The following is a 46,680-nucleotide window of genomic DNA, read 5'->3' on the forward strand; positions in this document are numbered from 1 at the left end:
CGCGCTCAGGGGTGGCGGCTCCGGTGGGCGGCGAGCCCAGGGGCGGACCCAGGGGCGGCGGGCCCAGCGGTGGCGGCTTCAGGGGCGGGGGATGTTGCGCAGGTTGCTGCGCGCCAGCTCGACCATCTTGCCCACCCCGCCGTTCAGCACTGTCTTGCTCGCGGCCAGCGCGAAGCCCCGCAGCATTTCGCTTGTGATCTTGGGTGGGATGGACATCGCGTTGGGGTCGGTGGTCAGTTCGACCAGTGCGGGGCCCTGGTGCTCGAACGCCTTGGTCAGCGCGGCGCGCACCTCGCCCGGCTGGTCGACCCTCGTGGACCAGATCCCGCACGCCGCCGCGATCGCGCTGAAGTCGACCGGCGCGTGGTCCGTGCCGTAGGACGGCAGGCCGTCCACGAGCATCTCCAGCTTCACCATCCCCAGCGAGGCGTTGTTGAACAGCACCACCTTCACCGGCACGTCGTACAGCGACAGCGTCAGCAGATCACCCATCAGCATCGCCAGACCGCCGTCGCCCGAGATGGACACCACCTGGCGGCCCGGGGCGGACAGCGCGGCGCCGATCGCGTGCGGCAGGGCGTTCGCCATGCTGCCGTGGCGGAACGAGCCGATCACCCGCCGCCGCCCGTTCGGCGTCAGGTACCGGGCCGCCCACACGTTGCCCATCCCGGTGTCCACAGTGAACACCGCGTCGTCGGCGGCGACCTCGTCCAGGACCGCCGCGGCGTACTCCGGGTGGATCGGCGTGTGCCGCTCGATGTCCCGCGTGTACGCGTCGACCACCTTCTCCAGCCGCCGCGCGTGCTCGCGCAGCATCCGGTCCAGGAAGGACCGGTCGGTGCGCTGCCGCAGCCGGGGCAGCACCGCCGCCAGCGTCTCCTTCACCGACCCGTGCACCGCCAGGTCCAGCGGCGTCCGGCGGCCCAGGTGCGCCGGGTTCGTGTCGATCTGCACCGTGTGCGCCTGCGGCAGGAACCCGTCGTACGGGAAGTCCGTGCCCAGCAGCACCACCCGATCCGCCTCGTGCATCGCGTCGTAGCACGCGCCGTACCCGAGCAGCCCGCTCATGCCGACGTCGTAGGGGTTGTCGAACTGGATCCACTCCTTGCCGCCCAGCGAGTGGCCCACCGGCGCGAGCAGACGGCCGGCCAGCGCCATCACCTCGTCGTGCGCGTCCCGGCAACCCGCGCCGGCGAACAGCATCACCTTCTCGCCGCTGTCGAGCACCTCGGCCAGCTCCGCGATCGCCGCCTCCCGCGGCACCACCGGCGACGGCTCGACCAGGTGCACCGTCTCGGCCCCCGAACCGGTGGCCCGCCGCTCCGCCACGTCACCGGGGATGCTCAGCACCGACACCCCGCCCCGCCCGACCGCGGTCTGCATCGCGATCCGCAGCAGCCGCGGCATCTGGTCCGCCTGCGACACCAGCTCGCTGAAGTGGCTGCACTCGGCGAACAACTGCTCCGGGTGCGTCTCCTGGAAGAACCCGGTGCCGATCTGGCCGGACGGGATGTGTGAGGCGATCGCCAGCACCGGCGCGCCGCTGCGGTGCGCGTCGTACAGACCGTTGATCAGGTGCAGGTTGCCCGGCCCGCAACTGCCCGCGCACACGGTGAGCCGCCCGGTGATCTGCGCCTCCGCGGCCGCCGCGAACGCCGCCGTCTCCTCGTGCCGGACGTGCACCCACTCGATGCCCGGAGTGCGCCGCACCGCGTCCACGACCGGGTTCAGGCTGTCGCCGACGATCCCGTAGATGCGGCGAACCCCGCAGTCCCGCAGGATCCGCACCATCTGCTCGGCCACTGTCGCCATCGCCCCACCCTTTCTCTCCTGGGGCCCAGGGTCCTCTCGAAGCCGTGCCGGCGTCCACCCGACTTCACTCGTTACGGGCGAAAATCGAATTCGACACAATCAGGTGAGCCGGCCGCGGACCTCGTCGAAGTGGTGCCGCACGGCCGCCCCGATCGCCTCCGGATCGCCCGCGGCGATGGCGTCCACGATCCGCTGGTGCTTGGCCACCAGCGCGTCCGAGGGCGTGCGAGGCGCCCCGATGAGCGCCTCGGTCTGCCGGTAGACGCTCCAGAACAGGCGGATCAGCTCGGCGGCCAGCTCGTTGCCGGCCGCGGTGCAGATCAGCTCGTGGAACTCGCCGTCCGCGGCCGCCGACGTCGCCGGATCGGCCATCCGGCGCACCCGCTCCGCGAGCTGTGCCAGCAGCTCGTCGTCCCGCTGCCGGGCGAGCTTGCGGGTCAGGTCGGTCTCCAGGATCTGCCGGACCTCCAGCAGATCGCGCAGCCCGCTCAGGTCGTCGCGCGAGCGGGCGCGCGTGCGGAACAGCAGCGACGGGCTGAGCGCGGTCATGCTCGCCGCGCCGACGAACGTGCCGTAGCCGTGCCGGATCTCCACGATGCCCAGGGCCTGCAACGTGCGCAGCGCCTCGCGGACGGAATTGCGCGCCGCGCCGAACTCCGCCATCAGCCGCGGTTCCGGCGGCAGCGGATCGCCGGGCCCGAGCCCGCGCCGGTCGATCAGCTCGACGATCGAGTCGGCCAGCTCCTGGCTGCGCGGTGTCCGCACTCTTGCCACCATCCGGAATCGTCGGCTAACGTTCCGCGGCATCATACGACGTCCAACGTCCCATGACTACCCCTCGATGCAGAGGTGAGGAACATGATCCCGTGGTACCGCAGGCTGGGCCCCGGCCAGTGGAAGGCGTTCGGCGCGGCGTGGCTGGGCTACCTGCTCGACGGCTTCGACTTCGTGATCATCACGCTGGTGCTCACCGAGCTGAGCGAGGAGTTCGACCTGTCGCTGGCCACGGCCGCCACGCTGGTGTCGGCCGCCTTCGTGTCGCGCTGGCTGGGCGGGCTCGCACTCGGCGCGTTCGGCGACCGCTTCGGCCGCCGCCCCGCGATGATCGCCTCCATCGTGCTCTACGCCGTCGGCACCGCGCTGTGCGGGTTCGCCTGGGACTACTGGTCGTTGTTCGTCTTCCGCGCGATCGTCGGCCTCGGCATGGCCGGGGAGTACGGCTCCAGCAGCACCTACGTCATGGAGAGCTGGCCGAAGGGCCTGCGCAACCGCGCCACCGGGTTCCTGCTGTCGGCCTACCCGATCGGCACGGTGCTGGCCGCCCGCGCCTACGACCTGATCGTGCCGAACCTCGGCTGGCGCTGGCTGTTCTGGCTCGGGATCGTGCCGGTGTTCGTGGCGCTGTGGCTGCGGCGCGCGCTGCCCGAGGCGCAGGACTGGACCGAGGAGGTGGCCTCCGGCAAGGCCGGTCCCACGAGCGCGTCCGCGCTGCTCGACCGGCGCTGGACCGCGCTGAACGTCGTGGTGACGCTGGTGCTCGCGACCTGCCTGGTGCTGATCTTTTCCGGTCACGCGGGGAACCTGTACCCGCTGTGCATCGCGTTGTGCGTGGCCGGGTTCGTGGTGTTCGGCGCGCAGATCAGCGGCCGCGCGTGGCCGGTGGCGGTGGGGCTGATGCTGACCGTGTTCTGCGCGTTCCTGTACTCGTGGCCGATCCAGTCGCTGCTGCCCACCTACCTGAAGACGGAGCTGCACTACAACGCCGGGCAGGTGGCCAACGCGCTGACCTGGGCCGGGCTCGGGTACGCGGCCGGGTCGTGCCTGGCCGGGATCCTCGGCGACCGGTTCGGCACGCGCACCACCTACGTCGGCGGGCTGCTGCTGTCGCTGGTGTTCGTGTTCCCCGCGTTCGCACTCGGCCCGGGCAGCATCGTGCTGGTGTGGGTGCTGCTGTTCGTGTTGCAGGGCACCAGTTCCGGCATCTCCGGGCTGCTGCCGAAGTACATCGGCGACCACTTCCCGACGCGCTCGCGCGCGGCGAGCCTCGGGTTCACCTACAACGTCGGCGCGCTCGGTGGCGCGGTCGCTCCGCTGCTGGGCGCCCAGGTGGCCGGGCACATCGGGCTCGGACCGGCGCTGGGCTGGCTCGCGGCCGGCCTGACGCTGCTCACCGCGCTGCTGGTCGGGTTCGACGTGCCGGCCCGCCTGGGCCGGATCGGGCGACGGGAGCCCGCGGAGGTCAGCTGAACCACGAGCGGCCGACGTGGGCCTCGGTGCCGTCCGGGAGCGGAACGTCCTCGCCGTCGGCGAGCCGGCGGCACAGCTCGAGCGCCCGCTCGTGGTGCGTGCCGGAGGAACTGCCGCCGCCGGGGTGCCACTGCGCGTCCCAGCCGCGTCCGTGCAGCGCCACGAACGGCCCGATGGCGGCGGTGACGGCCTCGTCGATCGCCTCCAGCAGGTCGTCGGAGCCCCAGTCGCACGCGTCGCAGCCGCAGTCCGGCTGCACCGACACCGCGATCTCCGGCCGGACGACGCCCACGTGCAGGACCGCGAGCGGCGCGTCCTGCTCCAGGAGCAGCAGCGGCAGCGTGCCCGGCCGGGCGGAGGTGATCCGGGCCCCTCGGTCGAACCGCTCCCCGTCGCCGAGCCGTCCCGGGGCGAGCGCCTCCACCGAGACACCGGACTGGGTGCCCAGGACCTCGGCCCAGACGCGGGCGCGGGCGTGCACCACGCGGTACCGCCCGGGATCGGTCACCCGCGAGTACTCCTCGTCGCGCGGGAAGTCCGGGTCCGCGTGCGGATCGGGCCAGGACGGCATGCGCAGGCGCGCGTAGCTCTCCGCCACCCGGGCGCGCAGGTCTTCCGCCGTCATGACTCGTTCGCCGTGATCCAGGCGGCGATCTGGCTGCGCGAGGTGAACCCGAGCTTGGCGAGGATGTGCTCGACGTGGGTTTCGGCCGTGCGCTGGGAGATCACCAGCTGCCCGGCGATCTGCCGGTTGCTCAGCCCCTTCGCCACCAGCGCGGCGATCTCCGACTCGCGGGCGGTCAGCGGGTTGCGGGACGGGCTTTCCGGCGCCGCGCGCGTGCGCCGCTCGTCCAGCGCGAACGCCACCGCCTTGCCGAACGCCATCGACGCCCCGCGCGCGAACTCCTGCTCGAACACCTGCCGCCCCAATGCTTCCCGGGCCGGCAGCGCGGCGTGCGTCTGGGACAGCTGCTGCAGCGCCGGCTCGATCCGCCCCGCGCCCGACAGCCGCCACGCGGTCGCCGCCGCGCCGAGCAGCCGGGCAGCCCGATCGTAGCGGCGCTCGGAGGCCGCGCACCAGGCGAGCGACTCCAGGCTGAGTGCGATCCCGGAGTGGTCGCCCGCCGGTTCGCGCAACCGGATCGCGTCGCGCTGCAGGCGTTGCGCGCGCTGCAGATCGCCCCGCCGCCACAGCGCCAGGCCCAGCACCCACACCGCCAGCGCCGTGTACCAGGGCGGATTGCCGTGCGCCGCGCACAGTTCCACCGCCTGCTCACCCGCCTGCTCGGCATCCGGTTCGCCGAGCACGAACCGCGCCAGCGCCAGGTACGGCAGGATCTGCAGGGACAGCCCGTCGTTGCCGATCTCCCGGCACGCCTCGTGCGCCTTCTCCAGCAGTTCGCACGCCCGTCGCGGGTCACCGAGGAAGTAGCGGCTGACGCCCTCGCACACCAGCAGCTCGACGCTGATCACCGGGTCGTCCAGCTCCGCCGCGATCGACCGGTACTCCCGCAGCCGCCCCGCGAACCCCTTGCGCACCCCGAGCCAGGTGCAGGTGAGCAGCGACGCGTGCAGCGCGCGGGCCCGTTCCCTTGACGCCCCGCCGTCGAGGCGGAGCACGCGGTCCAGCCACCGGCTGCCCTCGACCAGGTGCCCGCCGGCGATCCAGAACGTCGACAGGTTCCCGGCCATTTCCAGCGCGGGCCGCGGATCCGGCTCCTCCAGCCAGGACTCCAGCGCGGCGCGCAGGTTCGCGTGCTCGCTGTGCAGCCGCGCGATCCAGTCCTGCTGGCGCGCGGTGATCTTCTCCGCGGTGAACTGGCGGGCGAGCGCGCGGTAGAAGTCGCGGTGCCGCCGCGCGGACTCGGCGGGATCACCGTGCTCGGCCAGGCGCGCCGCGCCGAACTCGGCGAGCGTTTCCAGCATCCGGTAACGCGCGCTGTGCCCGTAGGTCTCCCGCACCCGCACCAGAACTGATTTGTCGACCAGCCCGGCGAGCAGGCCGAGGACCGTCTCACCGCCGATGTCCTCGCCCACGCACACGTACTCGGCCGCCGGCAGGTCGAACCCGCCGCGGAACACCGACAGCCGCTCCCACACCCGCTGCTCGGCGGGCAGGCACAGCCGGTAGCTCCAGTCGACGAGCGCCTCCAGGCCCTGCTGGCGCGGCGGCGCGGTGCGGGAGGCCTCGGTCAGCAGCGCGAACCGGTCGGTCAGGCGGTCGTTCAGCTCGGCCAGCGACAGCGTGCGCAGCCACACCGCGGCCAGCTCGATGGCCAGCGGCAGCCCCTCGACGTGGCGGCAGATGGCGGCGATGAGCGCCTCGTTCCCGGCGGTCAGCGCGAACCCCGGCGACACCGCGGCGGCGCGGTCGGCGAACAGCGACATCGCGTCCCAGCCCTCGGTGCCCTCGGTCGTCCCGCTCCGCTCGGGCAGGCTCAGCGGTTCCACCGGCAGCAGGTGCTCGCCCTCGACGGAGAGCCGCTGGCGGCTCGTGGCGAGCACGCGCAGCCCGCTCGTCGCGGCGAGCAGCTTGCCGATCAGGGTCGCGCACGCGTCGGTGAGGTGCTCGCAGTTGTCCAGCACCAGCAGCACCTGCCGGTCGCCGAGGAACTGGGCGAGCCGGTCCGCGGGCTCGACGGCCTCGTCGCGCAGGCCGATCGCGGTGGCGACGGTCTGCGGCAGCAGCGCCGGATCGTCCAGGGCGGCGAGCTCGGCGAAGTGCACCCCGTCCGGGAACGCGCGTTTCAGCCCGACCGCGGCCCGCACCGCGAGCCTGGTCTTGCCGACCCCGCCGAGCCCCGTCAGCGTCACCAGGCGCGTGACGGACAGCAGCCGCCGGATGTCCGCGAGCTCCTGCCGCCGGCCGACGAAGCTGGTGAGCTCGCTCGGAAGTGTGCCCGCCACCGCCACAGCCTAGTTCTCCGGCGCGGTGATCGGTGGGGTCGTGATGGTGCGGAGATGATGCACTCGCGCTGCCCTCCCGCGGGCGGCCGCGCTGCCGCCGGTTGGCCGCCTGGTGGCCGGCCCGGTTCTCGCGTAACGTCCGACCTGCGGTTATGTCGGCAGGAGCGGAGGGCCCCGGCGATGCGATCGATGTGGAAGGGCTCGGTGTCGTTCGGGCTGGTCACGATCCCGATCAACCTCTACGCGGCCACCGAGAACAAGAACGTGTCCCTGCGCCAGGTGCACGTCACCGACGGCGGGCGCATCCAGTACAAGCGCTTCTGCACCATCGACGGCGAAGAGGTGCCCTACGCCGACATCGCCAAGGGGTACGAGACCGACGACGGCGAGATGGTCGTGATCACCGACGAGGACCTCAAGGAGCTGCCGCTGTCCAGCTCGAACGTCATCGACGTGCTGGAGTTCGTGCCGCTGGAGGCCATCGACCCGCTGCACTTCGACCGGCACTACTACCTGGAGCCGCAGAAGGCCGCGGTCAAGCCGTACGTGCTGCTGCGCGACGCGCTGCACAAGTCCGGCAACGTCGCCATCGCCAAGGTCGCCCTGCGCCAGCGCGAGACCCTGGCCCTGCTGCGCGTGCACGCCGACGTCATGGTCATGACCACCATGCTGTGGCCGGACGAGGTGCGCACCCCGGATTTCGGGTTCCTGCGCGACGAGCTGCCTCAGGTCCGGCCGCAGGAGCTGAGCATGGCCGGCTCGCTGATCGAGTCGCTGTCCGAGCCGGTGTTCGACCCGGACAAGTACACCGACCAGTACCGCGAGGCGCTGGAATCGGTGATCGAGGCGAAGATCGCGGGCAAGAAGACCACCCGGCCGAAGGGGCGCGCGCCCCAGACCGACGTGGTCGACCTGATGGCCGCCCTGGAGGCGAGCGTCAGCGAGGCCAAGAAGGCGCGCAAACCGGCCAAGCGCACGGCCGCGAAGAAACCCGCCGCCCCCTCGGCGCGCACCCGCCGCTCGCCGAAGAGCGCCTGACCTCACCCCGACACGCCGGGACCTCCTCCCACCTTCCGGTGAGGCGTGGTGGTACCAAGGTGCCGCAACACGAACCGGCGGAAGGTGTCAGACATGGAGTGCCCCAGCTGCGCACGGGACCTCGACCACTGCCACGGCACCCTCGTCCTGCACGTGGACGCCCTGGTCGAGTGCACCGAACCGGACTGCACCGACACCGACCTGGTGCGGCACAGCCTCACGATCCGGTGCGACGAGGTCGACGGTGACTGCGTCTGCACGGCCGACTACGTCGTCGAGTACGCCCGGGCGTCCTGATCACCGCACCACGTTGACCAGCGGTTCGCCCTGGGCGAAGCGCTCCAGCTGCTGTTCCACCAGCCGCTTCGCGCGGGGGTGGAACGAGTCCGAACCACCCGCCACGTGCGGGGTGATGATCGCGCCCGGCAGCTGCCACAGCGGGTGATCCGCGGGCAGCGGTTCCGGGTCCACCACGTCCAGCGCCGCCCGCAGGCGGCCGTCCGCGACCTCCTTCGTCAGCGCCGCGGTGTCGATCGCGGTGCCGCGGCCGACGTTCACCACCAGCGCGCCGTCCGGCAGGGCCGACAGTTCCGGCGCCCCGATCAGGCCGCGGGTGGCCGGCGTGTCCGGCAGGATCAGCACGACGATGCTCGCGCCCGGCAGGAGTTCCGGCAGCTCGTCGATGCCGTGCACGCCGTCGCGCGCGGTGCTCGCCACGCGCACGACGTCGGCCTCCCCGGCTTCCAGGTACCGCTCGATGGCCTTGCCGATCGAGCCGTAGCCGATCAGCAGGACGCGCTCGTCGGCCAGCGAGCGGGTGTGCTCGCGGTCCCACGAGCCGGTGCGCTGCTGGGCGAACCAGCGCGGCAGGTCCCGCTGCGCGGCCAGGACGAGGGCGAGGGTGTGCTCGGCGACGCTGAGGTCGTGCAGGCCGCGCCCGTTGGCCAGGGTGACGCCGTCCGGGATCAGCGGCAGCAGGCTGTCCACCCCCGCGGACAGCGACTGCACGGCCTTCAGAGACGGCATCTTCGCGATCAGTTCCTGCGGCTCCGGACCGCTGTCGTAGGGCAGCACGTAGAACTCGACGTGCTCCAGGTCCGGTGGTGCGCCGGTGCCGTCGTAGACGGCGGTGTCCAGGCCGTCCGGGACGGCCAGACCGGACCAGGGCAGCAGAACTCGGGGCGTCATGCGACCTTCCTCTTCGGCGTGCGGACGGCGAGCAGGACCAGCGCGGACGCGGCCATCGTGCCCGCCAGCATCAGGAACGCCGCGGCGTCGGTGCCGGTGGCGGTGCGCAACCAGCCCACCAGATACGTGCCGAGGAAGCCACCGAGCGCGCCGGCGGAGTTGACCAGCGCCACGGCGACACCGGCGGTGCGGCGCGGCAGCAGCTCCGGGATCATCGCGAAGAACGGGCCGTAGGGCGCGTACATCGCGATCCCGGCGAGGACCAGCAGCGGGAACGACAGCCAGAAGGCGTCGTGCCCGGCGAGGTAGGAGCCGTAGAAGGTGACCGCGCCGGCGAGCAGCCACGGCCAGATGTAGCGGATGCGCCGGTTGCTGCGGTCGGAACCACGCGAGTTGAGCAGCATCGCGACGACGGCGAAGGCGTAGGGGACGGCCGACAGCAGGCCGGTGGCGCCGATACCGGCGGACGACCCGGCCTTGACGATCGAGGGCAGCCAGAACACGAACCCGTACACGCCGACGCTCCACAGCAGGTACTGCGCGGACAACACCAGCACGGCCGGGGTGCGCAGGGCGTCGATCAGCGGGTGGCGGCCGGTGGTGTCGGTGGTGGTCGCGAGTTCGGCCTGCTCGGCGGAGATGGCGGCGTCGACGGCCGCGCGTTCGGCCGGGGCCAGCCAGGGCGCGTCGGCGGGCCGGTCGCGGACCTGGGCGCGGAAGTAGAACGCCCAGATCAGGGCGGGCACGCCCTCGATGATGAACATCCCGCGCCAGCTGGTGGCCTCGATGAGGTAGCCCGACGCGGCGGACAGCCACATCACCGTGACCGGGTTGCCGAGGATGAGGAAGGCGTTGGCGCGGCCGCGTTCGGCCTTGGTGAACCAGCGCGCGAGCAGGACCACCAGCGCGGGCAGCACGGCCGCCTCGACCGCGCCGAGCAGGAAGCGGACGACGATCAGCAGCGGGACGGAGCTGAGCAGGCCCTGCAGCGTGGCGAGCGCGCCCCAGGCCAGGACCGACCAGAAGATCAGGTCGCGGACGCTGCGGTGGTCGGCGTAGAGCACGCCCGGGACCTGCAGCAGGAAGTAGCCGGCGAAGAACGAGGCCGCGATCAGGCCCGAGGTCGAGCTCGTGATGCCCAGGTCCTCGGACATGCCCCCGGCCGCCGCGATCGAGAAGTTCGAGCGGTCGAGGTAGGCGAGGCTGTAGGTCACGAAGACGATCGGGATCAGGCGCAGCCAGCGCTGCCTGCCCAGTTGTGCGGACGCGCCGGTCGTGCCGGTCAGTGGCGGGCTCTCCAAGGCGGCCTCCTTGCCGTTCTTTCCGTTATATGGAAAGCTCTTCCGTAATGCGGTACTTGATCGAGTGTGGAACGTTGACCGGGTGGCGTCAAGGGGTGGTGCGTGGCTGACATGGTGGGCAAGGCCCTGCGGGTGCTGTCGCTGCTCGGCGAGTACCCGGACGGGGCCGGGGTGTCGGAGCTGGCGCGGCGGGCCGGGTACCCGGTGAGCACGACGCACCGGTTGCTGAGTTCGTTGCAGGAGCAGGGTTTCGCGCGCAGTGATCCGGGGTCGAAGCGGTACGCGCTGGGGTTGCGGCTGTTCGAGCTGGGGCAGCGGGTGTCGCACGCGCGGGGGTTCGCCGGGGTGGCGTTGCCGGTGCTGCGGGCGCTGACGGAGCAGACCGGCGAGCCGACGCTGATGGCGGTGCTGGACGGGCATGAGCAGGTCTACGTGCACTCCGTGCAGGGCCCGCGGCAGATCCAGATCCGCGGCGAGCCGGGGCTGCGCGGGCCGCTGCACTGCACGGCGATGGGCAAGTGCCTGGTGGCGTTCGCGCCCGCGCCGGTGCGGGAGGAGCTGGTGGGTTCGCTGGAGCTGGCGGAGCTGGCGCCGCGGACGATCACCTCGCGGGAGGAGTTCGCGCGGGAGATCCGTTCGGTGCGGTCCCGCGGCTACGCGATGGCCGACGAGGAGCACGAGCCCGGCATCCGGGCGGTCGGAGTGCCGATCCTGGGCCCCGACGGCGTGGCGATGGCCGCCCTGTCCACGGCGGCGCCCGCGTACCGGATCTCGGTGGCCGAGCTGGAGGCCTTCGTACCGGCCCTCCAGGAGGCGGCGCGGGAGCTGGGCGCGGTGCTGCCCCGCTGAGGGCACCCCCACGCTCCCGCCCGCGAGTCCCACGCTCTCGTCCGCGAGTCCCACGCTCTCGTCCGCGAGTCCCACGCTCCCGCCCGCGAGTCCCACGCTCTCGTCCGCGAGTTCCACGTCCGGCGCCGCGAGTTCGACGGTGCTGCTCCCTATCCGCGCGCGAACACGCTTCATCTCCCGGGCTCCGTCCGCTGCACGCCACGTCGCCAGTGCGGGACTCGCGTGCAGGAGTGTGGGACTCGCGTGACGGAGTGTGGGACTCGCGACGTCAGTGTGGGGTGCCCACGCAGAACTGGTTTCCCTCCGGGGCCTCGAGCACCGTCCACGCCAGGCCGGGCACCTCGTGCTCGCCGAGCGCCGTCGCGCCGAGGCCGACCAGCCGGGCGACCTCGCCCTCCCGGTCGGTGGTCGCCAGGTCCAGGTGCAGCCGGTTCTTCCCGGCCCGCTCCTCCGGCACCTGCTGGAACCCCAGCCGCACCCCGCCTTCGCGCGCGGGCGTCAGCACCAGGTACTCACCCCAGTCCTGGTCGATCCGCACGCCGAGCGCGCCGCACCAGAACGCCGCCATCTGCCGTGGATCCGCGCAGTCCACGGTCACCATCCCCAGTTCGAGAGTCATGCCCGGACGGTAGCGCGCCGCACCGACAATTCCGGCCCGCCCGATAACCGCTGGACGCCCCTGACTACCCTGTTCACACCGTGTTTCGACGCCGAGGAGCAGCCCAGTGATCACCAGGATGTCGTCGTTGTTCCTGCGCACGCTGCGCGAGGACCCGGCCGACGCCGAGGTTCCCAGCCACAAGCTGCTGACGCGGGCCGGCTACGTCCGCCGGGTCGCGCCGGGCGGGTACTCGTGGCTGCCGCTGGGCCTGCGGGTGCTGCGCAACATCGAGCGGGTCGTCCGTGAGGAGATGGCGGCGATCGGCGGGCAGGAGATCCTCTTCCCCGCGCTGCTGCCGCGCGAGCCGTACGAGGCGACCGGCCGCTGGACCGAGTACGGCGACGCCCTGTTCCGCCTCAAGGACCGCAAGGGCGCCGACTACCTCCTCGGCCCCACGCACGAGGAGCTGTTCGCCCTCACCGTGAAGGGCGAGTACAGCTCGTACAAGGACTACCCGGTCATCCTGTACCAAATCCAGACCAAGTACCGCGACGAGGCGCGCCCCCGCGCGGGCATCCTGCGCGGCCGCGAGTTCGTCATGAAGGACTCCTACTCCTTCGACCTCGACGACGACGGCCTGTCCCGGTCCTACCAGCTGCACCGCGACGCCTACATCCGCCTCTTCGACCGGCTGGGCCTGGAGTACGTGATCGTCACGGCCACCTCCGGCGCGATGGGCGGCTCGGCGTCCGAGGAGTTCCTCGCCGTCTCCGAAACGGGTGAGGACACCTACGTCCGCAGCAACGCCTCCGGGTACGCGGCCAACGTCGAGGCCGTCGTCACCCCGCCGCCGCCCGCGCAGTCCACCGAGGACAAGCCGGACGCGCAGGTGCACCACACGCCGAACACGCCGACCATCCAGACGCTGGTCGACTACCTCAACACCAAGACCGATCTGGGCCGCACCTTCACCGCTGCGGACACACTCAAGAACGTGATGGTGAAGATCCGCCAGCCGGGCGAGAAGGACTGGCAGATCCTCGGCATCGGGATCCCCGGTGACCGCGAGGTCGACCAGAAGCGCCTCGAAGCGTCGCTGGATCCGGCCGAGGTCGCGCTGCTCGAGGAGGCCGACTTCGCCGCCAACCCGTTCCTCGTCAAGGGTTACATCGGCCCGAAGGCGTTGCAGGACAACGGGGTTCGCTACCTCGTCGACCCGCGCGTGGTCACCGGCACGGCGTGGGTCACCGGCGCCGACAAGGCCGACCACCACGTCGTCGACCTCGTCGCCGGCCGCGACTTCCACCCCGACGGCACGATCGAGGCCGCCGAGGTGCGCGAGGGCGACGCCTCGCCGGACGGGCAGGGCACGCTGGTCGCGGCGCGCGGCATCGAGATCGGGCACATCTTCCAGCTGGGCCGCAAATACACCGACGCGTTCCAGGTCGACGCCCTCGGCGCGGACTCGAAGCCGATCCGCATCACGATGGGCTCCTACGGCGTCGGCGTGTCCCGCCTGGTCGCGGTGATCGCCGAGCAGAGCCACGACGAGCTGGGCCTGGTGTGGCCGCGCGAGATCGCGCCGTACGACGTGCACGTGGTGATCGCGGGCAAGGACGAGTCGATCGCGGCGGGCGCCGAGAAGCTGGCCGCCGACCTCGACGCGGCCGGCGTGCAGGTCCTGCTGGACGACCGCAAGGCCACGCCGGGCGTCAAGTTCGCCGACGCCGAGCTGGTCGGGGTGCCGACGATCCTGGTCGTCGGCCGCGGCCTGGCGAAGGGCGTGGTCGAGGTCAAGGACCGCAAGTCCGGCGACCGCGAGGAGATCGCGGTGGACGCCGTGGTGGACCACCTGGTCAAGCTCGTCCGCGGCTGACCGAGCTTCCGGAAACGGCCCGCCCCGGCGGGCCGTTTCCCGTTCGGTCAGCCGAACACCGCGGACAGCACCAGCTTCGTGTCGCTGAGGTCGCGCAGCACCACCTGCGCCCCGGCCTCCCGGAGTGCCTCCGAATCGAAGCGGCCCGTCGCCACGCCGACCGCGACCGCGCCGTGGGCACGTGCGGCGTCGATGTCGTGCGGTGTGTCGCCCACGACGATCACCGACGCCGGCTCGAACGGCCGCCCGAGCGCGGCGTGCGCCCGGTCCACCGCGTACGCCACCAGGTCCGGCCGGTACGCGGACAGGTCGCCGTAGCCGCCGATCTCGAAGTCGAGATGCGTGTGCAGCCCGAACGCGGACAGCTTGTGCCACGCGACCTCCCGCAGGTTCCCGGTCACCAGCGACTGCACCGCGCCCGCCTCGGCCACCCCCGCCAGCGCCGTCGCCGCGCCGGGCAGCGCCAGGCCGCGCTTCGCCAGCTCCGGCAGCGCCAGCTCGGACACCGCGGTCAGCGCCGCCCACATCTTCCGGATCAGCTCTTCGGTCGGCTCGATCCCGTGCCGCGTCAGCACTTCGGCGGTGATCGCGCGCTCGGTCCGCCCGAAGAAGTCCGGCATCTGGGTCATCGCGACGCCGGTCACCTCCTCGAGCACCTGCCGGTACCAGCCGCGGCCGGCTCCGCGCAGGTCGATGAGGGTCTGGTCGATGTCCCACAGCACCAGGCGGTGCGCACTGCTCGTCACATCCGCTGACGCTACCAAGACCGTTATTCATCAAGCGTTGACTTCGATCGCCCCACCGGGCTAGCGTGAACCCTGAATTCAACGTGTGCAGAAATTATTCAGGGAGGTCCCCATGGCCGGCACATCCCGGAGGCCGACAGCCGGACTGGCGGCCCTGGCCGGTGCGGTGATCGCGGTGGTGCTGGGATTCCTCACCGTCGGGGTCCAGGCGTCGGTCGAACCACACGGGCTGCCCGTGGCGGTCGCGGTGCCCGACAACGCCCCGCCGCAGCTGCGCGCCGCGGCCGGGCAGCTTTCGACCCACAGCGGCGAGGCCCTGAGCTGGCAGGTCACCTCACCCGCGGAGGCCAGGCGGCTGCTCGACGACAAGGACGTCTACGGCGTCCTGGAACTGGCGCCCGGGCAGGTCGGCGTCGTCGTGTCGGGCGCGGTGAACCCGAGCGGTACGCAGATCGCCCAGCAGGCCCTCACCGGCGCCGGGCAGGCGCTCTCGACGGCCATGAGCCAGGCGACCGGCACCCCGGCCGCCCCGGTGCGGGTGGAAACCGTGCACCCGGCGAGCCCGGCCGGCCGGACCGCGCCGCTCGCGGTGAGCGTTCTCGCGTGGGTGGGCAGCCTGGCCGCGGGCGCGCTGCTGGTCGTCCTCGCCCAGCGCGCCGGGCGGCGGGTCGGCCTGACCGCGCGCCTCACGCAGGTGACCGTCACCGCGGTACTGATCACCGGGGTCGCCGCCGGGTTCCTGGCGCTGTGGGACTCGTCCCTGCCGCTGGGCTGGGACGTGCTCGGCTACATCCTGCTGACCGCGGCGGCGTTCGCGGCCGTGCAGACCGCGTTGCTGCGGCTGCTGGGCATCCGGGCGATGGCGATCCTCGCGCCGCTGTACCTGCTCGCGCCGAACGTCGCCGGGCAGGTGCCGGAGCTGCTCAACCCGGCCTACCGGATCCTGCTGTGGTCGTGGACGCCGTTCCGGTTACCCACCGAGGGCACCCGCAGCCTGCTGCAGGGGCACCCCGGACGCACCCGACGTCACCACCGGGATCTGGGTGCTCGGCGCGATGCTGGTCGCCGGCCTGGTGGTCGTCCTCTGGCCGGGGCGCGCGAAGCGGTCCGCGCCGGCGGAGGCGGCGCCGGAGCTTCAGCCGGCCAGGTAGCTGAACCGGACGCGCCGGACCGGGTTGTCGATGTTGGTGTCCACCAGGCAGATCGACTGCCAGGTACCCAGCGCCGGCGACCCGCCCAGCACCGGGACGCTCGCGTAGGGCGGCACCAGCGCGGGCAGCACGTGGTCACGCCCGTGGCCCTTGCTGCCGTGCTGATGCCGCCACCGGTTGTCCCGCGGCAGCAGCTCGTCCAGCGCGGTGAGCAGGTCGTCGTCACTGCCCGCGCCGGTCTCCAGGATCGCCAGCCCCGCGGTGGCGTGCGGCACGAAGACGTGCAGCAGCCCGTCGGACGCCTCGGCCTCGGCCAGGAACGCCTCGACCTGTTTGGTCAGGTCGTGCACGACGGCGCGGCCGCCGGTTGTCACCTCGATCTCCGTGAAGTACATGCCTCCCACGGTAGGCGTCCCAACGGGTGGTACGCGAAATAGCGCGCGCCACCCGGTCGCTGGACGGGGGGAGGCGAAAGGAGCGAGGCATGGTTCATCTCGCGGTGGCACTGGAGGGCGCGGGCTGGCATCCGGCCGCGTGGCGGGAGCCGGACGCGCGCCCGGACGCGCTGTTCCGCCCGCGGTACTGGGGCGATCTGGTGGTCGAAGCCGAACGCGGCCTGCTGGACTTCGTGACGATCGAGGACTCGCTCGGACCGGGGACCGACCGCACCGACCGCGTGCGGGGGCGGCTGGACGCGGTGCTCGTCGCGTCCCGCGTCGCGCCGCTGACCCGGCACATCGGGTTCCTGCCGACGGCGATCGTCACGCACACCGAGCCGTTCCACCTGTCCAAGGCGATCGCCACCCTCGACTACGTCTCGCAGGGCCGGGCGGGGGTGCGCGTCCGGATCACGAGCAGCCCGGAGGACGCCGCGCACTTCGGTCGCCGCGAGTTCCCGGTCCCGCTGCCCGACCTGGTCGAGGAGGCCGGCGACTGGGTCGAGGTCGTGCGGCGCCTGTGGGACAGCTGGGAGGACGACGCGGAAATCCGCGACGTCGCCACCGGCCGTTTCATCGACCGCGACAAGCTGCACTACATCGACTTCACCGGCCGGTTCTTCAGCGTCAAGGGCCCGTCGATCACGCCGCGCCCGCCGCAGGGGCAGCCGCCGGTCGCCGTGCTCTCGCACGTCGCCGAGGTCCACCGGCTCGCCGCCCGCTCGGCCGACCTCGTGTTCGTCACCCCGCACGACGTCGAGGAGGCGGGTGCGCTGGCGCGGGAACTCGACGGCCTGCTGGTGTTCGGCGACGTCGTGGTGTTCCTCGACGAGACCGAGCAGGCGGCCCGCGACCGCAAGGCGCGCCTGGACGACCGCGCCGAGTTCACCTCCGACGCCCTGGTCTTCACCGGCACGCCCGCCCGGCTGGCGGACCAGCTGCTGGCCTGGCGCGACGCCGGCCTGTCCGGGTTCCGGTTGCGCCCGGGCGCCCTGCCGCACGACCTGACCGCCATCACCCGCGGGCTCGTGCCCGAACTGCAGCAGCGCGGCGCGTTCCGCCGCGAGTACGAGGCCACCACGCTGCGGGGTCTGCTCGGCCTGGAGCGTCCCGCCAACCGTTACGCAGGAGCGACGCGATGAAGCAGATCCACCTCGCCGCGCACTTCCCCGGCGTCAACAACACCACCGTGTGGAGCGATCCGGAGGCGGGCAGCCACATCGAGTTCTCCTCGTTCGCGCACCTCGCGCGGACCGCGGAGCGGGCGAAGTTCGACTTCTTCTTCCTCGCCGAGGGGCTGCGGCTGCGCGAGCACGCGGGCCGGATCTACGACCTCGACGTGGTCGGCCGCCCGGACACGTTCACCGTGCTGGCCGCCCTCGCCGCGGTCACCGACCGGCTCGGCCTGACCGGGACGATCAACTCGACGTTCAACGAGCCGTACGAGGTGGCCCGCCAGTTCGCGAGCCTCGACCACCTGTCCGAGGGGCGTGCCGGGTGGAACGTGGTGACCTCGTGGGACGCGTTCACCGGGGAGAACTTCCGCCGCGGCGGGTACCTGCCCGAGGAACAGCGCTACCAGCGGGCGAAGCTGTTCCTGGACACCGCGTTCGAGCTGTTCGACTCGTGGGGCGCGGACGATGTCGCCGCGGACAAGTCGTCCGGGGTGTTCGTGCGGAATCCGCGGGCGGGTGAGTTCGAACGGCACGACGCGCAGTTCGACATCGCGGGGCGGTTCACCGTGCCGCGCGGGCCGCAGGGGCGGCCGGTGATCCTGCAGGCCGGCGACTCGGACGAGGGACGCGAGTTCGCGGCGGCGACGGCGGACGCGATCTTCACCCGGCACGGGACGCTGGAGGCGGGGCGGAAGTTCTACGCCGACGTGAAGCGCCGGTTGCCCGCGTACGGGCGCGAGCCGCACCAGCTGCTGGTGCTGCCCGCGGCGACGTTCGTGCTCGGCGACACCGACGCCGAGGCCGAGGAGCTGGCGAGCATCGTGCGGTACCAGCAGGTCAGCGGGCAGACGGCGATCAAGTTCCTGGAGCAGGTGTGGAACCGGGACCTGTCCGGCTACGACCCGGAGGGGCCGCTGCCCGACGTGGATCCGGTGGTCGGTGCGGACGCGCTCGCGAAGGGGCGCGCGCAGACCCGCGTGTACCGGGACCCGGTGGCGACCGTGCGGCAGTGGCGGGAGCTGGCCGAGGCGAAGAACCTGTCGATCCGGGACCTGGTGGTGGAGGTCAGCGGACGGCAAACGTTCGTGGGTGCCCCGGCGACGGTCGCCGAGGCGATCAACACCTACGTCCAGGCCGACGCGAGCGACGGTTTCATCCTGGTGCCGCACGTGACGCCCGGGGGTTTGGACCCGTTCGCCGACAAGGTGGTGCCGTTGTTGCAGGAGAGGGGCGTTTTCCGCGGCGACTACAGCGGCACCACGCTGCGGGAGCACCTGGGCATCGACCGGTGAGGTGACCGGCTCACCACCCCACGAGCGGCGAGCCGGCCTGCCACGCACCGCCGCTGGGCGGCGTATGGCTGGTTGCCCGCGGAGAACGCCACGGGCGCCTTGCTGGTTGCCCGCGGACACCACGGATGGCACCTGGCCAGTTGCCTGCCGAGAACACGACGGGTGGCGTGAGCCGGCCGCCGGCTGCGGACACGCTGGTGGCTCTGGCTAGTTGCCTGCCGCTGAGTACATGACGGCGGCGCCTTGCTCGTTGCCTGCAGACACCACGGGTCGCGTGTAGCTAGTTGCCTGCCGCGGAGAACACGACGGGCGGCGCCTTGCGGACGGTCTTGCGCGGCGCCTTCTCCGCCGGGGCGGCCTTTTTGGCGGCCGGCTTCTTGGCGGTGGCGTTCTCCTTGGCCGGCGCCGTCTCGACCGGCTTGATGTTGGCGGCTTTCGCCTTGGCGCGCGACGGCTTCGCCGCGGGCTTGGTGGCGGCCTTGGCCGCCTTGCCACCGGCAGCGGGCTTCGCTGCCGGGGTGGCGGTTTTGCCACCGGTGGCTGCCTTGTTGGTGACGGGCTTCGCCGCCGGGGTGGACTTGCCACCGGGATCGGCCGTGGCGGCCGTGGCTGCCTTGCCATCGGCAGCGGGCTTCGCCGCCGGGGTGGCGGTTTTGCCGCCGGTGGCTGCCTTGTCGGTGACGGGCTTCGCCGCCGGGGTGGGCTTGCCACCGGTATCGGCCGTGGCGGACTTGGCCGCCTTGCCACCGGCAGCGGGCTTCGCTGCCGGGGTGGCGGTTCCGCCGCCACCGGTCGCCTTGCTGGCGGCGGGCTTCGTCGCCGGGGTGATCTTGCTCGCGGTGGTCTTGGCTTCGGTGGGCTTCGCCGCGGTGGCGGTGGCCGCCTTGCGGCGGGTCGCGGGCGTGGTGCCGGTGGCGGCCTTGCCCGCGGCGGGCTTCACGGCGGCGGGGGCGGCCGCCTTGCGGCGAGTCGCCGGCTTCGTCGCGGGCGTGGTGCTCTTCGCGGCAGCGGCGGTGCCGCTGGCGGTCTTGCGAGCGGCCGGCTTCGCCGCCGTCCCGGTCGTGCTCTTCGACGCGGCTCCGGTGGCGTTCTTCGCCGTGCTCTTCGTGGACTTGCCCGCCGCCGTCTGTGCCGCCTTCGCGGTGGCGCTCTTGGCCGTGCCCCGGCGCGTGGCCTTCGCAGCAGCCTCCGCCGGTTCCGTGGCCTTCGCGGCGGCCGTCTTCGCCGGAACCTTGCCCGTGGTTTTCGCCGTCGTGGCAGGGGAGTTCGCGCGACGGGTGCGCTTCACCGGCGCGAGGCGGCGCGGCGGGCGCTTGCGGCCCCCCGTGCGGCGGCCCGCCTCGACGTAGGTCGCCAGCAGCTCCCGCAGGCTGTTCGCGTTCGAGTCCGAGAGGTCGATGTCGTACTCGACGCCGTCCAGGCCGAACCGCACCGTCTCCGCGGCCGGTTCGCCGTTCAGGTCGTCCAGTAGTTGCACCGCGGTGTTCTTCGCCACCGATAACCTCCAGTACTTACGATTTGCCGCTGAGAATACCCGCCCCACTTGCGCCGGCCGCCGGGCTGGTGTGCGCTGTGACCCATGTCCGAGGAGACTTTTGACGTCATCGTGATCGGTGGCGGACCGGTGGGGGAGAACGCGGCGGACCGGGCGGCCAAGGGCGGCCTCTCCGCCGCGCTGGTCGAGCAGGAACGCTTCGGGGGTGAGTGCTCCTACTGGGCCTGCATCCCGAGCAAAGCGTTGCTGCGACCGGGAAACGCGCTCGCCGCGGCCAGGCGGCTGCCCGGTGTTCCGGTGGGTGACGCCCTCGATCCGGCGGCGGTGTTCGAGCGCCGCGACTACTTCACCGGCAAGGGCGACGACAGCGGCCAGGCCGAGTGGGCCCGCGGCGCCGGCATCGAGCCGATCCGCGGACGCGCCCGCATCACCGGTGAGCGCGAGATCACTGTGGACGGCGGCCGGGTGCTGCGCGCGCGGCACGCCGTGGTGGTCTGTACCGGTAGCGTGCCGAAGACTCCCCCGATCCCCGGCCTGGACGAAGTGCCGGTCTGGGGCTCGCGCGAGGCGACGTCCAGCAGCACGGTCCCGGCACGGCTGGCCGTCGTCGGCGGCGGGGTGGTCGGCGTCGAGATGGCGCAGGCCTGGGCCCGGCTCGGCGCGCGGGTGGACCTGATCGTCACCGGCCCGCGCCCGCTGCCCCGGTACCCGGACTTCGCCGGTGACGCCGTCGCGGAGGGGCTGCGCGCCGACGGCGTGCGCGTGCACACCGAATCCGGCCTGGCGCGAGCCTCCCTTGTGGACGGTGCCGCCCGGCTGGAGCTGACCGGCGGCGCGGTCGTCACCGCCGATCAGGTGCTCGTCGCGACCGGACGGCGCCCCGCCACCGACGACCTCGGGCTGGAGGTCATCGGGCTCGCGCCGGGCAAGCCGATCACCGTGGACGACAGCGGGCTGGTGTCCGAAGTGGACGGGGACTGGCTGTACGCGGCGGGCGACGTCACCGGCCGGGCGTTGCTGACCCACCAGGGCAAGTACGCCGCCCGCGTGGTCGGCGACGTGATCGCCGCGCGCGCCACCGGCAAGCCCGTGGACACCCGTCCGTGGGGCAAGCACAGCGCCACCGCCGACCACCACGCGGTGCCGCAGGTCGTGTTCACCGACCCGGAGGTCGCCTCGGTGGGGCTGACCGAACCGGAGTCCGGCGCGCCGCACCGGGTGGTCGACATCGACATCGCCGTGGCCGGGTCGTCGCTGCACGCGGACGGCTACGCGGGCAAGGCCAGGATGATCGCCGACACCGAGCGCGAGGTCCTGGTCGGCGTCACGTTCGTCGGCCAGGACGTGGCGGAGCTGCTGCACTCGGCGACGATCGCCATCGCGGGCGAGGTGCCGCTGGGCCGCCTGTGGCACGCGGTCCCGTCGTTCCCGACGATCAGCGAGGTGTGGCTGCGGCTGCTGGAGGAGTACGGGCTCTGAAAACCGCTTGCCGGGCGCGGCCACGGTGATCGACCCTGGCCGCGTGTCCGTCGATCACGAGCTGTCGCTGCCCGGCGGCCGGGTCCTCGCCTGGTCCGAGACCGGCGCCGGCGCCCCGGTTCTGTTCCTGGCCGGCGCGGCGACCGGCCGTGCGATGACCTTCGGCGACGAGCACCTGGCCCGGCTCGGGGTCCGGCTGGTGACGGTGGACCGCCCCGGTATCGGCGCGTCGACGCACGACCCCGGCCGGTCGGCCGCGTCCACCGCCGCCGACCTCGGCTGCCTCGTCACGCGGCTCGGCGGGCCGCTGCCGGTCGTGGCGAACTCGCAGGCCGCGGTCTTCGGGCTAGCGGCCGCCGCGCGCGGGATCGCGTCCCGGCTGCTGCTGGTCTCCCCGGCCGACGAGGTCGCCGACCCGCGGGTGTTCGCGCGGCTGCCCGGCCCGGTGCGCGACGTCGTCACGGGAGTGCGGCAGGACCCGGCGGCCGCGCGGGCGTTCTTCGCCGGACTCGGCCCGGCCGGGATGGAACGGATGGTGCTGGACGGCGCGGACCCGGGCGATCGCGAGGTGTACACCGACCCCGCGTTCCTCGCCCGGTACCGCGCGGCTCTGCGCGAGGGGTTCGCGAACGACGGCGCCGGCTATGCGACCGACACGCTCATCGCGATGTCGCCGTGGCAGCTGGACTGGTCCGCGATCCGGGTGCCCGTGCGGGTGTGGTTCGGCGAGCGGGACCGCGTCCACTCGCCGGACCTGGGCGCGCTGCTCACCTCTCGCATCCCGGGGGCCGAACGGCGCGTCGTGCCCGGTGCCGGCGGCGCCCTCCTGTGGACGCACGCCGAGGAGATCCTCGCCGCGGCGATCGGCTAGCTGATCCGCACTCCCAGCGCCGCGCCCGCCGCCCGCAGCAGGACCGGGTCCTCCGGGGAGGACTGGCCGTCCAGGTAGGCGGCCAGCACCAGCCGGACGGCGGCCCCGGAGATCGCGCTCTGGTAAGCGGCCCCGGCGGTGTCCGGTTCCCGCGGCCACTGGTGCGTCTCGGTTGCCAGGTCGGTGATCCCGCCGCTGCCCGGGGTGTCGGCGAGCTGCTTGAACGCCGCGGCCTGCTCGTCGCTGCCGAAGGTGAGCACGGCGACCGACACCGCGACCACCCGCCCGTCCACGGTGGCCTCGAAGCTGCCGCGCTCCATGCCCGCGCAACCGCCCGCCTGCAGCCGCGCCTGCAGGTCGCCGTAGGCGCGGGCGGCGCAGGTGCGTTCCGTGCCCGAGGCGCGCTTGGTGAACTCGATGCCCGCCACGGCCTGCCGCACCGGCGTGACCGCGGTGGTGGTCGTGGGCGCGGTGACCGGTTCGTCGTCCCCGCCGGTCGTCACCAGGACGAGCACGACGACCACCAGCACCAGCGCCACGGCGATCGCCCCGACCGGCCGCCACGGCACGGGCCCGGGAGGCGGGGGCGTGCGCACGGGCGCGGCCGCGGTGACGCGGGGCACCGGCATCGTCACCTCGGCGGGCGGGACGACCGGCGGCACGGCCGCGGGCCCGGCGGGGCGCGTCCGCCGCGGGCGCGGCTTGACCGGTGGCAGCTTCACCGTGGCCGACTCCTCGGTGACGGTGAAGCCTTCCGCGGCCAGAGCGTCCCCGGTCAGGTCGGTGTCCGGGGCGAGGGTGTCGATCAGCGCGCGCGCCTGGGCCGGGGTGCACGGCCACGGCGCCGGGGTCAGCGAGGCGATCGCGGCGAGCAGGCTGTTCTGCGTCGGGAACAGGACGCGGACGTTGCCGGCGAGGTCGGCCGGCGGCTGCTCGATCTCCTCGACGAACGGCCCGACGGCGATGATCGTGGCGATCGGCAGGTGCTCCGGGACGTCCGGGCGCAGGCGTTCGGCGACGGCGTCGGCGAACGCGAGGGCCTCCGTGGCGGGGTTGACGACCTCGCCGTCGGCCACGAGCGGCCAGCCGTCGGCCTTCCACTGCCCGGTCAGGGGCGCGTCGAGGCGGATCGCCGGGTCCGGCAGGTCGACGCCGATCACGACGAGCACGGCGCGGGGGAGGACGACGATCGCCTCGACCGGCGGCCTGCCCGGCAGCGGCCGCGGCCCGGCCAGCGCGATGCCGCCCGCGAAGTCGTCACCGCGGCCGAGCGCGGCGAGCGCGGCCCGCACGTCTTCGGCGACGCGCGAGGGTTGTCGTTCCAGGCGGACCAGCCGCACCTCGCACCTCCCCGGTCCCGTCCGCGTGCGCGCATACGCTAGCGCGCCGGCCGGTCCGCGCCGCTCGATGGTGTGAAAATCACCCGCCCTTGTTGCACAGTTGGTGATCAGTTCGTGACCGCCGTCACTCATCCGTGTGCTACTCGTTGGTAGGTCGTACGGCTGCTCGACAGATCAGGAGATCCCGATGAGATGGCGCTCCGTCCGGTGGGCGACGACCTTCGTCGCCGCTCTCGTCGTCCCGCTCGCCGGCGCCGTCCCCGCGGCGAACGCCCAGGCCCCGCTCGCGCCCGTGTCGGACACGCTGGGCCGGGTGCTCGCCACCGCGAGCGGGCCGACTCCGCTCACCACGCTGGTGCACGCGGCGGACGCGGGCACCGCCGCGCGGGCTGTCCAGGCGGCCGGGATGCGGGAGATCACCCGGTTCCCGCGCATCGGCGTCGTGGCCGCGACGGGCACCGCCGCGCAGGTCGCCGCGGTCCGCAAGGCGGCCGGGGTCAGCTACGTGGAGAACAACGACCCGCTCGTCGCGTTCGGCTCGTCCGGCACGCCGGCCACCCGCAGCGCCGAAGCACGCACGACCCTCACCGGCGCGGACGGCGCTCCGCTGGACGGGCGTGGGGTGTCGGTGGCGATCATCGACACCGGCATCGACCCGACGCACCCCGCCTTCCGCGGCGCCGACGGCTCGACCCGGGTCGTGCGCAACCTCAAGAGCCTGTGCCTCGGCGGCACCACCACCTCGTGCATCGTCGACGTGCCCACCTCGCTCGACACCGACGCGACCGCGCTCGGTGGGCACGGCACCCACGTCGCCGGGATCGCGGCGGGCGCGCCGTACACGCTGGCCGGCGGATCGTCCGTGGGCGGGTCGGCGCCGGGCGCGAAGATCGTGTCGATCTCGACCGGCCTGGCGATCCTGGTGCTGGGTACGGACGCCGCGCTGAACTGGGTGCTGGAGAACCACGCCGCGCCGTGCGGCGCCGGGGTGCCCGCCACGGTGTGCCCGCCGATCAAGGTGATCAACAACTCCTACGGCCCGAGCGGCGGCGGCGAGTTCGACCCGCAGTCGGCGACGGTGAAGCTGCAGCGCGCCCTGGCGGCCGAGGGGGTCGTGACGGTGTGGGCGAACGGCAACGACGGCGGGGACGGTTCGGCGGACCTGTCGAACCCGCCGGGCAAGGACCCGACGCCGGGTGTGATCTCCGTGGCCTCGTACAACGACCAGGGCACCGGCACCCGCGACGGCACGGTGTCGGACTACTCCTCGCGCGGGCTCGCCACGGACCCGTCGACGTGGCCGGACGTGTCCGCGCCCGGTGAGAACATCCTGTCGGCGTGCCGCCCGTACCTGGTGATCTGCGCGACCGGGTTGCAGCCGTCGAACGGCCCGGGGCCGCTGGATCTGGGCACCTACAACGTGATCAGCGGGACGTCGATGGCGGCGCCGCAGATCACCGGGATCGTGGCGCAGCTGTTCCAGGCCCGGCCGGGTGCCACGCCGGGCGACATCGAGACCGCGATCAAGTCGACGGCGTACAAGTACCGTGATGGTGCGCCGTACGAGGGCGGTTCGAGCTTCGACAAGGGGGCCGGGCTGGTGGACACTGTTGCCGCGGTGGGGGCGCTCGCGGGGCCGTGATGGCGGCCTCCGCGCGGTGGTGGTGCTGCGACATCTGAGGTTCCTGTGGCGAAGTGCCACTGCCGGGGTGCACAATATAAGCAGTCACGTCAAGGTTGTTTGACGGCAGGCGCGCCGAGGCTCGCGAGGTCGTAGGGGAAGACGCCCCTCGTCGAGTAGCGGAGGTCAGCAGTGAGCACCCGTGGCGTGGTTTACGTCCACTCGTCGCCGTCTGCGGTGTGCCCGCACGTCGAGTGGGCGATTTCGGGCACCCTCGGTACCCGGGTGGATCTGAAGTGGACGGCGCAACCCGCCGCTCCAGGGCAGCTCCGCGCCGAGTGCACGTGGAGCGCGCCCGCCGGAACCGGCGCCAAGCTGGCGGCCGGTCTGAAGGCGTGGCCGATGCTGCGCTTCGAGGTGACCGAAGAGCCGAGCGCCGGTGTGGATGGCGAGCGGTTCTGCTACGTGCCCGGGCTGGGGCTGTGGCGCGGCCGCACGAGCGCCAACGGGGACATCGTCGTGGGCGAGGACCAGCTGCGCACGCTGGTCGCGACGTGCCGCGCGGGGGAGCAGCTGGCGCACAAACTGGACGAGCTGCTGGCCTCGAGCTGGGACGAGGCGCTGGAGCCGTTCCGGCACGCGGGGGATGGGGCGCCGGTTACCTGGCTGCATCGGGTGGGGTGAGTTGCCGGGGTTCGGGGTTTCCGGGCCGGGTTTCCGGGTTTCGGGTTTCCGGTGGTGCTGACCGTTCGCTAGGGCGCGAGGTGCCCAGCCGCGGGCCCAGGAATGGACCGTTCACGCCTTGGTGCGCCCGAGGTGCCCAGTCGTGCGCCGATGAATGGACCGTTCATGCCTTGGCGCCCCCGAGGCACCAGGCGCGGCGATGAATGTCCATTCATGCCTTGCCCGCCGCGAGGTGCCCACTCGTGGGGCCGTGAGTGGACACCTCGCTGGCGCACGAGATGCCCAACGGTGCGGTGGTGAATGGTCCATTCATGCCTTCGCCGCCACCAGGTGGCCAGTCGTGTGGCGATGAATGGACCATTCATGCCTTCGCCGCCACCAGGTGGCCAGTCGTGTGGCGATGAATGGACCATTCATGCCTTGTCGGCCGCGAGGTGCCCAGCCGCGCAGCGATGAATGGACCGTTCATGTCTCGGCGCTCACGAGGTGTCCAGCCGCGTGGTGATGAATGGTCCGTTCATGCCTTCGCCGCCACGAGGTGCCCAGTCGTGGAGCGATGAATGGACCGTTCATGCCTTGTCGGCCGCGAGGTGCCCAGCCGCGCGGCGGTGAATGGTCCGTTCATGCGTTCCCCGCCACCAGGTGTCCAGCCGCGCGGTGATGAATGGACCGTTCATGCCTTCGCCGCCACGAGGTGCCCAGTCGTGGAGCGATGAATGGACCGTTCATGCCTTGTCGGCCGCGAGGTGCCCAGCCGCGCGGCGGTGAATGGTCCGTTCATGCCTTCGCCGCCACCAAGTGTCCAGTCGTGCGGTGATGAATGGTCCGTTCATCCACCCGTGACGTGACCACTCGCAGCAGCCAAGCCCGGAGGCCAACCGCCGGGTCGGCTCAGTCCGTTCACCGGAACGGCCCAACCCCAACCGGCAGCCACCGATGCGGGACAGCACTCGGTAACGATCGCTACTACGCTGCCGATGTGACAGCCATGCCGGCGCCTCCCGCAGCACCGCCGCGATGGCTGGTGCCCGTCGTCATCGTCGTGGTGTCGATCATGGTCGGCGGCGGTCTCCTGGCCCGCGAGCTGTACCGGCTGCCCGAAGCCGCCCCGGACGCGATCCTCGCTCAGACCTCGCCCGCCCGGCCGCTGGCCGAGCAACCCGGCCCGGGCATCGTCGAGCTCACCCCGGACGCCGCCGCGCACCCGCAGAACGCCACGGTCCGCGGGCTGCTGCAGACCTACTTCGACTCGATCAACAACCGCGACTACGAGCTGTGGAAAACGGCCGTCACGCGGGAACGCGTCCAGGCCAAACCGAAGAGCACCTGGCTCAACGACTACCGCACCACGAAGGACGGCAGCATCCTCGTCTACCGGATCGACCCGGTCACCGACGACGAACTCCGCGCCCTGGTCGGCTTCACCAGCACCCAGGACGTCAAGGACGCCCCGGCCGAGCTCCCGGAACCCTGCGTGCACTGGCGGCTCGTGCTCCCGCTCGCCCTGGAGTCCGGCGCCTGGAAGGTGGACACCGTGACCGGCTCCACCACACCCGAACTGTCCCGCTGCTGACGGGACGCCCGGCTGATGCCTGCCCGGCTTCGAGGCGACCGAATGGAGCTTGGCTAGCGCGTGGCGCGAGAGTGGTCACCCCTGGGGGCTCCGCGGCGGGGCGACTGGCGCCCGGCTGCTTCAGGGAGCGCGGTTGCTTCCGTACAAAGAGCGCGGGCGACGGATGGGCTGGTGCCTGGCCGACTGTGGGCGCCCGGGTGGAGCTGGCTGGCGCTGGCGCGAGGGTGGTCCCCCTGGGGAGGACCCGGCGGCGCGGGGACTGACGCCTGGCTGTTCAAGGACAAGCGGCTGCTTCCGTACCAAGGGCGCGGCTGCTGCCTGCCCGGCGTTGAGGCGCCCGGGTGGAGCTTGGCCGACGCCGGCGCGAGAGTGGCCACCCCTGGGCAGAACCCGCCGGCGCGGCAACTGACGCCCGGCTACTTCAGGAAAAGCGGCTGCCTCCCACAGAAGGGCCGGGCGGTACCGCCCCCTGGGCACCCCAGAGCCGTCCGACCGCCCCCGGGCGAGAGCAGCTACTCCTGCCGAGGCAGAGTCCACGAACCGGCACGAAAATGCAAAGAACCCCGGCCACCCACGGCCGGGGTCCCCGCAAAAACGAACTCACACGCCGGTGAACAGCAGCGCCGTGTTGTGGCCGCCGAAACCGAACGAGTTGCTCAGCGCCGCGGTCAACTCGACCTTCCGCGGCTCGCCGGCCACCACGTCCAGCCCGACCTTCGGGTCCAGGTTCTCCAAGTTCAGCGTCGGCGGCACCAGCCCGTGGTACACCGACAGCAGCGTGAGGATGCCCTCGACCGCCCCCGCGCCACCGACCAGGTGCCCCAGCGCCGACTTCGGCGCCGTCACCACCGGGTGCTCACCCACGGCCTTGCGGATCGCCGCGGCCTCGCCGATGTCGCCGACCACCGTGGACGTCGCGTGGGCGTTCACGTGCCCCACCTCGGCCGACGTGAGGCCCGCCATGGTCATCGCGTTCGCCATCGCGGCGATCTGCCCGATTCCCTCCGGGTGGTTGCCGGTGATGTGGTGCGCGTCCGAGGTGATGCCGTACCCGGCCAGCCGCCCGTAGATCCGCGCGCCGCGGGCCTTCGCGCGGTCGGCCCGCTCCAGCACGACCACCCCGGCGCCCTCGCCGAGCACGAACCCGTCCCGGTCGGCGTCGAACGGGCGTGACGCGCGCTCCGGCTCGTCGTTGCGCGTCGACACCGTCCGGGCCTGCGCGAAACCGGCCACGGTGATCGGGTGGATGCAGGACTCCGCACCACCCGCCACCACGACGTCGGCCCGCCCGTTCTGGATCATCTGGTAGCCGTTGGCGATGCCCTCGGCACCGGAGGCACACGCCGACGCCGGCGAGTGCACCCCCGCCCTGGCCTTGAGGTCGATGCCGACGTGCGCGGCAGGCCCGTTCGGCATCAGCATCGGCACGGTCAGCGGCGAGACCTTCCGCAGACCCTCCTGCTCGAGCAGGTCGTCCATCGCCAGCAGCGTCAGCGGCCCGCCGATGCCGGTGCCGATGGACACGCCGAGCCGGTCCGGGTCGACGTCGGTGTGCTCCTCGCTGGGCTGCTCGAAACCGGCGTCGGCCCACGCCTGCCGGGCCGCGATGAGCGCGATCTGCTCACACCGGTCCAGCCGGCGCGCCTGCACGCGCGGCAACTTCTCCGCCGGATCCTCGGCGAGCGTGGCGCCGATCTTGACCGGCAGGTCGAACTTCTCGACCCAGTCGGCCTCGATCCGCCGGATGCCGCTGCGGCCGGCGAGCAAGCCCTCCCACGTGGACGCGACGTCCCCGCCGAGTGGCGTCGTCGCGCCGATCCCGGTGATCACGACGTCGATGTTGCTCATGAGGAGTCTCCCCGAGGTTCAGACGAAGAATTCAGCTCGTGCTTACTTGGCGTTCGCGGCGACGTAGTCCACCGCGTCGCCGACGGTCTTCAGGTTGGCCAGCTCGTCGTCCGGGATCTTGACCCCGAACTTGTCCTCGGCCTGCACCGCGATCTCCACCATCGACAGCGAGTCGATGTCCAGGTCGTCGACGAAGGACTTCTCCAGGCTCACGTCGTCCTGCGCGACACCCGCGACCTCCTCGACGATCTCCGCGAGGCCGCTGAGGATCTCCTGCTTGTCCGCCACGATGGTTGTTCCCTTCTGGTGGTTGATACCGGCAGGCTCCGCGCCTGCCGGCGATAGTGGTATCACGGGCAGATGACGACCTGTCCGGCGTAGGACAGGCCCGCGCCGAATCCAACCATCAGCACGACGTCACCCGATTTGACGGTGCCCGCTTTCCGCATGTGGTCCAGCGCCATCGGGATCGACGCGGACGAGGTGTTGCCCGAGAACTTGATGTCGTCGGCGACGACGAGGTCCTCCCGCGCGCCCTTGGCCTTCAGCCGCTTGGCGATCGCGTCGACGATCCGCAGGTTCGCCTGGTGCGGGATGAGCACGTCGATGTCCGATGGCTCCAGCCCGGCCAGCTCGACCGCCTTCAGCGCGATCGGCGCGATCTGCGTGGTCGCCCACCGGAAGACCGACTGGCCCTCCTGGTAGATGTACTTGTGGTCGCGCATGTAGATGGTGTCGACCAGATCGCCCGCGCTGCCCCACGACACCGGCCCGATGCCCGGCTCGTCGGACGGGCCGACCACCGCGGCGCCCGCGCCGTCGGCGAAGATGATCGCGTTGGCCCGGTCCACCGGGTCGACCACGTCGGTCAGCTTCTCCGCCCCGATCACCAGCACCTTGCCCGCCGAGCCGGCGCGGATCAGGTCGGAGGCGACACCCAGGCCGTAGCAGAACCCGGCGCACGCGGCGTTGAGGTCGAACGCGCCGGCCGCCTTCACCCCGATCCGGTCGGCGACCTGGCCGGCCGCGTTCGGGATGGGCGCGGGCATCGTGCAGTTCGGCACGATCACGGTGTCCACTTCGGACGGCTGCAGGCCCGCGTCGGCGAGCGCGGCGTTGCCCGCCTTGACCGCCATGTCGACCAGCAGCTCGTCCTTCTCGGCGAAGCGGCGCTCGATGATGCCGACCCGGTCGCGGATCCACTGGTCGTTGGTGTCCATGATCTGCGACAGGTCGTCGTTGGTGACGACCCGGTCCGGCTGGTAGCTGCCGACGCCCAGGATGCGGGTGGCGGCCGGACCCTGCTTCTGGCGCAACACCGGGCTCACAGGATCTCCTTCGCGGCGGGCAGGTCGGCGGGGGTCTTCAACGCGACGGTCTGGGTGACCGTGCCCTTGAGCTGGCGCTTGACCAGGCCGGTCAGGGTGCCCGCGGGCGGCAGCTCGACCGTCGCCGTGACGCCCAGCTCGACCAGGCCGTCCATGGTGAGGTCCCAGCGGACCGGGCGGGTGACCTGCTTGATCAGCCGCTCCAGGTACTCGGCGCCGCTGGTGACCACGGTGCCGTCGGCGTTGGACAGCAGCGGGCGGACCGGGTCCTTCGGCGTGATCGACGCGGCGTGCGCGCGCAGGGCCTCCTCGGCGGGGGCCATGTAGGAGGTGTGGAAGGCGCCGGCGACCTTCAGCGGCCGGACCTTCGTGCCCTCGAGCGGCTCGGCGACGATGCGCTCGATGGCGTCCTTGGCCCCGGACGCGACGATCTGACCGGCGCCGTTGCGGTTCGCCGCGGTCAGGCCGTGGCCCTCCAGCCAGGCGACGACCTCGTCCGGGTCGCCCAGCATGACGGCCGCCATGGACGTCGGCTCGATCGCGCAGGCCTTGGCCATCTCGGCGCCGCGGACGGCGGCCAGCGCCACGGCGTCCTCGGCGGTGAGCACAGCGGCCGCCGCGGCGGCCGCCAGCTCGCCGACCGAGTGGCCGGCGACCGGGGTGTCGCCCGGGACGTCGCCGAGGGAGTCGAAGGCCAGCAGCGAGAGCGCGACGATCAGCGGCTGCGTGATCGCGGTGTCCTGGATGGTCTCGGCGTCGGCCTCGGTCCCGAGGTGGACCAGGTCGAGCCCGGTGCGCTCGGACCAGCGCGCGAGCTTCTCGCGGGCGCCGTCGAGGTCGAGCCAGGGGGAGAACATGCCGGGCGCTTGGGAGCCCTGTCCGGGAGCGAGCACTGCTGTCACGCCTCTAAGGGAACATGCTCCCCCGGCGGGCCCGGGATGCCGCCGTTCACCAAGTCGGAGCGGCGATCTTGTAGAGGCCCTACAAAAATGGCGCCCGTAGGCCGTCTTCCAGCTCTGATGTGTTGTCGGTTCCGGGCAGGGCGGAAGTGAGACCGGTCACCCAGGGCAGGCTCGCGGGGCCCGGACGTGGATCTCGCGCGCACGAGCGTGGGACTCGCGTTCCTGAACGTGGGACTCGCGGGCGTTGACGGGGGACTGGCCGCGCGAGCTGGCGCCCTGTCGGCTGCCGCGGTCGTCGGCTACGTGCAACATCACCGGAGGTTGTGTGAGCTGGCGCCCTGGGAGCTGCCGTGGTCGTCGGTTGCGTGTGAACGTCACCAGAGGCCGCGTGCTCGGGCCAGCCGGCCCACCGTCAGTGCCACCCGCGGCCGCGGCGCGTCCCGCGGCTCGGTGGCGTTCCGGCCGGTCAGCTCGGCCGCCCTGCGCAGGCGGTAGCGCACCGTGTTGGGGTGCACGAACAGCTTCTTCGCGCACGTCTCCAGCACGCCGCCGGACTCCAGGTACTCGTCCACCGTCTGCAGCATCGTCGGGCCCGCGGCCTCCAGCGGCTGCGCGATCTCCTCGATCAGCAGCCGCTCGGCCTCGGCGTCGCCGGACAACGCGCGCTCGGGCAACAGGTCGGACGACCGCACCGGGCGCGGCGCCCCCGGCCAGCCCACCACCGCACGCAACCCGGACAGCGCTTCCGCCGCGCTGCGGTGCGCCTCGGCCAGGCTGCCCACCGTCGGCCCGGCCACCACCGGCCCCTCGCCGAACGCGCCGGCCAGCTTGCCGAGCACCTCCTTCTGCTTGGCGTCTCCCTCGGTCGGCCCGCCGGCCACGACGATCAGCCGCGACCCCTGGACGCTCAGCAGCACCGGCCGCCCCAGGCGCGCGGCCAGGCGCCGCACCTCGAACACCACGCTCGGCGGATCGTCCGAGGGCGGACGGCCGGCCAGCACGGTCGCCATCGCCGACGGCTCCCACCCCAGCGCCGCCGCCCGCGACAGCACCGCCTCCTCGGCGTCGCCGCGGACGATGCCGTCCACGACCAGCGCCTCCAGCCGGGCGTCCCACGCACCCCGGGCCTCGGCGGCCGCGGCGTAGGAGTTGGCCGTCGCGAAGGCGATCTCCCGGCCGTACCGGAGGATGCCCTCGATGAGCGCGGCGTGCTCGGCCTCGGTGGCGGCGAATTCCGGCAGCTGCTCCTCGAACACCTCGATCGCCAGCCGCACCAGCCCGACGGCCTGCCGCAGGCTGATCCACCGCGACAGGTCCTCCGGGGCGCCGCGGAAGGCCTCGGTGGTGAGCTTGAGCGCCTCCTGCGAGTCGCGCAGCCAGTCGACGAACCCGGCCGCGCCGGTCTGGGTGATCAGCAGGATGCTCGCCCGCTGCTCGGCGGGCAGACGCCCGAACCACGGCAGCCGCTGCTCCATCGCGGCGACGCTGGCCGAGGCGAGGCGTCCGGAGGCGCGCTCCAGCCTGCGCAGCGTCTTCGCCGAGAGGCCGTGGTGCTTGGCCGGCCGTCTGCTGTTGGTTTGGGTCATCGTGAACCGACTCTAACCGGCTGCCCGGTAAACGCGAGGCCGCCCGGCGCACGCGGTTCTCGCAGCGCCGGGCGGCCTCATCTCCCCGGTCCCCACCGGTAGGTCCACTATGGACCTTGTGGATATTTTTCCGCCAGTCTTCTCACTCGATCGTGCAAGTAATTTTCGACCGGTGTAGCGGGGCTCACTGCGGGTGAGGGAATCAGTGCCGGATGTGGCAGGTTGTTGCGGCAGACGGGAGGCGCCATGCACGTTCTGTTGCAGCACGGTTTGTCCGTTTTCGGGCAGTGGATCTCCATCGCGGAGCTGATCGGCCAACTGTGCGCGCTCGCCGTGGTCTTCCTGGCGCAGCGGCGCACCCTGTGGACCTGGCCGGTGCAGGTCGGCGCGACGGTGCTGCTGTTCGCCGTCTACGCTTCCGCACACCTGGGCGGGCTCGCGGCCCGGCAAGTCGCGATCCTGCTGATCTCGGTGTACGGCTGGTGGGCCTGGACCCGGCGCCGCGACCCGGTGTACGGGGTGGTCGTGCGCCGCGGCCGCGCCGTGGAACGGCTGGTGATGGCCGGGGCGTTCGGGGCGGGCACGGTGGCGATGGCGCTCGTGCTCGACGCGCTGCACGCGTCCTGGGCGCCGTGGCCGGACGCGGCGATCTTCATCGGCACGCTGGTCGCCTTCGCCGCGCAGGGCCGCGGTCTGGTCGAGTTCTGGCTGGTGTGGCTGGTCGTGGACGCGATCGGCGTACCGCTGCAGATCTCCTCGGGCCTGTACTTCTCCGCGGCGGTCTACCTCGTGTTCGCCGTCCTGGTCGTGCACGGCTGGTGGAGCTGGCACCGCGCCGCCGTCCGCCGCCCGGAACTCACGGCAGCATCCCGCTGAGGAAGCTCGCCTGCGCCACCACGATCAGGCACATCACGAGCAGCAGCCCCAGGCTCCACGGCAGCACCTTGCGCAACAGCGTGCCCTCCTCGCCGGGCAGCATCGCCGCCGCGCACGCGATGCTGAGGTTCTGCGGCGAGATCATCTTGCCCAGCACGCCGCCCGAGGAGTTGGCCGCGGCGAGCAGCTCGGGCGACAGCCCGGCCTGGTGCGCCGCCGTCACCTGGAGCGCGCCGAACAGGGCGTTGGCCGAGGTGTCCGAGCCCGAGACCGCCACGCCGAACCACCCGAGCACGGGCGACAGGAACGCCAGCCCCGCGCCCGCGCCGGCGATGAAGTAGCCGATCGTGGTGGCCTGGCCGGACAGGTTCATCACGTAGGCCAGGGCGAGCACGCTCGTCACGGTCAGGATCGCGAACCGCAGCTCGTGCACCGTGCCGCCCCACTCGCGCACCGCGTCGCGCGCCCGGACCCGCAGGAACACCGCGGTCAGGACGCCCGCGATCAGCACGAGCGTGCCGCCGGTGCTCAGGAACGGCAGCGAGAACGTGTTCCCGGAGACCGGCTTGCCCGCCGAGTTCGCCACCGACAGCGCGGGCCAGTCGAACTTCCAGGTGGCCGCGTCGAGCAGCCGCTTGACCGGCGGCAGCTGGCCGATCGAGAAGATCACGATGATCAGCCCGTACGGCAGGTAGGCGCGGACGACCTCGCCGCGGTCCTCCGGCCGGTCCAGCGTCTCGGTGGCGACGCCGGTCAGCACGGCGGTCCGGACCTCCGCGCGGGCCGGCTTCCGGGCGGCAGGCAGCGCGACCAGGGCCGCCGCGCCGGCGAGCGCGGCGCCGATGTCGGCCAGCTGGGCGGAGACGTAGTTGGCGGCGGCGAACTGCACCACCCCGAACGCCGCGCCGCACACCAGCGCGGGCAGCCAGGTTTCCCGCAGCCCGCGGCGCCCGTCGACGATGAAGACCAGCAGCAGTGGCACGAACACCGCGAGGATCGGCGTCTGACGGCCGACGATCGAGGAGACGGTGTCCAGCGGCAGCCCGGTGACCTGCGCGAGGGTGACGACCGGGGTGCCCATGGCGCCGAACGCGACCGGCGCGGTGTTGGCGACCAGCGCGACGACCGCCGCGCGCACCGGGGTGAACCCGAGCGCCACGAGCATCACCGAGCTGATCGCGACCGGCGCCCCGAACCCGGCCAGCGCCTCCATCAGCGCGCCGAAGCAGAAGGCGATGATCAGCGCCTGGATGCGCGGATCGTCGGAGACCCGGCCGAACGACCGCCGGAGCACGTCGAAGTGCCCGGTGCGCACGGTGATCCGGTAGATCCACAGCGCGTTGACGACGATCCACATGATGGGGAACAGCCCGAACGCGGCGCCCTGGAAGCCGCTGGAGACGGCCTGGCCGATCGGCATGCCGAAGATCGTGACGGCGACGATCAGGGCGACGGCCAGGCCGATCAGGCCGGCCTGGTGGGCCTTCATGCGGACCACGCCGAGCAGGACGAGCACGGTGGCCAGGGGGAGCGCCGCGACCAGCGCGGACAGGCCGAGCGACCCGGCCAGCGGGGCGAGTTCCTGCACGAACATGGCCGACCTCGATTCCACATCGCGGAAGTTGGGTTCCGCTGGACGTGGGGAGGAATGGTCCGGTCCTGCCGGGGTGTGGTCAAGTGGGGCGTTTCACTGATCGAGATGGGGTCCGGCTGACGTGGAAAGATCGCCGATTCGGCGCATCGTCAATCAAGCTGTATCTGGGATACGGTCGCTTGTCGAATCGGTGGGTTGTGGGGGTGTGCTGTGGCACGCAAACGTGGTTTCTTCGCCGAGCTCCAGCATCAGCAGATGTTGCAGGAGCGAGAAAGGCAGCGGCAGCTCAAGCAGGCGGCGAAGGAAGCCGAACAGGCGGCCCGCGCTCGGGAACGAGCATTGGCGCAGGAAGCCCGCGAACAGCGGGAATTGCATGTCAAGCAGCAACAGGACGAAGCGGCGGCCTACACCGTCGCCGCACAGGACCGGATGAATGAACTCGGCCGAGTGCTGGTGGACGGTCTTCGTCATCGAGGAGTGTTTTCATTCCGCCAAATGCGCAGGTCGTTCAGGCCGCGGCCGTTCGAAGCCCCGTCCGCTCTCGCCACCCCCGCGCGGCAACCGCGATGGGAGCGGTATGCGCCGCCGCCTCCTTCGGGTGTGGGCCGTTTGTTCAAGGGAACTCACAACAGAGCAATCGAGCAGGCCAAGGCCAGTTTCGCCCGCGACATGGCGCTTTATCAGCATAGCGAGCACGAACGTCTCACTGCGCTGGCAGCTGCCGAGGCGCGGCATCGCCAGGGTGAGGAATCTCGCCGACAAGAAGTGGAACAACACAACGCCCAGGTAGACGACCTGGAGAAACGAGTGATGGCAGGACTGCCGGAGGCGGTCGAGGACTATTTCGAGTTGCTGATAGAACGGTCGCCGTTGCCGGCCGACCTGCCAGTCGACGTCGAAGTCGCCTACCAGCCGGATTCGAAGAAGTTGCTCATGATCCGGGAGTTGCCCGGGGTCGACGTGATTCCTCAGAACCGTGAATACACGTATGTCAAGTCGCGAGACGAGATCGTCGCAAAGCCGCGGCTTGTGAAGGAGATCAAGCAGGCTTACGCGAACCTGGTTGCGCAGATCGTCCTGAGGACCATGCGCGACGTGTTTGAAGTCCGGCCGAGTGAGCTCGTGGACGAGGTGGCTGTCAACGCGCATGTGTCGACGCGTAACAGAGCTACCGGTAAACCCGAGCGCCCATGCCTGGTAAGCGTTTCTGCGACTCGCAAACAGTTTGAGGAACTCGTCCTCACCGAACTTGATCCCGCTGAATGCCTTAAGTACTTCAACGCGCTCGTGTCGCCCCACCCGTGGGACCTTGAGGCAGTGCGACCGATATTCGATCCGGACTTGTCGAAGTATCGGCTGGTGGACGCCCATGACGTGGCAGCGGGCCTGGGTGGTCGTCCGGTGCTCTTGGAGATGAAGCCCTTCGAGTTCGAGGTTCTCGTCAAACAGCTCTTCGAGGCAATGGGGATGAAATCCTGGGTTACACAGGCATCCCGTGATGACGGGCTCGATGCGATCGCTGTCAACGAAGACCCGATCATGGGTGGGGTGTGCGTTATTCAAGCGAAGAGGTACAAGGGGACTGTTGAACCAGATGCCGTCCGTGCGCTTGCCGGAGTGATGGATGACAAGCGCGCGAGTCGAGGCGTGCTGGTCACTACTTCACGTTTTGGCAAAGCATCGCACGATTTCGTTGCTCGTCACGGACGGATCCAACTCATTGAGGGGCCGCACCTCAAGCATCTACTGAGCGAATACTTGAATCTCGACGTACTGCTGGGGCCGCCATCGGGACGATGATCGTGCGGGTGGTGCGCAAAGTTGGGTTTGCGCTGCAGGGCTGGAAGCGCCGGCTTCGCTTCGCTACGCCCGGATTTGCCCCTCCCGGACCCGATCTTTCAGTGTTCGGTTGCCGAGAAGCGGCGTCAAGGCTGGAAAGAGTACCTTGACCCCGCTGCTCGGCAACCGATGTGGCTGGGGATCGGGTTGCGGGAGAGGGGCGGCTCGTGGGCCGTGGGGGCTTTCAGTGCCGGGTGGCGGTTTCGTTGTTTAGCGCAGGGTGGCGTGGGTTGGTTGTAGGTCGCTGATCGTGCGTACGCCCAGCAGCTGCATCGTGCGGATGATCTCCTGTCGCAGGATGTCCACGCACCGCTGGACTCCCCGCTCGCCCCCGGCCATCAGGCCGTAGAGGTATGCGCGGCCGATCAGGCACATCGACGCGCCGCGGGCCATCGCGGCCACGATGTCGCCCCCGGACAGGATTCCGGTGTCCACCCAGACTTCCGCGTCGTCGCCGATCGTGTCCAGTGTGGGGGTCAGGAGTTCCAGCGGGGTGGGTGCTCGGTCCAGCTGGCGGCCGCCGTGGTTGGACAGCACCACCGCGTCCGCGCCGTACTTCACCACGTCCCGCGCGTCGTCCGGGTTCTGGATGCCCTTCACGACCAGCTTGCCCCGCCACGTCTCCCGCACCCAGGCCAGGTCGTCGAAGCTCAGCGTCGGGTCGAACAGGCTGTTGATCAGCTCCGCGACCGTGCCGTCCCACGAACCGAACGACGCGAACTCCAGCGGCTCCGTGGTGAGCAGGTTGAACCACCACGCCGGGTGCATCGCGCCGTCGAGGAACGTGCGCAGCGTCAGCGTCGGCGGGATGGTCAGGCCGTTGCGCACGTCCCGCATCCGCGCGCCGCCCACCGGGGTGTCCACCGTCAGCAGCAGCGTGTCGTAACCGCTTTCCTCCGCCCGCCGCATCAGCTCCGCGCCCGCCGCGTGATCGCGCCACACGTAGAGCTGGAACCACTTCCGCGCGTGCGGTGCGGCCTTCGCCACGTCCTCGATCGACGTGGTGCCCATCGTCGACAGCGCGTACGGGATGCGTTCCCGTTGCGCCACCCGGACCACCGCCCGTTCGCCCTCGTGGTGCATCATCCGCGTGAACCCGGTCGGCGCGAAGGCGAACGGCAGCGCCGAGTGCTCGCCCAGCACCGTCACACTCGTGTCCACATCGGACACCCCGCGCAGCACGTTGGGGTGGAACTCCACGCCGCGGAACGCCTGCCGGGCGCGGCGCAGGCTGTCCTCCAGCTCCGCGGCGCCGTCGGTGTAGTCGAACACCGCCCGCGGCGTCCGTTTGCGGGCGATGGTGCGCAGGTCGGCGATGGTGTGGGCGTTGGACAGGCGCCGGTCGGTCGGGTTCAGCTTCACCGGCTTGGGTCGCAGGATCTGCTGCAGCTCACTGGGCCTGGGCAGGCGGCGTCGCGTCATCGGACCATCCTCGCGCACACAACCGTGGAGGCCACCCCCGCGACGGGGATGACCTCCACGGTGAACGGACAGATCAGGCGTTCCCGGCGTCGGTCAGCTGCGGACCGGCGGCCGACACGTCGTCGATCCGGTACTTCCGCGCGGCCTCGGCCACCTTGTCCTGCGGCACCTCACCGCGCTTGGCGAGCGCGGCCAGCGTGGCGACCGTGATCGACTCGGCGTCGACCAGGAAGAACCGCCGCGCCGCCGGACGCGTGTCGGAGAAGCCGAACCCGTCGGTGCCCAGGGTGACCATGTCGGTCGGCACCCACGGGCGGATCAGGTCGGGCACCGCGCGCATCCAGTCCGACACCGCCACGACCGGCCCGGTCGCGCCGGACAGCGCCTGCGTCACGTACGGCACGCGCGGCGACTCGCCCGGGTGCAGCAGGTTGTCCCGGTCGATCTCCACCGCCTCGCGGCGCAGCTCCGACCACGACGTCGCCGACCACACCGCGGCGCGCACGCCCCACTCCTCGGCCAGCATCTGCTGCGCCTTGAGCGCGTCCGGCATCGTCACGCCGGACACCAGGATCTGCGCCTCCGGACCGTCGCCCGACGGCGCCTCCGCGTACCGGTACAGGCCCTTGAGCAGGCCCTCGACGTCCAGGTTCGCCGGCTCGGCGGGCTGCCGGTACGGCTCGTTGTAGATCGTCAGGTAGTAGAAGACGTTCTCGCCGTTGCCGTCCGGGCCGCCCTCGCCGTACATGCGGCGCAGGCCGTCCCTGACGATGTGGGCGATCTCGAACGACCACGCCGGGTCGTAGGCCACCACGGCCGGGTTCGTGTGCGCCAGCAGCAGCGAATGCCCGTCGGCGTGCTGCAGGCCCTCACCGGTCAGCGTGGTGCGCCCGGCGGTGGCGCCCAGCACGAAACCGCGGGCCATCTGGTCGGCGGCCGCCCACAGGCCGTCACCGGTGCGCTGGAAGCCGAACATCGAGTAGAAGATGTAGATCGGGATCATCGGCTCGCCGTGCGTGGCGTAGGACGTGCCCACCGCCGTGAACGACGACGTCGACCCCGCCTCGTTGATGCCCTCGTGCAGCAGCTGGCCGTGCTCGGACTCCTTGTACGCCAGCATCAGGTTGGCGTCCACCGACGTGTACGTCTGCCCGTGCGGGTTGTAGATCTTGGCCGTCGGGAACATCGAGTCCAGGCCGAACGTGCGGGCCTCGTCCGGGATGATCGGCACGATCCGGTTGCCGATCTCGCCGTCCTTGGCCAGCTCGCGCACCAGCCGGACGAACGCCATCGTGGTGGCGACCTCCTGCTTGCCCGAGCCCTTGCGGACGGCCTCGTACACCTTGTCGCCCGGAAGCACCAGCGGCTTCGCCCGGTTGCGCCGCTCCGGGACGAACCCGCCGAGGGTCTTGCGGCGGCCCAGCATGTACTCGATCTCGGGCGAGTTCGCGCCCGGGTGGTAGTACGGCGGCAGCTTCGGGTCGCGCTCCAGCTCCTCGTCGCTGATCGGGATGCGCTGCGCGTCCCGGAACAGCTTCAGGTCGTCGAGGGTGAGCTTCTTCATCTGGTGGGTGGCGTTGCGGCCCTCGAACGCCGGGCCCAGGCCGTAACCCTTGATGGTGTGGGCCAGGATCACCGTCGGCTGGCCGTGGTGCTCCATCGCCGCCTTGTACGCCGCGTACACCTTGCGGTAGTCGTGGCCACCGCGCTTGAGGTTCCAGATGTCGGCGTCCGACAGGTCCTTGACCAGGTCCTTCGTGCGCGGGTCGCGGCCGAAGAAGTGCTCGCGGACGTAGGCGCCGTCGTTGGCCTTGTAGGTCTGGAAGTCACCGTCCGGGGTGACGTTCATCAGGTTGACCAGCGCGCCGTCGCGGTCGGCGTGCAGCAGCGCGTCCCACTCGCGGCCCCAGATGACCTTGATCACGTTCCAGCCGGCGCCGCGGAAGTACGCCTCCAGCTCCTGGATGATCTTGCCGTTGCCGCGCACCGGGCCGTCGAGCCGCTGCAGGTTGCAGTTGATCACGAAGGTCAGGTTGTCCAGGCCCTCCCCGGCGGCCACGTGGATGAGGCCCCGCGACTCCGCCTCGTCCATCTCGCCGTCGCCGAGGAACGCCCACACGTGCTGGTCGGAGGTGTCCTTGATGCCGCGGTCGCGCAGGTACCGGTTGAACCGGGCCTGGTAGATCGCGTTCATCGGGCCCAGGCCCATCGACACCGTCGGGTACTCCCAGAACGACGGCATCAGCCGCGGGTGCGGGTACGACGGCAGGCCGCCGCCCTCGCCCGCGTGCGACAGCTCCTGCCGGAACCCGTCGAGCTGCTGCTCGGACAGCCGGCCCTCGAGGTAGGCGCGGGCGTAGATGCCCGGGGAGGCGTGGCCCTGGATGAAGACGTGGTCACCGCCGCCGGAGTGGTCCTTGCCACGGAAGAAGTGGTTGAACCCGACCTCGTAGAGCGCCGCCGACGACGCGTAGGTGGAGATGTGGCCACCGACGCTGACGCCGGGGCGCTGCGCCCGGTGCACCATGATCGCCGCGTTCCAGCGGATGTAGGCCCGGTAGCGGCGCTCGATCTCCTCGTCGCCGGGGAACCACGGCTCGTTCTCCGTGGGGATGGTGTTGACGTAGTCCGTCGCGGTCAGCGGCGGGACACCGACGTTGCGCTCGCGGGCGCGTTCCAGGATCCGCAGCATCAGGTAGCGAGCCCGCTGCTGGCCGCCCCGGGCGAGAGCCTCGTCGAACGAGTCCAGCCATTCGGCTGTCTCCTCGGGGTCGATGTCGGGCAGGTGGGCCGCCAATCCGTCACGGATGACGCGGACCCGGGCCGGGGCCCGATCGGTGCTGGCGCCGGTGCCTGCGGCCTGGTCGTTCTGGGGGGCCAAGGGATCTCCTCGCCGGTTGTCACTTCGCGTGCGGGCACGGATGCCTCAGTCTGGCCGTGCCCTCTCTGTCATGGTCGTCTAGTCCGGGCTTCCCGTCATCGCTACTGAGCGGTAACGTTCACCTAAGTCCGCGCGCGCACGCGCGCGCGTTATGCCTACCCTAGGCCAGGTGTGCCCGAACGGGTCCCGCCGAGGGTCGTTTTGCGGTCGCGAACACCTCCGGCGAGGCCCTACGCTGCGCTACGAGTTGAGAGAGATCCGGTGTGGACGGTTGCGCCGGAGGCTCCGGGCGTGTTCGCTACACCCATCCGTATGTCGAGCGCGGCGGCGCTGTGCCGCCCGCGTCGTGAGTTGGAGGAGTGACTGCAGTGGTCGCCGCTGGAGACGCTGAGTACAGCAGCGTCGCCGAGAGGCTTGGCATCAAGCCGGACATGGTGGTTCAGGAGATCGGGTGGGACGAGGACGTCGACGACGACCTGCGTGCCGCGATCGAAGAACATATCGGCGGCGATCTCCTCGACGAGGACGCCGACGAGGTCATCGACGTGGTTCTGCTCTGGTGGCGGGAGGACGACGGGGACCTGGTCGACGCGATCATGGACGCGCGGTCGCCGCTCGACGAGAACGGTTTCATCTGGGTGCTGACGCCCAAGACCGGGCAGCCCGGGCACGTGCAGCCGAGTGAGATCGCCGAGGCGGTGCCCACCGTCGGGCTCGCGCAGACGTCGAACATCAGCGTCGGCCCGAACTGGGCCGGGACCAAGCTGGTGCCGCCGAAGACCAAGTCGAAGCAGCGCTGAACGGCCGCACGCTAAGGTGGGCGTGCGGCAAGTGCAACGTTGGCGATGCGAAAGGTGCTTCGATGGCGGTCGAGGTCGGTTCAGCTGCTCCGGATTTCACCCTGAACGACTACAACAAACAGCCGGTGACGCTGTCGTCGTTCCAGGGCGACAAGCCGGTCCTGCTGGTCTTCTACCCGTTCGCGTTCAGCGGGATCTGCCAGGGCGAGCTCTGCCAGCTGCGCGACGAGTTCGCCGAGTACGACGGCCAGGGCGTCCAGGTGCTCGGTGTGTCGGTCGACACACCGTTCTCGCTGAAGGCGTGGGCCGAGCAGCAGGGCTACCAGTTCCCGCTGCTGTCGGACTTCTGGCCGCACGGTGAGGTCGCCAAGCTGTACGGCGTGTTCAACGAGGGTGCCGGGCTGGCCAACCGGGGCACCTTCCTGATCGACAAGAGCGGCGTGGTGCGCTACGCCGAGGTCAACCAGCCGGGTGAGCCGCGCGACCAGCTCGCCTGGAAGCGAGCGGTGGCCGAGCTGCCGCAGTGATGCTCGCACCGGCGTCGCCTCGTGTGGGGTGCCGCCGGTTCGAGGGCGCATAGCTCAGCGGAAGAGCACCTCCCTTACAAGGAGGGGGTCGCAGGTTCGAACCCTGCTGCGCCCACCGTTTTCGGTGGCTGGTGCCTGCCTGTTCTGGCGTCCTGTCTCGTTGTGGGGCGGGCGCCGGGTGACTCGGCCCACCCACACGGGTCCTTTTCACGAAGCGGCGCCGGACGGGCGCACCCGTTGCTCCGTCCGGCGGCGTTCCCCGGGCGGTGTTCTTCTGTCACCGTCATCGGGTGCCGCCGGAGCCGGGTCCCCCGGACGATCGCCGGAAATTGGAGTGCGCCCCATCCCGCCACGGGGCAGGGTGCCGTCGTGGAACGTGACTTGATCTCGCGCCTCGCGCATGCCGACCATCCCATCGCGGCGCCCCTCGGGGACGCCTCGGTGAGCGCCCTGCTGGAGCGGGCCCTGCCGCGCGGGGACGAGCGTCTTCTCGACCTCGGGTGCGGTGGCGGCGAGTGGCTGCTGCGCGCCCTCGCCCTGGCGCCCGGGGCCACGGCGGAAGGCGTGGACGTCTCCGAGCCTGCCCTCGGCCACGCCCGCCGGGAGGCCGAGCGCCGCGGCCTCGCGGAGCGGCTCACGCTCCACCAGGCCGACGCGGCCGGCTTCGCGCCCGAGCGGCCGGCCGACGTCGTGCTCTGTGTCGGCGCTACCCACGCCTTCGGCGGCCTCCTGCCTGCCCTCGCGGCGGCCCGGAAGGTTCTCGCGCCCGGTGGGCGGGTCGTCGTCGGCGAGGGGTACTGGGAGCGCGAACCGAGCGCGGCCGCTGTCGAGGCCCTCGGCGACCTCCTGGACCTCCCCACCACGGTCGACACGATCACCGCCGACGGCTGGGTGCCGCTCTACGGTCACCTCAGCACGCGCCACGAGCTGGACGACTACGAGTGGAACTGGACCGGCTCACTCGCCGCCCGCAGCCTCGACCAGCCCGACGTGCTCGCCATCGCCGCCGCCCACCGGGACGGGTGGCTGCGCGGCTACCGGGACTGCTTCGGCTTCGCCACGCTCCTGCTCGCGCCGCTTGGCTGACCGGCCCCTTTCCCGCGATCCGCGGCGCTGGTAGATGTTGCCCAGGCCGGGCATCACGTTGTGGGAGGTTCACGATGACTACCTCGAGGCGGGATTTCCTGCGAGCGGCGGCGCTCGTCGGGGCGACGGCGGTGGCGGCACCGGCGGTGCCCGCGAGCGCGGGCCAGGGCGGTGCGGCGCCGGGCGGGCCGGGTGCCGACACCACCTTCACCCCGGCGGACAAGCTCGGGTTCGGCACGGCCCGCTCGGCCAGCCCGGTCTGGTTCACCCTCCAGGACGGGCGGCTCTCCGAGGTCTACCACCCCGACCTGAGCACCCCGGCGAGCCGCGAGACCCAGATCGTGGTCACCGACGGCGAGTCCTTTGTGGAGCGCGTGTCGGACGTCGAGCACCGCACCGAGCTGCCGGACGCCGGGATGCCCGCGTACCGGCAGACCGCGCGCGGCACCGGCTGGACGCTGACCACCCGGTACGTCACCGACCCGGACCGCGACTCCGTGCTGATCGACGTGGAGTTCCGGTCACGGCGGCCGTTGCGCGTGTACCTGCTGCACGATCCGGCGCTGGGCGGCGAGGGCACCGCCGACCGGGCCTTTCCGCAGGCCGGGGCGCTGGTGGCGTCCGACGGTTCCACCGCCAGCGCCATCCTCGCCCGTGGCGGGTTCAGCGAGTCGACGGTCGGCTACGCGGGCGTCAACGACGGCTGGACCCAGCTGGTGGCCGGCCGGGGACGGCTGGACCGGCGCTACGCGACGGCCGGGCCGGGCAACGTCGTCCAGCTGGGGCGGTTGCGGCTCGACGGCACTTCGCGGACCCGCGAGCTGGTCGCGCTGGGTTTCGGGACCGACGGGGACGCCGCGGTGCGCGCGGCGCGCGGTTCGCTGGCGCGGGGCTTCGGATCCGCCGCGTCGGCGTACGCCGCGGGGTGGCGGGAGTACCTGCGTGGCCTGCCCGCGGCGCCGGAGGGTGCCGACCGGCGGATCTACCTGACGTCCGTGGTGGCGCTGGCGTGCAGTGAGGACAAGCGGAACCCGGGGGCGTTCATCGCGTCGCCGTCGATGCCGTGGGCGTTCGGGTTCGACCGGGCGGTGGCGCCGGAGTACGGGTCCTACCACCTGGTGTGGCCGCGGGACCTGTACCAGATCGCGACCGGGATGCTCGCCGCCGGGGATCGCGCGGCGGCTGAGCGGGCGCTGGACTACCTGCTGCGGATCCAGCAGCCGGACGGGCACTGGCCGCAGAACACGAAGGTGTCGGGGGAGCCGTTCTGGACGTCGATCCAGCTCGACGAGACCGCCGCGCCGATGCTGCTGGCCTGGCTGCTCGACCGGGATGACGTGGTCACTGTGGACAGTCTGGTGCGGGGTGGGGACTTCCTGTTGTCCTACGCCAAGGACGGGTACTCCTCGCCGTACACCGAGCAGGAGCGGTGGGAGGAGCAGAGCGGGTACTCGCCGTCGACGATCGCGTCCGTGATCGCCGGGCTGGTGTGCCTGGCCGACCTGATGCGCCGCGCGGGACGCGACCCCGCCCGGTTCCTGGACGCGGCGGACCGGTGGCGCGCGGCGGTCGACGGCTGGACGGTCACGTCGACCGGGCCGTACGCGCCGCGCCCGTACTTCGTGCGGCTCACCAAGGACGGCGACCCGGACGCCGGAACCACCTACAACCTGGGCAACAACAACCCGGACCCGACCGACCAGCGAGCGGTCGTGGACGCCGGTTTCCTGGAGCTGGTGCGGCTGGGGGTACGGTCGCCGGAGGACCCGGTGGTGGTGAACTCGCTGGCCGTGGTCGACGAGCGGATCTCGACGGTGACGCCGTCGGGCCGGCACTGGCACCGGTATTCCGGCGACGGCTACGGCGAACAGGCCGACGGCGGCCCGTGGAACGTGAACCGGCCCGAGTTGCACCGCACGTACGGCCGGTTGTGGCCGATCTTCGCCGGCGAGCGCGGCGAATACGAACTACTGGCCGGCGACCGGGACGCGGCGGCCGGGCGGCTGCGGGACATGGCGGCGTGCGCGGGGGAGACGGGGTTGCTGCCGGAGCAGGTGTGGGACCGGAACCCGCCGTACCCGGCCGTACGCCCCGGGACGCCGACCGCATCGGCGACCCCGCTGGCCTGGACGCACGCGCAGTACCTGAGGCTGGCGTGGTCCGTGGCGCGGGGACGGCCGGTGGAGTACCCGGACGTGGTGGCGGAGCGGTATCTGGGGTAGCGGACGGCAAGCCGGGAGCGGGAGTGGGCAGGCTGCGCACTGGGGCCGGAGGGTTCTGGATGGCCGGGGGCCGGCAGTGGGGGTGG

Annotated in this window: 37 protein-coding genes, 1 tRNA gene and 1 pseudogene; 20 read left to right on the top strand and 19 right to left on the bottom strand. The window is 71.7% G+C overall.

The window, feature by feature from the left end; genetic code table 11:
- Positions 1 to 78: 78 nt before the first annotated feature.
- The gene (locus D0D15_RS20275) at positions 79 to 1,812 is read right to left on the bottom strand and encodes a pyruvate dehydrogenase (RefSeq protein ID WP_094004239.1); all 1,734 of its coding nucleotides are present in this window, start codon (positions 1,810 to 1,812) and stop codon (positions 79 to 81) included.
- A 99-nt stretch (positions 1,813 to 1,911) separates the two neighbouring features.
- Positions 1,912 to 2,577, bottom strand: a complete 666-nt coding sequence (locus tag D0D15_RS20280; protein ID WP_094004240.1) for a FadR/GntR family transcriptional regulator — start codon at positions 2,575 to 2,577, stop codon at positions 1,912 to 1,914.
- 93 nt (positions 2,578 to 2,670) lie between these two features.
- Here D0D15_RS20280 and D0D15_RS20285 point away from each other — a divergent pair, with 93 nt between their 5' ends.
- On the top strand, positions 2,671 to 4,059 hold the full coding sequence (locus tag D0D15_RS20285) for a sialate:H+ symport family MFS transporter (protein ID WP_094004241.1): 1,389 nt from the start codon (positions 2,671 to 2,673) through the stop codon (positions 4,057 to 4,059).
- On the opposite strand, the gene D0D15_RS20290 is transcribed toward D0D15_RS20285, so the two are convergent.
- Positions 4,052 to 4,684, bottom strand: coding sequence for a DUF6226 family protein (locus D0D15_RS20290; protein WP_094004242.1), 633 nt, complete (start codon positions 4,682 to 4,684; stop codon positions 4,052 to 4,054). The genes D0D15_RS20285 and D0D15_RS20290 overlap by 8 nt on opposite strands.
- Positions 4,681 to 6,966: an ATP-binding protein gene (locus tag D0D15_RS20295; protein ID WP_115944666.1), complete on the bottom strand. Its 2,286-nt coding sequence runs from the start codon at positions 6,964 to 6,966 to the stop codon at positions 4,681 to 4,683. Before D0D15_RS20295 ends, D0D15_RS20290 begins: the two co-directional genes overlap by 4 nt.
- A gap of 180 nt (positions 6,967 to 7,146) precedes the next feature.
- Between D0D15_RS20295 and ku the strand changes: the two genes are divergently transcribed.
- Positions 7,147 to 8,004: a non-homologous end joining protein Ku gene (gene ku, locus D0D15_RS20300; RefSeq protein WP_198958150.1), complete on the top strand. Its 858-nt coding sequence runs from the start codon at positions 7,147 to 7,149 to the stop codon at positions 8,002 to 8,004.
- Positions 8,005 to 8,097: 93 nt separating this feature from the next.
- Positions 8,098 to 8,301: a hypothetical protein gene (locus D0D15_RS20305; protein WP_094004243.1), complete on the top strand. Its 204-nt coding sequence runs from the start codon at positions 8,098 to 8,100 to the stop codon at positions 8,299 to 8,301.
- Here D0D15_RS20305 and D0D15_RS20310 read toward each other — a convergent pair whose 3' ends face one another.
- The gene (locus D0D15_RS20310; RefSeq protein ID WP_094004244.1) at positions 8,302 to 9,192 is read right to left on the bottom strand and encodes a 2-hydroxyacid dehydrogenase; all 891 of its coding nucleotides are present in this window, start codon (positions 9,190 to 9,192) and stop codon (positions 8,302 to 8,304) included.
- Positions 9,189 to 10,493, bottom strand: a complete 1,305-nt coding sequence (locus D0D15_RS20315) for an MFS transporter (protein WP_094004245.1) — start codon at positions 10,491 to 10,493, stop codon at positions 9,189 to 9,191. Before D0D15_RS20315 ends, D0D15_RS20310 begins: the two co-directional genes overlap by 4 nt.
- Before the next feature lie 111 nt (positions 10,494 to 10,604).
- On the opposite strand from D0D15_RS20315, the gene D0D15_RS20320 reads away from it, so the two are divergent.
- On the top strand, positions 10,605 to 11,342 hold the full coding sequence (locus D0D15_RS20320) for an IclR family transcriptional regulator (protein WP_094004246.1): 738 nt from the start codon (positions 10,605 to 10,607) through the stop codon (positions 11,340 to 11,342).
- A gap of 268 nt (positions 11,343 to 11,610) precedes the next feature.
- Here D0D15_RS20320 and D0D15_RS20325 read toward each other — a convergent pair whose 3' ends face one another.
- Positions 11,611 to 11,961 (bottom strand): VOC family protein, encoded by a 351-nt coding sequence (locus D0D15_RS20325; protein ID WP_094004247.1) that lies wholly within the window; start codon positions 11,959 to 11,961, stop codon positions 11,611 to 11,613.
- Between the two features lie 106 nt (positions 11,962 to 12,067).
- On the opposite strand from D0D15_RS20325, the gene D0D15_RS20330 reads away from it, so the two are divergent.
- On the top strand, positions 12,068 to 13,819 hold the full coding sequence (locus D0D15_RS20330; RefSeq protein ID WP_094004248.1) for a proline--tRNA ligase: 1,752 nt from the start codon (positions 12,068 to 12,070) through the stop codon (positions 13,817 to 13,819).
- 47 nt (positions 13,820 to 13,866) lie between these two features.
- Here the strand turns inward: D0D15_RS20330 and D0D15_RS20335 are convergent, their stop codons facing one another.
- The gene (locus D0D15_RS20335; RefSeq protein ID WP_094004249.1) at positions 13,867 to 14,565 is read right to left on the bottom strand and encodes an HAD family hydrolase; all 699 of its coding nucleotides are present in this window, start codon (positions 14,563 to 14,565) and stop codon (positions 13,867 to 13,869) included.
- Positions 14,566 to 14,677: 112 nt separating this feature from the next.
- Between D0D15_RS20335 and D0D15_RS37710 the strand changes: the two are divergent.
- Positions 14,678 to 15,256, top strand: a pseudogene (locus D0D15_RS37710) (YhgE/Pip domain-containing protein); the annotation flags it as partial.
- A 444-nt stretch (positions 15,257 to 15,700) separates the two neighbouring features.
- On the opposite strand, the gene D0D15_RS20345 reads toward D0D15_RS37710, so the two are convergent.
- On the bottom strand, positions 15,701 to 16,111 hold the full coding sequence (locus D0D15_RS20345; protein WP_094004250.1) for a secondary thiamine-phosphate synthase enzyme YjbQ: 411 nt from the start codon (positions 16,109 to 16,111) through the stop codon (positions 15,701 to 15,703).
- 89 nt (positions 16,112 to 16,200) lie between these two features.
- On the opposite strand from D0D15_RS20345, the gene D0D15_RS20350 reads away from it, so the two are divergent.
- Positions 16,201 to 17,295, top strand: a complete 1,095-nt coding sequence (locus tag D0D15_RS20350; RefSeq protein WP_094004251.1) for an LLM class flavin-dependent oxidoreductase — start codon at positions 16,201 to 16,203, stop codon at positions 17,293 to 17,295.
- Positions 17,292 to 18,620, top strand: a complete 1,329-nt coding sequence (locus D0D15_RS20355) for an NtaA/DmoA family FMN-dependent monooxygenase (RefSeq protein WP_094004252.1) — start codon at positions 17,292 to 17,294, stop codon at positions 18,618 to 18,620. The genes D0D15_RS20350 and D0D15_RS20355 overlap by 4 nt, the downstream gene beginning before the upstream one ends.
- A gap of 280 nt (positions 18,621 to 18,900) precedes the next feature.
- On the opposite strand, the gene D0D15_RS37595 is transcribed toward D0D15_RS20355, so the two are convergent.
- Positions 18,901 to 20,163 carry an Lsr2 dimerization domain-containing protein gene (locus D0D15_RS37595; RefSeq protein ID WP_158224399.1) on the bottom strand — a complete coding sequence of 421 codons (1,263 nt, stop codon included), beginning with the start codon at positions 20,161 to 20,163 and terminating at the stop codon, positions 18,901 to 18,903.
- Positions 20,164 to 20,199: 36 nt separating this feature from the next.
- Between D0D15_RS37595 and D0D15_RS20370 the strand changes: the two genes are divergently transcribed.
- Positions 20,200 to 21,594 (top strand): dihydrolipoyl dehydrogenase family protein, encoded by a 1,395-nt coding sequence (locus tag D0D15_RS20370; protein ID WP_094004254.1) that lies wholly within the window; start codon positions 20,200 to 20,202, stop codon positions 21,592 to 21,594.
- 43 nt (positions 21,595 to 21,637) lie between these two features.
- A complete protein-coding gene (locus D0D15_RS20375) occupies positions 21,638 to 22,465 on the top strand; it encodes an alpha/beta fold hydrolase (RefSeq protein WP_233157123.1) in 828 nt (275 codons plus the stop codon).
- Here the strand turns inward: D0D15_RS20375 and D0D15_RS20380 are convergent.
- Complete coding sequence (locus D0D15_RS20380; protein WP_115944662.1) at positions 22,462 to 23,805, bottom strand: hypothetical protein; 1,344 nt, start codon at positions 23,803 to 23,805, stop codon at positions 22,462 to 22,464. The two genes, D0D15_RS20375 and D0D15_RS20380, sit on opposite strands and share 4 nt — an antisense overlap.
- A gap of 187 nt (positions 23,806 to 23,992) precedes the next feature.
- Between D0D15_RS20380 and D0D15_RS20385 the strand changes: the two genes are divergently transcribed.
- The 3 genes from D0D15_RS20385 to D0D15_RS20395 all read left to right on the top strand — a co-directional run bounded on the left by D0D15_RS20385 (position 23,993) and on the right by D0D15_RS20395 (position 27,683).
- Complete coding sequence (locus D0D15_RS20385) at positions 23,993 to 25,447, top strand: S8 family serine peptidase (protein ID WP_115944663.1); 1,455 nt, start codon at positions 23,993 to 23,995, stop codon at positions 25,445 to 25,447.
- A gap of 171 nt (positions 25,448 to 25,618) precedes the next feature.
- Positions 25,619 to 26,110: a DUF3145 domain-containing protein gene (locus D0D15_RS20390; protein ID WP_027934727.1), complete on the top strand. Its 492-nt coding sequence runs from the start codon at positions 25,619 to 25,621 to the stop codon at positions 26,108 to 26,110.
- 988 nt (positions 26,111 to 27,098) lie between these two features.
- Positions 27,099 to 27,683 (top strand): hypothetical protein, encoded by a 585-nt coding sequence (locus D0D15_RS20395; protein WP_233157125.1) that lies wholly within the window; start codon positions 27,099 to 27,101, stop codon positions 27,681 to 27,683.
- Between the two features lie 600 nt (positions 27,684 to 28,283).
- Here D0D15_RS20395 and D0D15_RS20400 read toward each other — a convergent pair.
- The 5 genes from D0D15_RS20400 to D0D15_RS20420 form a co-directional block, all read right to left on the bottom strand.
- Positions 28,284 to 29,531 (bottom strand): beta-ketoacyl-[acyl-carrier-protein] synthase family protein, encoded by a 1,248-nt coding sequence (locus tag D0D15_RS20400; RefSeq protein ID WP_094004271.1) that lies wholly within the window; start codon positions 29,529 to 29,531, stop codon positions 28,284 to 28,286.
- Positions 29,532 to 29,573: 42 nt separating this feature from the next.
- Positions 29,574 to 29,819, bottom strand: coding sequence for an acyl carrier protein (locus D0D15_RS20405; protein ID WP_017984121.1), 246 nt, complete (start codon positions 29,817 to 29,819; stop codon positions 29,574 to 29,576).
- Between the two features lie 62 nt (positions 29,820 to 29,881).
- Positions 29,882 to 30,859 carry a beta-ketoacyl-ACP synthase III gene (locus D0D15_RS20410; protein WP_094004272.1) on the bottom strand — a complete coding sequence of 326 codons (978 nt, stop codon included), beginning with the start codon at positions 30,857 to 30,859 and terminating at the stop codon, positions 29,882 to 29,884.
- The gene (locus D0D15_RS20415; protein WP_162830616.1) at positions 30,856 to 31,761 is read right to left on the bottom strand and encodes an ACP S-malonyltransferase; all 906 of its coding nucleotides are present in this window, start codon (positions 31,759 to 31,761) and stop codon (positions 30,856 to 30,858) included. The genes D0D15_RS20410 and D0D15_RS20415 overlap by 4 nt, the downstream gene beginning before the upstream one ends.
- A 374-nt stretch (positions 31,762 to 32,135) precedes the next feature.
- The gene (locus tag D0D15_RS20420) at positions 32,136 to 33,347 is read right to left on the bottom strand and encodes a PucR family transcriptional regulator (RefSeq protein WP_115944665.1); all 1,212 of its coding nucleotides are present in this window, start codon (positions 33,345 to 33,347) and stop codon (positions 32,136 to 32,138) included.
- A 246-nt stretch (positions 33,348 to 33,593) separates the two neighbouring features.
- Between D0D15_RS20420 and D0D15_RS20425 the strand changes: the two genes are divergently transcribed.
- Positions 33,594 to 34,223: a nicotinamide mononucleotide transporter family protein gene (locus D0D15_RS20425; RefSeq protein WP_094004275.1), complete on the top strand. Its 630-nt coding sequence runs from the start codon at positions 33,594 to 33,596 to the stop codon at positions 34,221 to 34,223.
- Here the strand turns inward: D0D15_RS20425 and D0D15_RS20430 are convergent.
- Complete coding sequence (locus tag D0D15_RS20430) at positions 34,204 to 35,817, bottom strand: L-lactate permease (protein ID WP_094004276.1); 1,614 nt, start codon at positions 35,815 to 35,817, stop codon at positions 34,204 to 34,206. The genes D0D15_RS20425 and D0D15_RS20430 overlap by 20 nt on opposite strands.
- 210 nt (positions 35,818 to 36,027) lie before the next feature.
- On the opposite strand from D0D15_RS20430, the gene D0D15_RS37115 reads away from it, so the two are divergent.
- Complete coding sequence (locus tag D0D15_RS37115; RefSeq protein ID WP_233157124.1) at positions 36,028 to 37,617, top strand: restriction endonuclease; 1,590 nt, start codon at positions 36,028 to 36,030, stop codon at positions 37,615 to 37,617.
- Positions 37,618 to 37,866: 249 nt separating this feature from the next.
- On the opposite strand, the gene D0D15_RS20445 is transcribed toward D0D15_RS37115, so the two are convergent.
- Both D0D15_RS20445 and aceE read right to left on the bottom strand, forming a co-directional pair.
- Entirely contained in the window at positions 37,867 to 39,078 is a 1,212-nt protein-coding gene (locus D0D15_RS20445) for an alpha-hydroxy acid oxidase (RefSeq protein ID WP_094004278.1), read from the bottom strand.
- 73 nt (positions 39,079 to 39,151) lie between these two features.
- Positions 39,152 to 41,959: a pyruvate dehydrogenase (acetyl-transferring), homodimeric type gene (gene aceE, locus D0D15_RS20450; protein WP_094004279.1), complete on the bottom strand. Its 2,808-nt coding sequence runs from the start codon at positions 41,957 to 41,959 to the stop codon at positions 39,152 to 39,154.
- A gap of 368 nt (positions 41,960 to 42,327) precedes the next feature.
- On the opposite strand from aceE, the gene D0D15_RS20455 reads away from it, so the two are divergent.
- From D0D15_RS20455 to D0D15_RS20475, 5 genes are all read left to right on the top strand, one after another.
- Positions 42,328 to 42,759, top strand: a complete 432-nt coding sequence (locus D0D15_RS20455) for a DUF3052 domain-containing protein (RefSeq protein ID WP_094004280.1) — start codon at positions 42,328 to 42,330, stop codon at positions 42,757 to 42,759.
- Positions 42,760 to 42,821: 62 nt separating this feature from the next.
- Positions 42,822 to 43,286: a peroxiredoxin gene (locus D0D15_RS20460; RefSeq protein WP_094004281.1), complete on the top strand. Its 465-nt coding sequence runs from the start codon at positions 42,822 to 42,824 to the stop codon at positions 43,284 to 43,286.
- Between the two features lie 43 nt (positions 43,287 to 43,329).
- Positions 43,330 to 43,401 (top strand) — tRNA-Val (locus tag D0D15_RS20465).
- Positions 43,402 to 43,655: 254 nt separating this feature from the next.
- Positions 43,656 to 44,372 carry an SAM-dependent methyltransferase gene (locus tag D0D15_RS20470; RefSeq protein WP_158224400.1) on the top strand — a complete coding sequence of 239 codons (717 nt, stop codon included), beginning with the start codon at positions 43,656 to 43,658 and terminating at the stop codon, positions 44,370 to 44,372.
- Positions 44,373 to 44,446: 74 nt separating this feature from the next.
- On the top strand, positions 44,447 to 46,594 hold the full coding sequence (locus D0D15_RS20475) for a glycoside hydrolase family 15 protein (protein WP_094004283.1): 2,148 nt from the start codon (positions 44,447 to 44,449) through the stop codon (positions 46,592 to 46,594).
- Positions 46,595 to 46,680: the final 86 nt, after the last annotated feature.

Origin of the sequence: Amycolatopsis thermalba (assembly GCF_003385215.1) — a bacterium.
Taxonomy (GTDB): Bacteria; Actinomycetota; Actinomycetes; order Mycobacteriales; family Pseudonocardiaceae; genus Amycolatopsis_E; species Amycolatopsis_E thermalba.

Excerpts from the sequence above, each read along its gene's own strand:
- D0D15_RS20425 (WP_094004275.1), top strand. The coding sequence starts at position 33,594 with ATGCACGTTCTGTTGCAGCACGGTTTGTCCGTTTTCGGGCAGTGGATC.
- D0D15_RS20420 (WP_115944665.1), bottom strand. The coding sequence starts at position 33,347 with ATGACCCAAACCAACAGCAGACGGCCGGCCAAGCACCACGGCCTCTCG.
- D0D15_RS20345 (WP_094004250.1), bottom strand. The coding sequence starts at position 16,111 with ATGTACTTCACGGAGATCGAGGTGACAACCGGCGGCCGCGCCGTCGTG.
- D0D15_RS20285 (WP_094004241.1), top strand. The coding sequence starts at position 2,671 with ATGATCCCGTGGTACCGCAGGCTGGGCCCCGGCCAGTGGAAGGCGTTC.
- D0D15_RS20355 (WP_094004252.1), top strand. The coding sequence starts at position 17,292 with ATGAAGCAGATCCACCTCGCCGCGCACTTCCCCGGCGTCAACAACACC.
- D0D15_RS20395 (WP_233157125.1), top strand. The coding sequence starts at position 27,099 with ATGCCGGCGCCTCCCGCAGCACCGCCGCGATGGCTGGTGCCCGTCGTC.
- D0D15_RS20320 (WP_094004246.1), top strand. The coding sequence starts at position 10,605 with ATGGTGGGCAAGGCCCTGCGGGTGCTGTCGCTGCTCGGCGAGTACCCG.
- D0D15_RS20430 (WP_094004276.1), bottom strand. The coding sequence starts at position 35,817 with ATGTTCGTGCAGGAACTCGCCCCGCTGGCCGGGTCGCTCGGCCTGTCC.
- D0D15_RS20475 (WP_094004283.1), top strand. The coding sequence starts at position 44,447 with ATGACTACCTCGAGGCGGGATTTCCTGCGAGCGGCGGCGCTCGTCGGG.
- D0D15_RS20275 (WP_094004239.1), bottom strand. The coding sequence starts at position 1,812 with ATGGCGACAGTGGCCGAGCAGATGGTGCGGATCCTGCGGGACTGCGGG.
- D0D15_RS20460 (WP_094004281.1), top strand. The coding sequence starts at position 42,822 with ATGGCGGTCGAGGTCGGTTCAGCTGCTCCGGATTTCACCCTGAACGAC.
- D0D15_RS20400 (WP_094004271.1), bottom strand. The coding sequence starts at position 29,531 with ATGAGCAACATCGACGTCGTGATCACCGGGATCGGCGCGACGACGCCA.
- D0D15_RS20385 (WP_115944663.1), top strand. The coding sequence starts at position 23,993 with ATGAGATGGCGCTCCGTCCGGTGGGCGACGACCTTCGTCGCCGCTCTC.
- D0D15_RS20325 (WP_094004247.1), bottom strand. The coding sequence starts at position 11,961 with ATGACTCTCGAACTGGGGATGGTGACCGTGGACTGCGCGGATCCACGG.
- D0D15_RS20305 (WP_094004243.1), top strand. The coding sequence starts at position 8,098 with ATGGAGTGCCCCAGCTGCGCACGGGACCTCGACCACTGCCACGGCACC.
- D0D15_RS20310 (WP_094004244.1), bottom strand. The coding sequence starts at position 9,192 with ATGACGCCCCGAGTTCTGCTGCCCTGGTCCGGTCTGGCCGTCCCGGAC.
- D0D15_RS20350 (WP_094004251.1), top strand. The coding sequence starts at position 16,201 with ATGGTTCATCTCGCGGTGGCACTGGAGGGCGCGGGCTGGCATCCGGCC.
- D0D15_RS20370 (WP_094004254.1), top strand. The coding sequence starts at position 20,200 with ATGTCCGAGGAGACTTTTGACGTCATCGTGATCGGTGGCGGACCGGTG.
- D0D15_RS20445 (WP_094004278.1), bottom strand. The coding sequence starts at position 39,078 with ATGACGCGACGCCGCCTGCCCAGGCCCAGTGAGCTGCAGCAGATCCTG.
- ku (WP_198958150.1), top strand. The coding sequence starts at position 7,147 with ATGCGATCGATGTGGAAGGGCTCGGTGTCGTTCGGGCTGGTCACGATC.
- D0D15_RS20290 (WP_094004242.1), bottom strand. The coding sequence starts at position 4,684 with ATGACGGCGGAAGACCTGCGCGCCCGGGTGGCGGAGAGCTACGCGCGC.